Source organism: Petrotoga sp. Shatin.DS.tank11.9.2.9.3, from assembly GCF_003665005.1.
GTDB lineage: Bacteria > Thermotogota > Thermotogae > Petrotogales > Petrotogaceae > Petrotoga > Petrotoga mobilis.
Genome location: NZ_JGVT01000004.1, coordinates 84935 through 142605 on the forward strand (window position 1 = coordinate 84935; position 57671 = coordinate 142605).

A 57671-nucleotide genomic window follows, 5' to 3' on the forward strand; every position below is an offset into this window, starting at 1 on the left:
GATTTCTGGACTTATTTCTCTTACAGTATTATTACTAATTCAATTATTATATTAAGAAGAGGGGAGTTACCAAGCTCCCCTCTATTTTTTTATTTTGAAAATTTTTTCTCCATAATGTATTGGTCTATTCCTTGAGCAGCTTTGTGTCCGTCTGCAACTCCGTGAATTACATCTGGACCATGTACTATATCTCCACCTGCAAACAGCCATGGTACACCTTCCACTTGACCGTACTCGTTTGTTTTTATCTTTCCTCTTTCTATCTTCATGCTCTTTTGGATCTCTTCCGGCAGATAGCTGTAATCTGGAGCCTGCCCAACAGTCATTACGACCATATCTGCATTTACCGTAATAGTGTTACTTTCATCGTATTTTGGATTGAATCTTCCGTCCTCGTCGAATACTTCCACACATTTCCTAAATAACACACCTTTCACTTCTCCATTTTCAACTATCACCTTCACGGGACCCCATCCTGGATGAAAAATTACCCCTTCTTCTCCGCCTTCAACAATCTCGTCTTCATCAGCAGGCATCTCATCAAAGTTTCTCTCTAAACTGAGGACATGTACTTCAGATTTATTATATTCCATGTTTTGGAGTCTGAGCATGGACCTTGCAACATCCATGGCAACATTTCCTCCCCCAATTACCACAAGGGATTTCGGTATATATGGTTTTGGACCTTCTCCTCTGACATAATTTTTCATTTCTTCTAAAATTGTCAAAGAATCAAAGACTTTTTCATGATCAGATCCTTCGATGGGAAGCTTTCTACCTTTGTTGAATCCAGTTGAAACAAATATTACATCGTTTTTTGCTTTTAATTCTTCTAATGTGATATCCTTACCAACTTTTGTATTTGTTACTATCTTTACTCCCAACGACTTTATGTAATTTACATCTTGCTCAAAAGCCGAGTCTGGAAGCCTATAAGCAGGACCTCCATAATTAAGAACACCACCCGGCCTGTTCTTTTCCTCATAAACAGTTATTTCATACCCCATTAAAGACAAGAAATAAGCTGCAGAAAGTCCGGCAGGTCCAGCTCCAACGATGGCAACCTTAGCGTTAGCCTTTTTTATAATCTCCTGATCTAAAATCTCTGGATATTTATCCTGTGGAACGTTATCCACGATATATCTTTTTAACCATCTTATCGCTATAGGTTCTCCTCTGTGACCTATGGTACAAGCTGTTTCACATCGATGAGTACAAATTCTACCGCATACTGCGGACAAAGGATTCGTTTTATAAAGATCTTTCAACCCGGTTTGAAGATCATCATCATATATATCTTTTATGTAATCTGCTATGTTCATGTGTGCTGGACATGTCTTTTCACAAATACTACACCCCACACATCTTGAAGCCTCTTTTACAGCTTGTTCTTTTGAAAATCCTTTAACCATCTCTATGAATGAGGTTTTTCTGATTTCCGGTGGATCAATTTCCATCTCTTCTCTTTCTAAGTCAAGTAGGTCTGAATCTTCATCTCTAACATAACCTAAAGGCTTTTTAATTCCATGGATCCCTTCGTCCGTGGGAATAAAAAAGAAGGTGTTTGGATCTTTAGATATATGTACATATTCTTTGGTCATCTGCAATGAGCCAGTGGTGCATATATCTACACATAAACCACAAAAGCTGCATCTTCCATAATCTATAGCAGGCCTTTGTGGTTTAGAACCTTCTACATCTGGGAGTTCTTCGAACTCTATCATTGTTATAGCATCTGTTGGACATATTTTTGAACAAGTACCGCAACCGATACATTTTTCCCAATCGTTTATATGAAAACCTCTATATCTATCCGAAGCCTCTCGAGGTGTCATTAAGATATCTTCCATTGGAACACTAACAGGCTTTTTAGTAAGGTATTTCCAGGCCCTGGCTGGTGCAAAAAAACTTTTTTCAGGTGTATTCATCATATTCACCTCTTCCTTTATTTTTTATCTATCTATTTCAGGAGGGCATACCCCCATTGTATCCATCCAAAGCGCTGCATCTTCTATCCTCGTACCGGGCAAATATTTTTCTACTCCCAATAAGCCTTGTGGATAGGATGCTCCTCTAACAGCTACTCTATAGGGTTTATCTTCTCCTTCTGAAACCATATAATATCCGTACTCTCCCCTTGCGCATTCGACATGTGTGTAAACTTGCCCCTTTGGAACACGCCATCGTAAGGCACTTCCGTTAGATATTTTGTTCCATACCTTCCCTTTTTGGGGCATTTTTTCAAGTACCTGCCTTATTATTTTTATACTCTGATAGGTTTCGAGGTATTTGAAATAAACCCTTGTATATCCGTCTGAGTAGTTTGCGGTTGGGACAGAGAATTCTACTTGGTCATACCTTGCGTATGGGTCTACTTTTCTAATATCGTATGCTTCTCCCACAGCTGATCTCATACCTATTCCAGTAACTCCCAACTCCCAAACAACCTCGGCAGGTAACAGCAACTTATCTTTGGTTCTTCTTTGAAAGAGGGAGTTCTTGAGAATCAAATCTTCGTATTCTGGAAGTCTATTTTCTAAGTAATCGAGAAAACTCTTTATCTTTTCAATAGTTTCCTCTCTCAAATCCTTTCTTACGCCACCTGGTACGATATACATATGGTAAACTCTTGCCCCTGTTATCTCTTCAAAGATATCCAATATAAGATCTCTATCTGCGAGTCCCCAATTGGGTCCAGTATAGAGTCCAACAGGTCCTCCTATTCCTCCAAGCGACATTAGATGGTTTGCGATTCTTGCTAGTTCTAAGATTATCATCCTTATCCAATGAGCTTTTTCAGGGACTTCAATTCCTGCTAACTCCTCTATCGCCATGGCGTAAACCATCTCATTAATATCAGGTTCTGGTACGCAAATCCTTGGTATGAGTGCAAGATTATTCATCCAAAGTCTTCTTTCCATAAGTTTTTCAAATCCTCTATGCAACATACCAGGCATAGGCCTTGCCCTGACGATGGTATCTCCATCAACATACATATGTACACTGAAATTTCCGTGCATTCCCGGATGATTTGGCCCCAAGTATAATTTAAGTTCTTTCATTTATTCCACCTTCTTTTATGACTTCTTTTACTGCGTTCTTGGAAAGTTCCACATCATACTTTCTATCAGGGAATTTACGCTTAGAATACTCTAACGGATCAAAATCTTTTCTCATAGGTGGTTTATCATCCCATAATTCTAAGAACAACGGTTTTTCAGAATCTGAATTACCTTCAAATTTTACTCCGAAGAACTCATGGATATCCCTTTCGTAGTATCTGGCTCCAGGGAAAATATCTATGATACTGATATATTCCGGATTTTTTCTATCTATCTTTGTTTTTACTAAAAAAGTAATTCCATTTGTCCAGTTGAACAAAACATAAGCTAGTTCAAATTTGTTTTCTTCAATCCAATCAATACAGGTTATCAAACTTAACTGTTTCCAACCTTTGTCCTTTAAATAAGTCAATATCATTGGTACATTATTTTGATCAACAACTAAACTTATTTCATTTTTCTTTGGCGTGGTGAAATCTTTTATATCGAAATTTTTCTCAAGAATGCTTATCATCTCTTTGGCATCATTCGTGGAATTCATCCTTTACATACACCTCCCCTAAAGAACGGATTTGATTATTTCGATACCAATCGTAATTCTCAACATATTTTTTCCATCCGTTGGCTTCGCCTTTTGTTATCATGTTTTCAAGCGTTTTGAAAGTATTCATTATAGCTTCAGGCCTTGGCATACATCCGGCAAGGTAGAGATCAACTGGAAGATAATAATCCAGCCTGTTGATCACCGCATAGGAATCATAGTAGATTCCCCCGTTTAAAGTACAAGACCCAAACCCTACAAGATATTTTGGAGTCATCATTTGTTCATAAGTGTATATAACTCTTCTTAAAGTTTTAACGCTTAAATAACCTGTTATCAGCAGAACATCTGCTTGACGAGGTGTTGCCATAGGTCCCATACCCAATCTTTCCATGTCGAATCTTGCTGTCATTGTTGGCGGAAGTTCTACCGCGCCACAACCTGTGCAATAATGAAGCATCCATAAAGATTTGCCTCTGAAGATATTTTTTATCTTTTCCCAAAAAGTTATGGTATCGTTTAAATCTTCTTCGAAGATATTCATCTGCTCTATTTTCTCTTCATTTGTCATACGTTCACCCCCAGTCCTGTAAAAATTACTATCGCAGCTTGAACAAGTGACAGTACTATTGGAACTCCATAGAAGAATGTTACAACATTCTCTATTCTAAAACGAGCCGAAACAGCGTATATCAGTGTGACTAAGGTATAAACAAAAAAGTACTTTATTAAGTATTCAATTAAATTTCCTCCTCCTAAAAACAGGTTCACGAACAAACCAACTTCAACTAAAGTTGCAAACTCGTGCTGCAACATCAACATACCGAAATGTTTTCCACCATACTCAACCATAGGTCCAGAGGCTATTTCTGCTGGTGCGATGGGCGTATCAAATGGTACCTTATTAAGCATACCGAGTAAAGATATAAAAGCTACTATGGCTCCTAAGGGCATAGTAAAAATATGCCATCCAAAAATCCCATTCATTTGTTGTACATGTGCCAATTCACTAAGTGAAGAAGTACCATAAACGTGTATCATACCGAATACAACTATCATAAATGGGACTTCATAAGCAACCATCTGAGTCAACGCCCTCATAATACCTATTCCTGCCCAGGCGTTTCCTGAACCAGAAGCACTCATAGCCATCCCAAGAGAACCTATTGCTAATAAATAGACAACTACAAAGAAATTATCAAGACCATTAAAAGCCACGATATTGCCAAAAGGTAAGAACATAAAAGTGGCTATCGTTCCTCCCAAAGCCATCATCACACCAAAATCATAAATAAAACCATGTGTTATAGATGATTTTGATAAAGCTTTAAAAATATCCATAAAAGTTTGATACCAGGGTGGTCCTACTCTTCTGTGAACTTTAGCGGTAACTTTTCTTTGAATACCATCAAGAGATACCTGCCATAAAAATCCCATGAAAACTATCATCAAGGCTATCAAATAACTCATATTTTATCACCCCAGAAAAAGGCTATTGTTATTATCACAGAAATCCAAAAGACACCTACAGAAGCGTTTGAAGAAAAGAACCAACTTCTGACAAGACGGCCAAATTCGTTTACTCTTAAAGCTATGGCATCATAAAATTTTTCCACTGATGGATGATTCTTATACAATCTTTCAAAAGGAGCGTAATAGTTTTTGGCATAATGATACGATTCAGGATCGTATATAAATTCGCCAGCAGTGTAAGTGTTCATTTGATCAACGGGCTGAGCCTTTTTATGTGTATAAAAAATCAATGCGGCTATAATGAAACCTATTACGAAGACGGCCGTAATCACTAAAGAATCCCACATGCCACTGAAGGAGTATATCTTAGAACCTTCTACACTGATTGGAACAAGATTCAGAGAAGCCTGAATCTTAGAAATAAATCCTAACATGTGAGAAGGAAACACGCCAAAATATATTGTAAGTAAAGACATCACAAGCATTGGAATCTGCATCATAAAGGGAACTTCTTTCACATCGTTGTGCTTAGGTGACAATTGACCTAAAAATACGGTAGCAAGAGGCCTAAATACGTACATGAAAGACCCTATGCTTCCAAAAAAGGTGGCAAAAGCTATAAACATAAGTCCTTTGCTCGCTAAACCTTGGAAGATCAACCACTTTGATGCGAATCCACTCGTGGGTGGTATCCCCGCAATGGAAATTATGGCAACTAAATAAGCGGCAAAGGTTACAGGCATTTTCTTTATCAACCCACCCAGTTCACTCATATTTGTTGTACCAGTCCTATAAGCAACCGCTCCAATAGTTAAAAACATAGCGGCTGATGCCATTGCGTGATTGAAAATATGCATCATTCCACCCGCGAATCCTACTTGATCTAAAAGCGAGATACCGATCAATATGTATCCACCATTTGCAACGGTGGAATAAGCTATCAATCTTTTAGCGTCTTCTTGTTTTATTGCCATAAGGGTTCCAACTATAATGCTTATTGCTCCTAAAACCATGATTATATAATTTTCATAAGGAACACCGATTATATGAATATGGGTAGAAAAGATCTGCGAAGTGGGTATAATTGCGCTAACCAACAACGCTATAAATGCCCCCATTTTAACTAATCCTCCCGAAAGAACTGGAGAAAAAGTGTGAGGAGCGTTCCCATGGGCAATGGGGAGCCACGTGTGAAATGGGAAAATTCCAAGTTTTGCTAGTCCTGCGATAATAATTACAAAATAAGCCATCACGGCTGTATTGGGACTGCTAATTAAATTCTGTGAGATACTTTCTATATCAAAAGTTTGATACAATGAGTATAAATACATCACAGCAAAAAACATTGAGAAAGAACCGATCGTACTGATTGCGTAATAAACCACAGAGGCTTTTCTTGATTTACCAAGGGGAATTATGAACAAGGAAGACCAAACTACCATCTCCCAAAATATGAATAACGTAAGAAAATCCTTGGCAAAGAAAACCCCCAACGTAGAAACTACAGAAAACACGTAGAGCATGTTGTATGAAGCAGGATTAACCATTTTTTCTATCCAATATGGATTAAAAAAAGACACAAGAAAATAAGTTAAAACCATTATTATGGAAAAGAACCAACCATAATTAGAACTCACCAATTGCAATGAAAATCCTCCAAAAGACCAAAGGTTAAATACTGTTCCAACATCGTTCATATATCCAAACAAAAAAACTAAAACAAACAATGTTGAAAAAATGGTAAAGTAGCTACCCAACTTTTTGTTTATCTTTGTTAAGAAAAAAGTCAAAATCGATAACAACAAACCTGTAATTAACAGAGAGTTTAACGCCATCTACATCACTCCCACTGACAAATAAGATAAGGATTCCTTCAAAGGTGCGGATACATTCTGTACAAAATCTCCGAGTAATTCTGGGTAGATTCCTCCAATAATGAATAAGAATCCAACAACTACCGCTACGACACTTATGACAAATAACTTGTTCATGGAAAATTTGGTGGTCAATTTTTCAGTTGCCTCCTCGTGTTCTTCACCTGGTACCCATAGTTTAACTAGCATCCTTATATAATAAACACCTTCCAACAAACTTCCCAACAATATTACTAATGGAATAATCCAGTTGGTATTGAAAGCAGTGTTTATAATATTGAATTTCGCATAAAAACCGAAGAACAAAGGAAGACCTATCAAAGACAAAGCAGAAACAGTAAATCCAAAACCTATTAGAGGATACTTTCTAAATATCCCCGCAGCCTGATCAATAGAATCACTTGAATTATTCTCATAAACGTTCGCGGCAGTAGAAAACATAACTATCTTAGCAAAAGCATTGTTTATAATTTGTAAAATTGCTGCGTACCCCCCACCTATTAAAAATAGTCCAGTGATCAATCCTGCCTGTCCAATACTTGAGAAAGTAAGTATCTCTCTCATATTCTTTGTGGCGGTCGCAGAAGCTTCGGCAAATATAAAGGTGATGAAAGTAATCGCGATAAAAATATTAAACAAAGGCCCACTAATGGTAATTAAATTGGAAAAGAACCTTCCAAATACCAAAAAAACTGTTGACGCATAAACAGCAGAAAATAATGGGGCAGTCAAGGTGTTCACATTAGAATAAATACCTCTAACCCAACTATTAAAAGGTATAAGTTTTGCCTCAACCGCTAAACCTGAAAAAATTAAAATGGAAACTATCAGTTGAATATTTGCTGAAAGTTCCGAAAAATGCATGGACAAATCAGACATGTTAAGACTTCCAACAACGGCGTATACAATAATTATTCCAAGTAAATACAAACTAGATCCCACGGAACCTAAAACCAAATAATTAAACGTATGATGGTACTTTCCATGTAACGTTGATATTATATAAGCTGAAATAGTGGCTATTTCAAAGAAAACGTAGAAGTTGAATAAATCATTAGTTAACACCATTCCATTTAGACCGGCTAAAGATATTAACAGAGGCAATGAATATTTTTCAATCTTCTTTATTCCAATCAGAGAGGAAACGAGAAACAAAACATTAATTAATACTATCCCGAATAAAGAATAATTATCCACCAACAAGTTAATACCAAATGGCGGTTGCCAGCCTCCAAGTTCGTAACTTCCTTTTTGTACAAAAAAAGCAAAGATGGTGTTTAAAATCAACCCAAAAAACAAAAGAGATTTTGAAAGGTTTTTAAACATTACCCCAACGAACGCTAGAAGTAGAGGGATAACTATTAAAAGTACTGGATTAATCATCTGAACCACCTCTAATTTCATCTATTTCGATAGAACCTTTTTCAAAGTATACCTTTCTAATAAAAGCCAAGCCTAAAGCGGTAGTCCCAAAACCGATAACAATGGCTGTTAATACCAACGCTTGAGGGAGTGGATCAACATAATTTGAAACAGATTCAGGAGTTATAATCGGTGCGTTACCACCTTTAATGTATCCAACAGATATAATGAAAAGATTCAAACCTAATTCTAAAAGGTTCAGTGAAATAAGCATCTTAATCAAATTTTTCGATGAGAGTAAGCCGTAGATTCCAACAAAAAACAGTGCTAAAAATAAATACTGAATCATTCTTCTCCCCCCCGTGTTAAAAAGTTGCCGATGATATTTGACAGTTCAGAACCAACTTTTAAACCTATCAAAACGTATAGTATAGGTGTCAATCCTGCGCTGAAAAGTTGACCAATCTCGCCCGAAGGCAAAAAATTGTATAAAAATGAATTAAAAGCAAAAAGTCCTATTAACCCTAAGACTATAACCAAAACTCCCGAGGTGCCTTCAAGTACATTGAAGGCTTTCATCTTCTCTTTAAATTTATCATCGCTTATGTACATCAATAAAACCGATGAGGCTATCATTGCACCACCCGGGAATCCTCCACCTGGGGTTAGATGACCGTGAACGAAGATATAAATCCCAACGATCAATATAATGCCTGTTATAATTCGAACACCAGCTTTGAGAATGAAATTTGGTTTTACTCGAAAGATAATCCTTTCTTTCCCTACATTTAAAAGCAAGGCTACCCCCATTGCCGAAATAAAAAGGACTGTTAATTCTCCTAAGGTATCAAATCCTCTGTAATTAACGACTACAGAAGTAACAATATTAGCCGATCCTGTTTCCGGATAAGGTCTGGTTTCATCGACGTTTTTCTCTATGTATCCTTGTGAAACGGTGTTATTTAAATCTCTCTCACCGTACTTTGGAAAGAAACTTTCCGAATCGTACAATAATGAAAAAATAAAAAAGGCAAGGGCAAGCGTCATTAAAGCTGAAATAAACTTCTTCATTATTTTTCACCACTCTTTTTCATAGTCATCAAAGTAAAAACGAAGAGCGAGGTCATCAAACCCGAACCTATAACAGCTTGAGTTATAGCAACATCCGGAGCTTTCATGATTATGAATTCCACAACTGAGAGCAAAGACGTTATAGATAAAAAAACGATGGAATTCAACAACTTTTTCGATTCAATTGCCATCAAAGCGAAGAGAATCATTGTAAAACCAATGATTACAGCTATTATTTCAATCATCTTGGCTCATCTCCTCTTTCTCATACAAACTTTTTAAATCATCTTTTTGCAATTTTGCTATTTTTGCACCATGTAAGTAGGAGGCGCGAGCTAAAACGGAACTTCCAACGGGATTGGTGATAGTCATAAAAACGACTAAGATTAGTGACTTCAAAAACCACGTTGGGTTTAAAAATCCAACTCCTAAAATTAAAGAAAACGCACCTAAAGTCGTGGCTTTCGTACCTGCCTGTATTCTATTGAAAACATCCGGCATTCTGAATATACCTAAACCTCCCAATAGATAGAAAATCCCTCCAATTATTATTAAAACGTCTCCGATCACCTTCATTTTTTCGCCTCCAAATATCTGGAAAGAACAACCGTTTCCAAAAAGGACAGAACTCCGTAAACTATTGCAATATCCAAATAAATTTCATTTTTAAAAATATGCGACAGCAAAACAATAATTCCTGTGATCATTACGTTCATAGTATCCAAAGAGACGATTCTATCTGTTACTTCAGGACCAATTATCATTCTCAAGATCGAAAAAAACACACCTATTCCAATGAGGCTAAATACGACAATCTCTATCATTTGTATATCCTCCCCAAAATTTTTTCGAAAGTCCCTGTAACATGCTTTTTGTAATCTTTTTCGTTTTCACCTTTTATATCTATCCAATGGATGTATAGGTTTTCATCATCAGCATCAATTGCTAGTGTCCCAGGGGTTAAAGTAACGGAATTGGCTAAAGTTAACTTACCAACATCTCCCTTCAAATCAATAGGAATTTTCACAAAACCTGGGTTTAAAGGTATTTTTGGTGTTAAAACCCTCCTTGCAACATCGATATTTGATAAAAACATTTTGTAGACGAAAACAGGTACGTATACAACCACAAACAAAGGTAGTTTGTAAACAATGGAAAGATCAAACTCATAATCCACAAGACCTGCAATGACTCCTGCTAAAACAATTGAAACTAAGAACCCTACGATCAATTCAGAAAGGTTAAAAGAAGTCAAAAACAGCCAAATTACTAGAAGAACAACAAAAGTTGAAACAAACTTCTTCACAACAATCCCTCCACTTTATATAGTTTGTGAAAAAAAACTCATACTTGACACAATATAAATAATATACCCATACATTATACCAGTAATTGGTATAATTTCAAAATCAAAAAACAACTTTCTAATCGTTTTTAATCGTCCTTAATTACCTCTAATTATTCCTAATCGCTAATTTTCTATAGTATTTATTTTTTATGGTATAATTGAATATGCAATTTTTCATATCTTTTTTAAGTGTTGATCACCTTCCAGGGGGTACCATTGAAAGGAGGAACAAGAAGTCAACTACCCCCATCTAAAGACGGAGGCTTGAAGCCTCGGAGTTGACCAGCCTAAGTCCGAAAACAGCCTCACGGCAAAGTTGGAAGACTACGTTATTCTGGTCATGACACCTTGGAATGCTGGAGCCAGTTCCATGCCCTGTCGTTCAACACTAAACAGGTATACGGGGTTGAAACCAGTGTGTTGAACGTAAAAAGCCAGAATAACATTGGCGAGGCTCACTTTAACCTGAAAGGGAGAGGAAGGTAACTTCCATGGAAAAGAGATCTGTACAACGAGTTTTTGTGCTTGATAAAAACAAACAACCGCTTATGCCATGTCATTCTGCTAGGGCAAGAGAGTTATTGAAAAAAGGAAAAGCAGCAGTATTTCGATACCATCCATTCACGATTATTCTGAAAGAACGTGAAGGTGGCGACACGCAACCTATACAGGTTAAGATCGATCCTGGAAGTAAAACTACAGGAGTTGCTTTAGTAGCAGATTTTAAACGTGGTAAGAAAATTATTTGGGCATCTGTGATTTATCACAGAGGACATATAATTAAAAAGGATTTAGATGTTCGTAGAGCTGTAAGACGTTTTCGTAGAAACAGAAAGACAAGATACAGAAAACCACGATTTTTGAATAGGAAGAGAAAGGAAGGTTGGTTGCCACCTAGTCTCATAAGTCGTGCAGAAAACATTCTTACATGGGTTAAACGTATTCGACGTTTTTCTCCAGTTACGAGTATTTCAATGGAGTTAGTCCGTTTTGATACTCAAAAACTACAAAATCCAGAGATTAAGGGGGTAGAGTATCAAAGAGGAACATTGTATGGATATGAAGTAAAAGAGTATCTACTTGAGAAATGGGGTAGAAAATGTGCATATTGCGGTAACGAGAATGTGCCGTTAGAAATAGAACATATCGTACCCAAATCTAAAGGAGGTTCAAACAGAGTATCAAATCTTACATTAGCTTGTCATGAATGCAATCAGAAGAAAAATAATCAATCTATCGATGAGTTCCTAGCTAACAATCCTAAAAAATTGAACCAAATAAAGGCAAGAGCAAAGGGGCCCCTCAAAGATGTAGCAGCAGTTAATATTACACGTTGGTATTTGTTTAACCAACTAAAGAAAGAAAAATTACCTATCGAAGTTGGAACTGGTGGACAGACAAAATACAACCGTGAGACACAAGGGTATCCAAAGGAACATTGGATAGATGCAACTTGTGTTGGAGAAAGCGGTTATAACGTTCAACTCGAACCAGATATGCAAGTCTTAGAAATTACAGCAAACGGTCATGGAATGCGTAGAATGTGTTTTGTAGATAAGTATGGGTTTCCAAAGAGTTATCGCCCAAAAGAACGAACATATATGGGATACAAAACAGGCGACATAGTCTTAGCAAACGTACCAAAAGGGAAAAATAAAGGTATCCATATTGGACGAATTGCAATACGACATAGACCAAGCTTTTTATTAAATGGTGTTGGTGATGTACATCCAAAATATCTTACATTACTACAAAAGAATGACGGTTATGGATATCAAATGTCTTAAAAGGAGGAGAGATTCTGTATTCCTCTCACCATTAAAATGGTGAGTCCCCTGCAGATTTTTTTCATGGAGAGAAGGATTTTGGGTAAGACGCAAGAAGAACTCTCTATCATAGGTTTGGATTTGGAAAAGCTGCTGGTAAGCGAATATAATTATGAAATTAAAAGGTTTTTAGAAAAGTTTATTCTAGGTGGTGTAAATTTCTTTGAAATTTCGCCTACATTGGAACCTAAAGACGAAGCGACTATTTTTCCAATAAATTTGCATAGGGATAAACTTTTTATTGCGGGTAAGTCTTTCTCCAAAAGCAGTGGTGAGATACAACTGGACATAAAAGAACTCTTAGCCAAATTCAATCTTCAATATCTAGACTTGATCCAAATTGTTGCAAATACCCAAGAGGATATTCATAGAATTCTAGGTCCTGAAGGCGCGTTAGAGGGATTCTTTGCCGCTAAAAATTTGGGCTTAGTAAAGTACATAGGTTTTTCAACAAACAAAGAAAGCATAGCTTTACAACTTTTAGAAAGTTATGATTTTGATTCGATTACCTTTCCCATAGATTGGATGAATTGGTACACTGGTTATGGAAGAAAAGTAATTTCTAAAGCCAAGGAAAAAGGAACTGGCGTAATAAGTAAACAAAATCTTATAAAAAAGATAACGAAGATAAATGCAGAAAAAGGGATATCGGACCTTCTTTATATTCCTTCTGAAAGTTATGAAGAAGTGAAGACAACGATAAGATTTTCTCTTACTAAGCCAATAACCTCTATATTATGCTCTAGCCACATAAACCTTTTAGAATGGTTAATAAAAGCAGCAGACGAATTCACACCACTTGATATTCAAGAAGAAGAAAATTTGCGAAAAAGTTGTGAAGATCTAGGAAAAGTTTTTAACCCTAAAAACATTTGAGGAGAAATTTTATGTATGTATCAGTAATAGGAGGAATAAATACAGATTTCAAAGGATCTTCTTACGAAAAATTATCTCTCAAGACTTCAAACCCTGGACGTATCTTTTATTCTTCAGGGGGTGTAGCTCGGAATGTTGCCCACAATTTATGCAAATTAGAAGTCCCTGTTAATTTATTTGGAGCAGTTGGGAACGATGTATTTGGTGAAATAATTTTAGCCGAATTAAATAATCTAAAGATAAATACTAATTTTATCAAGATTTGTGATAACCGTCGTACGGGTGTTTACCTGGCTATTTTAGACGAAAAAAAAGATATGTTTGTCTCTATATCAGACATGGATATTATTAATGAGATAAATATAAATTATATAAAAAAACACAAAGATACGTTACTCCAATCAAAAATTGTCTTTCTTGAAGCAAATTTAGAACCTCAGACGATAGAATATATACTTAAAATCCTTGAAAACACGAATGTTTACACAGTTTTTAACGCCGTATCAAATCTAAAAGTAAAAAAATTAAAAAATATAACTGGAAAAATAGATTATCTGACCCTAAACTTCTCAGAATTGAAATCCTTAAGAGAACAAGAAAACTTGAATTTTTTTGATTATAAAAGTATACAAAAGACTTTTTCAGAAAAATTCCCCAATATTTTTAATTTAATTGTAACAAACGGGGAAGAGGGGGTTCTCCTTTTAAACAATCGCATTAAAAAAGCAGATTTCTTTTCTGTAGATGAAGTCGAAGACTCCGAAATAGTCGATTCCAATGGTGCCGGAGATGCTTTCACCGCTGGATTTATCTACGGCATTTACAAAGATGCTGATATAGAAAAAAGCATTGAATACGGAATAAAAGCCTCTCAAATTACCCTAAAAAGTCCAAAAACAGTGGCAGATGAGTTATCTTCTAAAATTTTTGATTAATTAAAAGGGCTGCCGGGCAAAGTGGCGCTATAGAAAGTTTGTAAAACAATAAAAATACAGCTTTTGGAGGAAAACTAATATGAATACAACCCTATATTTAGAAATAAAAGAAGAAGTGTACCAAGCTTTGAAAGAAAATAGACCTATCGTTGCCTTGGAATCAACTATAATTTCTCATGGAATGCCTTATCCACAAAATGTAGAAGTGGCAAAAAATGTAGAAGAAACAATAAGAGAAAGGGGAGCAGTTCCAGCAACTATCGCAATAATAGATGGCAAAATGAAAGTAGGATTATCAAAAGAAGAATTAGAATTCATGGCCACCTCCAAAAACATATTGAAAGCAAGCAGGATGGATCTCCCCGTTATCCTTGCAAAAGGTTTTAACGCCGCTACCACGGTTGCAGCAACTATGATTATAGCTGAACTTGCTGGAATAAAGGTCTTCGTAACGGGAGGAATAGGAGGTGTACATAGAAACGCTCAAGAAACTTTTGATATCTCCGCAGACCTGCAAGAGCTTGCGAAAACCAACGTGGCGGTGATATCTGCTGGACCTAAAGCTATATTAGATCTTCAATTAACCAAAGAATATTTGGAAACTTTCGGTGTCCCAGTGATTGGCTATCAAACAGACGAACTTCCATGCTTTTTTTCGAGGGAAAGTGGGATAAATGTACCTTATAGAGTTGAAACTCCTAAAGAAATCGCATCAATAATGAAGACAAAGTGGGACTTGGGCCTACAAGGGGGCATTTTTATTGCAAATCCTATTCCTAAAGAGTATTCACTGGATTTTGAGGAAATAGATAAAACAATAGAAAACGCAATAGAAGAGGCTAAAAGGCGAAAAATAAAAGGTAAGGAATTAACCCCCTTTCTACTTTCAAAAATAAACGAATTAACAAAAGGGGAAAGTTTAAAAGCAAATATTGAATTAGTCTACAACAATGCCCAACTTGGTACAGAAATAGCAAAAGAGTTTAACATCCTATCTTAGGGGAAAGGAATGATGTATTTGAAAGAGAAACCCATCAAAAGAGTTGCGGCAATTCACGATCTTTCAGGTTTTGGAAAAGCTTCTTTAACCGTTGTAATTCCTATATTATCTTCTATGGAGATTCAAGTCTGCCCACTTCCCACTGCCATACTATCAACCCATACAGGGGGGTTTGAGGATTACTCTTTTTTGGATCTAACAGACAATATGAAAGATATAATATCGCATTGGAAAAAATTAGACCTGAGTTTTGATGCCATTTATAGTGGTTTTTTAGGTTCAGAAAAACAGATCGATATTGTAATGGAATTTATACAATATTTTTCACAGAAAAATGAAACTCTAGTAGTCGTTGATCCAGTAATGGGGGATGACGGGAGACTTTACGCTACCATTACTGAAGGCATGGTCAAAGATATGAAAAAACTAGTTTCCAAGTCTCATGTAATAACACCAAATTTAACGGAAGCTTGTTTTCTTTTGGATGAAAAGTACGACCAAGATATTAGTGAAGAGATGTTGAAAAGCTGGTTAAAACGTTTGTCAGACATGGGCCCAGAAATCGTTATTATAACAAGTGTTCCTGATGAATCTAAATCAAAAATAGGGGTATTAGCTTATGAAAGGACAAATAATAGGTTTTGGAAAATCACCAATAACTATATAAAAGCCTTATACCCTGGTACAGGGGACTCCTTTGCAAGCGTTATCGTTGGTAGTCTTTTAAACGGAGACAGTGTACCAATGGCAATAGACAGGGCTACTCAATTCGTTTCTACGTGTTTAAAAGCTAGTTATGGTTATAAATATCCCCAAAGGGAAGGCATACTTTTAGAAAAAGTGCTTGATACTTTGAACGCCCCAACACTTTTACAAAGCTATGAGATTTTTTAGAAGAGTTTTTGTTGTATAATATTAGAAAGGAAAAGGTTGGTGCTTAAAAGTCATGAATTTATCTGTGTATTCAGAAATCGGAAAATTAGAAAAAATCCTTCTACATAGACCGGGAAAAGAGTTAGAAAATTTATCTCCTCATTATCTTTCTGATCTGTTATTTGACGATATTCCTTTTTTGTATAAAGCGCAAGAAGAACATGATTACTTTGCAAATGTTTTAAGAGAGAATGGTGTAGAAGTTTTGTATCTTACTGAATTGTTGACGGAAACGCTTAATGATTTGGATTTAAAAGAAAAATTTGTCAAAGAGTTTTTACAATTCTCAGAAATATACAATAGCTTCATTTATGCTCTTTTAAAAGATTATTTGTTTTCCCTAGATACCAAAGAAATGGTGGATACTATAATATCGGGTATACGTTCTGATGAACTAGAAATTAACAGAAACATCTTCTCCTTGAGGGTTAGAAGAGCGGATATAGAGTTACCTTTTTTCCTTCCACCTATGCCGAATCTATATTTTCAAAGGGATCCTGTGGCGATTTTGGGAAAAGGTGCCTGCGTGAACAGAATGAAAACCTCAGCAAGAAGAAGAGAAGTTATGCTTATGGAATATGTCATAAAATACAACACAAAATTTGAAGGCACCCCATTGTATTACGAGAAAGATTACCCTTATCCAATAGAGGGTGGGGATATCTTAGTGTTAAGCGAAAAAGTTTTAGCGGTAGGGATTTCTCAAAGAACTTCACCAGAAGCTGTTGAAATCCTAGCTAAGAAGTTTCTAAAAGAAAATAAAGATACCTTTGAGAAGATAATTGCTTTTATAATACCTGATAATAGGGCTTATATGCATTTAGACACCATATTCACAATGGTTGATTACGATAAATTTCTAGTACATGCAAATTTAAAAGAAGATATAGATACTTTCATTATTACTAAGTCTAAAGAGGGATTTGATTTTTATGAGGAAGAAGAAAGTTTGGAAAACATATTAAAAAAACATCTTAATTTAGATCATGTCGAAATTATTAAATGTGGAAACGCTGATATAATAGCATCACACAGGGAGCAGTGGAATGACGGCTCCAACAGTTTGGCAATAGAACCTGGAAAGGTTATTACCTACGACCGAAATTACATCACCAACAGAGAATTAGAAAAATCGGGGATAGAAGTTTTAACCATACCGTCCAGTGAATTATCTAGAGGAAGGGGAGGCCCTAGGTGCGCTAGTATGCCACTTATAAGGAGGAGATACTCTTGAGAAAAAAAGTTTTGATAATGGGAGCTGCAGGTAGAGATTTTCATAATTTCAACGTTTATTATCGAGATAATCCTGACTACGAAGTTGTTTGCTTCACAGCCACACAGATTCCTGACATCGAAGGAAGGCTTTACCCCAAAGAACTCGCTGGAGAGTTGTATCCCAATGGGATACCCATAGAATCAGAAGCAAATCTAGCCAATCTTATCAAAGAAAACAACATCGACGAAGTTGTGTTATCCTACAGCGATTTGCCCTTTTCGTATGTAATGGAAAAAGCTTCTTTGGTGCTTGCTAGTGGAGCAGATTTTAAACTTCTGGGCCCGAACAATTCTATGGTGAAATCCAAAAAACCTATTATCTCTATTTGTGCTGTTAGAACCGGATCAGGGAAAAGTCAGACAACGAGGAGAGTTTTGGATATTCTAAAAAATAAAGGTTTGAAAGTAGTTTCAATCAGACATCCAATGCCATATGGGAACCTAGTAAAGCAAAAGGTACAAAGGTTTGCCACTTACGAAGATCTAGATAGACACGAATGTACAATTGAAGAAAGAGAGGAGTATGAACCTCATATAGATAGGAACTCTGTCATCTATGCAGGTGTTGATTACGAAGAGATATTGAGACAGGCAGAAGAAGAAAATCCCGATGTTATATTATGGGATGGGGGAAACAACGATTTTTCGTTCTATAAACCTGATTTATCTATTGTTGTAGTCGATCCACACAGAGCTGGTCACGAAGTATCCTACTTCCCTGGGATGACCAATCTAATTATGGCAGATGTTCTTGTTATCAATAAAGAAGAAACAGCAACATTGGAAGGTATTGAAAAAGTAAGAGCAAATATAGAAAAATGGAATCCAAACGCAACAGTGATCGATGCTGCATCTCCTTTATTCGTTAAAAATCCTTCTATTATAAGAGGGAAGAGATGCCTTGTTATTGAAGATGGTCCAACCTTAACTCACGGCGAAATGACTTATGGAGCCGGTTTTATAGCTGCCAGAAAATTTGGAGCTTCTGAAATAATCGATCCAAGGCCTTATGCAGTTGGTTCAATAGTAAATACTTATAAGAAATACACTCATCTTGATAAAATACTTCCCGCAATGGGTTATGGAAAAAAACAGATAAAAGAACTGGAAGAAAGCATCAATAAATCCGATGCTGAAGTTGTGGTTATAGGTACACCAATTGATCTAACAAGGATTATGGACATAAAAAAACCTACAGTTAGGGTAACTTACGAGTTGCAAGAAATAGGTAAACCAGATTTGGAAGAAGTTTTAAGTAATTTTTTACAAAACAAATAAAATGTTTGAGAGATGCTCATTGAGAGCATCTCTCGTTGCTGTTTTTTAATTTCTAAATTATTTAAGGAATCCGCTGGTTGGAGGTGTGTTTTGTGGCAAATGTGTATGTTGGAGGAAAAAGAAAAAGAGGCAGAAGAATATGGCTTATTTTGATAATAATTATCGCTATATTAGCGGCTTTTTTAGGCTTCATGTTATATAGATACAACCAATTCATCAACAATCCTGTAGCAGCTTCGAGCAGTGTAACTTATACAGCATCTTATGACAATGGGCTATATTTTATAAGGGTTCTGAACGATAACAGAAAGATAATGATAGTCAAAGTAGAAGATGGAACTACATTTCCAGAGTCTTACATTACTCTATCTTCTGAAAATTTAGATAAAGTGACAAACGATTTTTTGGAGTTGTTTGATCTTAACTCAAATTTTAATTACTATTTCTACCTAAATGATGAAGTTGCCAACGAGTTTATAAGTAAATTAGGAGGCAGCAACTTAAAAGGTATCGATGGATTTTTTGACGTTTTGAAGAATAGTGAGATAAGATTTTGGCAAGTTTTCAGTTTGGGAGGATACGTAGATATAGTCAAAAATTACGATAGGTCGACCAATTTAGACGAAGAAGGTATTTATGCCCTCATTGATGGCTTTTCAAAGTACTCTATTACCAATTACGATAAATTAACCGTTCCACTCCTTTTAAATGAACCTATTCAAATCAATATAGCAAATCAAACAATCGAAAGAAAATACGCGGATGTAGAGGCTTTTGAAAGGGTCAAAGAGATCGTGGAGTGATTATTATTTGAAAATACATATCTTAAGAATATTATCTTTCATTTTTCTGATTTTTTTGACACTCAGTTTTATAATACCTTTACGTAAGAATATTCAATTAGATTTATCCCCCATAGAATTTCCTTACTATTTCTTAGTCCTGGGAATGGACGAGAACATCGAAAGTTCAACAAGAACTGATGTCATAATCTTAGGGGGAATCGATAAAGGAAAAATCGTTTTTCTACCCATACCAAGGGATCTTTTGATCAGTATCGATCAAAGTGAAAGAAGAATTAACTCTGTTTATGAAATTTACGGCATAGACAGGCTAAAAGAAGAGGTCGAAAAATTAAGCGGTGTTCAGATTTCAGATTACATAATTTTTGATTATTCTATATTTAAAAGTATTGGTGATTTATTTGCTCCAATAGATATATACATAGAATCAGATATGAGTTACTCAGATTACCATCAAAATTTACACATAGATTTTAAAAAAGGGTATAATAAGTTAAACGGTGAAGAATTGTTATATTATGTAAGGTATAGAGATACATCGGGAGATTTAGGAAGGATGGAACGTCAAAAAAATGCTGTATTGGCTTTATTGGATGAAGTTCAATCTGCTGGAATAAATAAACTCCTTGAAGCTATTAATATAGGTTTATCTGACACGATTAATTCTTTTGAAATCCAAGATCTACTTTTTTTGTATAACCAAGCGAAGGATGCCCAGATGGAATTTATCTCATTCCCCTATCTAATCAAAGATAGCTATGTAGTTGCTGATGAAAGTAAAATACCCCAAATTCAATACAAGTTGAAAACCTTTGAAACATATTCTGACCAAAGCAATGATAAACCAAAAATTCTCATAACCAAAAATTTTTCTAGTAAATTATATAATTTTTATACATATGTTTTTGACGTATGGAAAAAACCGGGGTATCAGATTAAGGTTTTGGATGAAACTTTTGATGGTTTAAGTGACCAATATTCATATGTTTTTTTTAGGAACGTCGAAGAAGAAACTAAGGAAAAGATAAAGGCAGATTTGAAAGAGACGTTCGGAACAAATTTCATCGAAATAGAAGATAAGTACAAATATTTCCAGTTGATAGATTTTATTTCAGAAAATTTGAACGATCCAACGGATTACGATGCTCTGGTGGTTCTCAATGAAAGGTGGTAAAAGAAATAATCCGGTTTTACTTTTGGCTATTTCTTTTTTCACAAGGTCGAAAAAAAACTTTAAATTCTCACTCATCGCTATGATAATAGGGGTATGGGGTATTATAGTAGTTACTTCAATAATAAATGGTTTCGATAGCTTGTTAATAGATTCAATAACTAATTTTTATCCTCATCTAGTTGTTAGAGGAAATTACACTCAAACCTCATCAGAAATAGACGAAATTGTAAATTTCAACATCTCCTCTGTAGCAGTTATAAACCAATCTAAAATTGCCTTCTCTCAACTTATGGAATTGGATGATCTATCAATCTATGAAGGATTTATAAATGAGGAAAAGGGTACCGAAGGCCTTATATTAGGAAATAAATTAGCGAATAATCTCAATGTTGAAATTGGTGATACCATAATAACTGTTAAAACAAGCGGTCTATTGCCGATTTTCCAAGAAAGTACCGTTACAGGAATATTCGATTCTGGGGTATATTCGTATGATTCAACCTTCATATTGTCTCAAAATTCGAATTCAAAAGAGTATACTGGTATTTTTTTAAAAAATCCAAACAAGGCTCAACAATTTAAAGAAAAATATCTTTCTAGTTACTCCGCCCTCACTTGGGAAGAGTCCAACGAAACTTTGGCTAAGGCAGTCCAATTTGATAGCTTGATAGCTTTTATGATAACTTTTTTCATTCTTTTGATTTCTGGATTCAGTATATCAAACTCTGTTTCTTTCTCTATCTTTACCAGAAAAAAAGAGATAGCTATTTTAAGGGCTCTTGGTTTTCAAAGAAGACAAGTAACTACTATTTTTATCTTAGAAACTTTTTTAATATCTCTAGTAGGATTTGTACTTGGAGTTATTGCCGGTGTTTTAACCTGCTGGTTTCTAATTATTTTAAAGATCCCATTACCCGAAGGCCTCTTTTATGTGGAATATTTACCCATTAAGATAACAGCCAGCTCTTTTTTGATAGCCTTTTTAATAAACAGTTTTGTATCCATTTTTTTTAGTTATGTCGCATCAAGGCGAGCAGCGAGCTTCAATATTGTAGAATCTTTAAAAGATGAATAGAAGGGGGAGCTTAATTTGGTGGAAAAAGCATTTGTGATGATAAAACCTAACGCTGTTAAAAGAGGACTAATTGGTGAAATAATCAAAAGATATGAACAAAAAGGCCTAAAAGTAGTTGCTATGAAGATGATAAAGATGAAAAAAGCACAAGCTGAAGAGCTCTACAAAGTACACCAAGGTAAGGATTTTTATCAACCATTGATAGAATTCATACTATCTGGACCTGTGGTTGTTATGATTATAGAAGGCCCAAGGGTTATTGAAGCTGTTAGAAGTATAAACGGTGAAACGGATCCCCTAAAAGCTCAGGCAGGAAGCATTCGTGGAGAATTTGGGATAAGTGTCAGAAAGAACATTGTACATGCCTCAGATTCGATTCAAAGTGCTGAACAAGAGTGGAAAATTTTCTTTGAAGAAAATGAGATTTTTGAATATCTATGCGGGTTTGAAAACGAGTTGTAAACATCAAAGAGGTGAGGTTTATGAGGGTTGTAGGTCTTATTCTTTCTGGATCCACCAAAGATAATTTAGATAAATTAACTTTAAAAAGAACTAGCGCAGCCGTTCCTGTTTTTGGTAAGTACAGAGCAATAGATTTTACGTTAAGCAATATGGTAAATTCTGGCATCACAAACGTAGGAGTATTTACTCAATACAATCCTAGGTCTCTCATGGATCATTTGGGAAGCGGTAAAGAATGGAACTTGGATAGAAAAAGAGGGGGATTATTCATACTTCAGCCATTTATAAGCCCTCAAAGTCATAAAATGTACTATGAAGGAACAGCGGATGCAATATTTCAAAATTTGACCTTTTTGAGAAGATCATACGAAGATTTTGTTTTAATTGGTTCTGGAGATCATATATATAATATTGATTTTAGACCGCTTTTCAAATACCATGTAAAAAACGGCGCAGATATTACGTTGCTAACAAAAACTGTAGAAGAGGGAGTAAATTTTAGCCAATATGGACAAGTCATTACAGACGAAAATAACAGAATCACACAAATCTATGAAAAGGACTCCCAATATCGCTCTGATAAGATTTTTTTGGGTGTTTATTTTATAAACAAAGCGTTTTTGATGGAAATTCTATATGCCAACGTATCAAACGGTAAATTCGATCTATTAAAAGATATAATCATTCCCAATTTATCCAGGATGAGAGTTTTTTCTTACGATTTTGATGGTTATTGGAAAAATATAAAAAAATCTGTGGAAGATTATTATAATATTAATATGGATATTCTAAAAGAAGAGGTCAGAAATGAATTGTTCTATTCACCAGAAAGAAAAATATATACTAAGCTCAAAGATTCGGCCCCACCGAAGATTAACGTTAACGCCGAAGTCTCCAATTCATTTATATCTGATGGTTGTATAATAAATGGAGTTGTTAGAAATTCTGTCCTTTCTAGGGATGTGTACGTTGGAGCGGGTTCAGTAATAGAAAATTGTATAGTACTTCAAGGAAGTTATTTAGAGGAAGGAAGTGTAATTAGAAAGACAATAATTGATAAAAACGTAAGGATAAGATCAGGGAGAAAGTTAGAAGGCATAGGTAACGAGATCAACGTTATAGAAAAAGGGGCTGTTCTATAAAGGAGGCATTGAAATGCGTGTTTTAGCTATCATTTTAGCTGGAGGTCAAGGAACAAGACTTGGGGTAATTACAAACAATTTAGCAAAGCCCGCCGTACCCTTCGGTGGAAAATATCGTATGATCGATTTCACTTTAAGTAATTGCGTTAATTCAAATATAAATACAGTAGGTGTTGTCACTCAATATATGCCACATAGGTTGGTAGAACATTTGGGGATAGGAAAACCCTGGGACTTGGACATAAAAGGCGGAGGTTTACATATTTTGCCCCCTTATCTAAGCAGATCAGGAACTTCTTGGTACCAAGGAACAGCCGATGCGGTTTATCAAAACATAGAATTCATAGAAAGGTATAAACCTGATTTTGTGTTACTGTTGTCAGGGGATCATGTATATAAAATGGATTACAACGATATAATAGATTATCATATAGAAAAAGATGCCGATGGTACTATAGCCTGTATGGAAGTACCAGTGAGCGAAGCACATAGATTTGGTATAATGGTCACTGACCCTTTCGATAGAATAATCGAATTTCAAGAAAAGCCCAAAGAACCAAGAGGAACCTTGGCTTCTTTGGGTATATATGTATTCAAATGGAATTTTCTAAAAGATGCTCTAATAAGAGATGCCAAAGATAATACTTCTGAACATGATTTTGGAAAAAATATTATTCCCAAATCGCTAGTAGAAAATTCTCAACTGTATGCTTTCAACTTTGAAGGGTATTGGAGAGACGTTGGAACTTTAGAATCTTATCTTGACTGTAATCTTGAGATAATTTCTCCCTTGCCTCCGTTAGACCTTCATGATGAAAATTGGAAAATATACACTCAATCGGAAGAGTTACCACCTGCTTTCATTGCAAAGGGATCTAGTGTAATAAAAAGCTTTGTTAGTGAAGGATCAGAAATATATGGTACAGTTGAAAATTCAGTAATTTTCCAGGGGGTAACCGTTTCAGAGGGAACTTATGTAAAAGATTCCATAATAATGAATAACGTATTTATCGGCAAAAATTCGTATATAGAAAAAACAATTGTTGCTGAGAACACTATTATCGGTGATTCGGTTGAGATAGGAAAAGGCAAATTCTCAGAATCAAAAGTCGATAAAAAGATCTATAATTCAGATATAACTGTAATAGGCTTCAACTCGAAGATAAAAGACAAAATGATAATAGGGAAAAATTGTGTAATAGACAACGAGATGGATTTAAATGATTATGATGTGGAAGAAATAAAAAGTGGGGAAGGAATATTAAAGTGAACAAAAAATTTTTAGAAAGAACGTATATTCAAGAAAAGGGGAAAAAAATATGGACTTTTATGCATTAAAATTTTTAGCAACTTCAAATTTAACTGGTGAAACGTATGTGGGATATATGTTTGGTAAAAAGGCTCAAACCCCCTATTTTAATGTTCTTTTGTTGAGTAGGACTCAAATTAGAGAAATAGATCTTCCTGATATTACAAAAGACTACCTTGATTTTAAATCAGACATTGATATGCTGTATTATCAATTGTCTAAGGAAAAAAATAATAACCTGTTAACCCAGTTCAAAGCCTACTTCTACAGCACGCTAAAAAAAATGAAATTCGAGGTCACAGGGACAAAAATCTTTATGGCTATAGAAGATGAAGATGTTTATGTTTTAAAATCAATTTTGAGCGATATTTTAAGTGAATGGTCTGGAGATACAAAGATCAGATTGGTAGCCCAGAAATTTGATTATAAGGATCTAACCTGGATAACAGCCGTTAAAGAAAAAGGTGAAGAAGGTTTAAAAGAATACTTAACTAGAGAGGACGTTAAAAGTGCAACCGAAATCTATCCAATAATAGACCCCATAGAAGGTTATTCCGTTTCTAAATTGGATATAGGTGAACCTATAATAGTTTTACCAATTGAAAATAAAAATGAAGGCGAAAAAAAAATGGGAGAAGTAGTAGAGGGAAAAATTATATCTAAAGAGTTGATTCCTTCAAGCGACTATATATTTTTAAAAGTAGATCTAGGGAATGGGGTTTTGGGTAAAGCGGTAGTTCATAGAGAGTTAAAGGTTTCAGTAGACCAAAATCGACTTCAAATTTTAAGAAAGTCTCAAGAAAAAACTGAACACGAAAACGAAACAAAAACTATCGGAGATTTATACGTCCAAATGAAAAATGATAAAAGTATACCTATTGATAAAAAAATAGGTTCATTAGATGTACTGATAATAGCTGGTTTCTCAATAATAGGTATACTTTTGATAATCTTAATTATTATACTACTGGGGTCGTTCTAATTTGAAAGTAGTGTTGACTTTTGTTATTATGATCCCAACGTTGATCTTTTCTGTGCTTTCATATGAATATACCTATCGGATCCTTGAATACAGAAATTTGAAAGAAAAGGAAATCACAGAAGCCTTTGAATTAATAAATGAAGTGGAAGAAATCTTTGCGTTAACGCCTCAAGAGTTTTTGAATAGTTATGAAATTAAACAAACAATATCGACAACAACGAAAGAAGCGACTATTCATGTTTTTGAATATAAGGGATATGACTTCGTATACATCGAAAATACACGCTAAGTAACAAATATATCGAAACAATAGGTGAATGGAGGAATATTTAAATTGCGTTTATCCTATGCTACAGCTGTAGAACTCGGTTTAAAAAAAGGAAAAATTGACTTCCCAAACTACACAGCTTATCTCATGATCGGGGAAAAGTGCCTTTTCAACTGTGCTTATTGTGCACAAGCTAGGAAGGCTGAAAGTAACGCAGATCTATTATCAAGAATCAAATGGCCTGAAATATCTCTAGAAACTTTTAAAAGTATCTTCATCCCAACAAAATTCAAACGTATTTGTGTACAAGTTGTTTCTTCTTTAGATTACTGGAACGAATTAAACGAATTATTATCTTTATTGAAAGAAACAGAAATACCTATCTCTGTTTCTATAAGGCCAAGAAATATTGAAGAAGTTAGAACCTTGTTTAAAAAGTACAACGTTGATAGGGTTGGAATGGCTATAGATGTAGCAAACAAAGAACTTTTCTCAAAAATCAGGGGCGGTAGATACGAAGTCTATGAAAATATGCTCATAAACGCTTCAAATGATTTCCCCAACAGAATTACAACACATATAATCGTTGGATTGGGAGAAACAGACGAAAATATTATAGAGTTTTTATTAAAAATGAAAAAGTTTAAGATATTGGTAAGTTTATTTTCTTTTACCCCCATAAAGGGGACAAGGTTTGAAAACCTTTTACCACCTTCTTTATCTAGGTACAGAAAAATCCAGATCGCTAGAGAAATCATCTTACAACACGATGTAGAAAAAACCGATTTTCTCTTTGATTCAAATGGTAACCTTGAAAAATTGCCAGAAGCGGAGATAGATATGGAAGAAGCTAAAAAAACCTCGGGATGTCCATGGTGCACCCGTCCTTTTTACAATGAAAAACCAACAAAAGAACCATATAACATCCCCATACCTCGACACATCAATCTCTAAAGTTTCTCTTTTGCGATTTGTCTCCTTACTTCTACTATTTTTTCAACCTCATCGGTAATTATACCGTCGTACAAACCCTTGAATGTGTGCAAATATTTAGGATCGTTGACCGTCCATAAAAATATCTTCAAACCCTTTTCTTTCCATTTATGCAAGAGTTCTTTAGAAAGTTCTATATCATCTTTTAAAGCGTCTATCCAAAGATTCAAAGAATAAAAATCGATCTCCTTATTCAATTCCTCTACGTATTTTAAAGTATCATATTCAATCAGTAATCCAACTTTTGCACTTTTATCTAAACTTCTGACCTTTCTTAAAGCGTCAATTTTGAAAGAAGAAAATAGGGTTCTATCAACTGCATTCATTCTTTTAGTTATTTCGTAGGAAGGAACAGCCGCCTCAACTTCTTTGATTTCTAAATTAAGAATAGCTCGCTCATCTAAATTAAAGATAACTTCTTCGACTGTTGGAACGGTCTCTCCATTTTTAAAATGTATTTGTTTTAACTCATCGTAAGTCAATTCCTTCAACTTTCTGTTTTCAATACTATCGTCGTGAAGAACAACTAACGTCCCATCTTTAGTTAATCTCGAGTCATACTCAATACCATCGGCACCATATTCTCTGGCTTTTTTAAAGGCTTCGATCGTATTTTCGACAAATTTTGCCCTGTAACCCCTATGCCCTAAAATTACAAATTCATTCATAATTTTTTAATCATCCTCCTAACCGACAGATGTGATAAAATAATTATATCATTAGAGCTCCTCTTGTTTCAAGAAAGGAGAAAAATTATGAAGGCATGGGAAAACGAATTTAATAGAAGAAGAAACGCCAAACCAAAAAAAGATCACATCGAAAAATGGGAAGATGTAGAAAAAATGAATGTTTTCCCAAAAGAGATATTGGTAACCCTTTGGGATAGTAAAGTTCCAGGTTCTAACGCCCCGGAATCTCTCATCGTTGGTGCAGTCCAATCTGTAGAAAATATGGGTAAAAACGTAAACCAAGCGGAGTTACTGCTGGATAAAGGATTCGAAGCATTAAAAAATAAAGATTACTCTAAATTAAAGGCTATAACTTCAGAAATTTTCTTTTCTCTTTCTAAAGCCGATTCATTGGACAATAACGCATACGAAAAGTATGATAGACCTTTGGACTGGGAAGATATCTCTAACTCTTTTCCTAAGCAAAAATTTAACAATATTGATAATCTAAAAGACAAGATTCATGGTGGTTGGTTAGGCCAACTTGCAGGTGGATCTATGGGAACCAAACTTGAAGGGTATACCCACGATGCGTTGGAAGAAACATATTCTGACCAATTGGGTACTTACATAGGTGAGGTTTCAACGATCAACGACGATGTGACCTATGAATTAATTTTTCTCAAAACTTACGAAGAGAAGTGGGGAAGGATCACTTCAAAGGATTTAGCAAAAAATTGGATATCGTACATACCATTTGGATGGAGTGCTGAGTTGATAGCCCTTGAAAATATTAAAAGAGGAATATTCCCACCCGAATCAGGATTTTTTAATAACCCATTTCAAGAATGGATAGGAGCACAGATGAGATGCATGGTTCATGGTTTATTGCAACCTGGCGATCCATATAATGCCGCAAAGTTATCGTTTATAGATTCACAAGTATCCCATAGTGGTAACGGTATATACGGTGGCATACATAGTGCGGTTATGACATCTTTGGCTTTTTCTGAAAAAGATCCAAGAAAAATAATAGAAAAGTCATTGGATTATATCCCCAAAAATACCGAATTTAAAAAAGTCGTAGATAATGTAGTAAAATATTGTCAAGCAAATAATGATTGGATCAACGTCCTCAGAAAAACAGAGGACAATTTCCAAAGGTATAATTGGGTACATCTGTATCCCAATACCGCCTCTGTTTTGACTTCTCTGTGGTTTGGAGAAGGGGATTTTGATAAAACAATGAAGATCGTATCTTCTTTCGGTTACGACGTTGATTGTAATGCTGGTGAGGTAGGTACGATATTGGGGATCATGTATGGTGCAAACGATTTCCCTTCTTATTGGTCAGACCCTTTGAAAGACACGTTGGAAACCTATTTACCAGATTTTTCAAAGATAAAAATCTCTACATTAGCACAATGGACATTTAAATTAAGTACCCAAAAGGGAATTAATAGATCGTAAAGATTATGGGTGGACAGCGGGGCGAAGGGGGCGCTAAAGCAGATAGCAAAGTTCATAAAAATAGTATAATAAATCGTATGGGGAGGTGTAAAATATGAAAAGATTCACATTTTTTGTGTTCATTGTTATTCTCTTTTCTTTCACAGCTTTTGCCGTACCACAAAGGGTAGCATACGTAATAAACGGTTCCCTTGGGGACCAATCCTTTTATGACTCTGGTTACGCTGGCATAAAACAACTTGAAACTGATTATGGGGTTCAAACAAGGGTAATTGAATGCAACTTTGATCCTTCGCTCTATTATCAAAGTTTACTCACAGCCGCAAATTGGGCAGATGTTATATTCGTAATCTCTTATGGTTTTGAAGAAGAATTAAAAACCATAGCAGCACAATTTCCCAATAAGATATTCGTTAATATTGACACCGTAGTTGAAGATAAACAGGGTATAATATCAAACGTTGATTACGTTGAAGAAGAAGGGGCTTTCATGGCTGGAGTTGTAGCAGGTATCGTTACAACAATGACTGAATTGGAAGGGATAAATCCCCAAAAACTAATAGGGGCTGTAGGCGGAGATGACGATATAGTCATCAGATCCTTTGTATATGGTTATGAACAAGGGGCACATTACATAGATCCGGAAATTGAAGTAAGAACGATATACGTGGGAAGTTGGGATGACCCTGCCAAAGGAAAACAAGCCGCTTTACAACTTTATTCTCAGGGTGTGGATATAATATTTCAAATCGCAAGTTTAACCGGTACTGGTGTATTACAAGCCGCCCAGGAAGAAGGGAAATATGCTATTGGCGTAGATTCAAATCAAAATGGCCTTGCCCCAGGCCACGTGATCACCAGCGATCTTAAAGAAGTTGGAAAATCCATTGAACTAGTATTTAAAGACATAGTAGAGGGGAGATATGAACCCGGTACGTTGTACAAGCTCGGATTAAAAGCCGGAGCGGTAGGATTGGCTATCGATGAATATACATATCAGATTCTTCCTCAAGAAACTGTAGAAAAAATATTACAGATCCAGCAAGATGTAGCGGATGGAAAGATTGTGGTCAAAGAGTATAGATAATAATAATCCATAGGTGGTTCTAAATGTCATATATACAAATAAAAGATATTTATAAAGTATACCCACCTGATGTTTTAGCCTTGGAAGGAGTGAATTTCTCCTTAGAAAAAGGAGAAATTCACTCTATTATTGGCGAAAACGGAGCCGGAAAAAGCACGTTGATGAAGATCTTATACGGTATGGTACCTCCATCCAGTGGGGAGATCTTTATCAATAGTCAAGAACAAAAAATAACTAACCCAAACGTAGCTATTAAACTTGGGATAGGTATGGTTCACCAAGAATTTATGCTCGTTCCTTCTTTTAAGGTATACGAGAACGTTGTTCTGGGTATGGAAAAGACAAAAAATTTCGGCTTCTTAGATAAAGAAAAAATATTAAATGAGTTAGAAGAGATTACCAAAAAGTTTAGTTTGGCTGTTGATTTACAAGCAACTACTTCTAACCTCTCTGTCGCAGCCCAACAAAAAGTGGAGATTCTAAAATTGTTGTACAGAAAGGTTGACACATTGATTTTTGATGAACCAACAGCGGTATTAACACCTCAAGAAACTCAGCAACTATTCAAAGAGATAAGAAATATTAGAGATACCGGTAAAACCATTGTTTTTATCAGTCATAAATTGGAAGAAGTATTGGAAATCTCAGACATCATAACAGTTATGAGAAGAGGAAAAATTATCTCAACTTTAAAGAACGATAACCTTTCAAAAGGTGAATTGGCAAAAATGATGGTGGGTAAAGAGGTCATGCTAACAGTGAAGAAGGTCCCAAAAGAACCAGGTAAAGAGGTTTTTAAATGTGAAAATTTGACCGTTGCTTCGAATAAAACAAAGATAAACCTATTGTCAAACATCAATATTGTTATTAGATCAGGTGAGATAGTTGGTTTAGCAGGTGTCGAAGGCAACGGTCAATACGAGATTGTACAAACAATAATCGGTGAAATTTATCCGGATCACGGAAAAATTTTTATAGAAGATCAAAATATCACAGAGTTCCCTATTAGAAAAAGAAGAAGACTAATAAGTTATATTCCTGCCGATAGAAAAAGATTTGGATTAGCTTTGAACGCTGTTTTAGTAGAAAATCTTTCAATGACTCACCACTTAGGTGAAAGATTATCAAAATTCAAATACATCATGGATTGGAAAAAGGCTAAAAAATTTGCGAAAGATTTGATCAATCAATACAACATCCTTTCAAGAAGTATAAACGATGTTCCTAAAAGTCTTTCCGGAGGAAATCAGCAGAAATTAATAGTTGCACGTGAATTCAGCCTCGATGCGCCTTTTTTGCTTTTGGACCAACCAACCAGAGGATTAGATGTTGGTTCAATCGAATATGTTCATAACGTTATCCTTGAAATGAGAGAAAAAGGGAAAGGGATTCTGATGATCTCTGCAGATCTGGATGAACTTTTATCTATGTGCGATAGGTTGTACGTGGTACGAAAAGGAGAAATAGTGGCTGAATTAGACCCCAAAATTCACTCAAAAGAAGAAGTGGGCGAATACATGTTGGGGGCTAAACTATGAAAAGTTTAAATAAAATATTAACAGGAATCATTGGTATAGCCTTGTCTTTTCTTGCAGCTGCGGTTTTGATAAAACTCCAGGGAAATTCCCCTATCGAAGCTTATCGAGCATTATTTAATTACGGATTAGCTTCATGGTTTTCTCTTTCTTCAACTTTAAACAACGCTACCCCATTGATATTAACGGGTATGGCTGCAGCAATAGCATTCAGTTCAAACGTGGTGAACCTTGGAGAACCAGGACAACTAATTGTTGGAGCTTTGACCGCTGCGCTTTTAGGATACTATCTACCCATACCAGGAATCTTGGGGATATTTGTTATTTTGGTAATTTCTGGTATCGTTGGGGGCTTATATGGCGGCTTGGCTGGTGTACTAAAAAAGTATTATAAAATGGATGAATTTATAACCACTTTGATGTTGAATTTCATAGCAGATTACTTGACTTTGTACTTGGCGACCTACCCATTTTTGGATGAAAACTCGTATGTTCCCGCCACTCATATGATAAAAAGAGAATTTTTTCTTCCCACTATAAACGGAATAAATATCAGTTTCTTCATAGCGATTTTTATGGTCTTTGTTTCATTTTTTGTTGTGACTTATCTAAAAAAAGGTTACGAATGGCGTATGATGGGACATAATTATGATTTTTCAAAGATAGGTGGCTGTAAAAATGAAGAAAATTTAATCTGGGTTATGTTTTACACAGGGTTCCTTTCCGGCTTAGCAGGTGCTTTGTTGATATTGGGTGGAACTCAACATAGGTTTATTAAAGGGATAGGAGCAAACTATGGCTGGGATGGAGTAATGCTTGCCATAGTGGGAGGTAACGGAGTAGTTGAAACATCAGTTTTTGCCATATTCTTCGGGTTTCTTAAAGCAGGTGGAATAGGTATGGAATTCGAGGTATCAATACCTTCTGAATTCACAATGGTTCTTCAAGCTATAATCGTTTTATTGGTTGTTGCAACAAGGAGTACGATATCTTACTACAGTGATAAAATCAAAGCTTCTCTGAAAGCAAAAAGAGTGGTGAAATCCTCTGACTGATATAATTTCTTTATTAATTAGAGACAGTTTTAGTAGCGCAACTCCTATACTCCTTGCAGCGTTGGGGGGGACTTTTACCTATTACGCTAACGTATTCAACATTGCTATGGAAGGTATGATGCTCATCGGGGCTTTTTTCGGAGTTTTGGGAAGCTATCTTTTTCAAAGTTGGGCAATGGGTATGTTGTTTGCAGTGATTTCCGGAGCTGTTGTTGCTCTGATTTTTTCAGCATTTGCGTTGTCTCTTAAAACAGACGAATTCTTAACTGGTATTGGTATAAATATGCTCGCTTTGGGCGGAACTACGTATCTTTTAAGGAACATCTTCGATGTAAAAGGTGCTTTCATATCTCCAAGGATAGAATCTCTTCCAACATGGGATATACCTATTTTAAATCAAATTCCTATACTCTCACAAATATTGAACAATCATCCCTTTATTGTTTACGTATCAATACTTTTAGCCTTGTTGTTAGAAGTTATAATATTTCACACGAAATTCGGTCTCAGACTTAGAGCAACAGGGGAAGATCCAGAAACCACAAGATCTTTAGGCATTAACCCTAATAAAATGAAATTTACCTCTATACTACTTTCAGGTATACTTTCTTCCATGGGTGGAACATACTTATCCTTAGGCTATGTTACCCTTTTCAGTGAAAATATGTCAAACGGTAGAGGATGGATCTCTTTGGCTATAATAATCTTGGTAAAAGGTCGTCCTTTAGGAATACTTTTAATGTCTTTACTGTTCGGATTTTTTGAGAGTGTAACTTTCACCCTTCAAAACTTCAATATTCCACCACAAATCACTTCCATGTTACCTTATGTAATTACTCTGGTGGTCTTATTCTTATACAGTTCCAACAAAAGTAAAGAAGAAAAATGAATAAAATTAAGAAAACAAAAGAAAAATCAAGTTAATCGACTATAATTCCGTCTAATTTCTTCTAATCCCCCATAATCAAGTTTGCAATTTAAATTATTTAGAGATATACTATAACTAAGCAGTTTCGAAAACGTTTGCATAATAATTGTAACAAGGTGGTTTTTATGAATAAACAAATAACTATAAAAGATATAGCAAAAGAAGCGGGGGTTTCCATATCAACTGTTTCAAGGGTGGTAAACAGTTCCTTACCGGTAAAAAAAGAAACGAAAGAAAAAGTTTTAAAGGCAATTGAAAAGTTTAATTATTATCCTGATTCTCTTGCCAGGAGTTTAAGAGTTGGATACACAAAGACAATAGGTATAATCATCCCAAATATTGCCAACCCCTTTTTTGCAACTATAGTAAGAGGAGCAGAAGATTTTCTAAGATCAAAAGGCTTTTCTTTGATGATATGCAATTCGGATAACAACATTGTTGAAGAAAAAAAATTATTTAAAACATTAATCGAAAAGAAAGTCGATGGGATTTTGTACTCAGGCATAGGTGACCATGTTGAAAATCTCATAAATAGGAATGTTAAAACCGTTTTCATAGACAGGGTCATTAAAAACAATAAATTCTCTTACGTTTGTTCAAACAACTACAACGCAATGTATAAATTACTGGAATACCTATACAATTCAAATCACAGAAAATTCATATTTATAAGCGGCCAAAAAGAAATATTCAGCGCAGCTGAAAGATTAAGAGCCTTCCAAGATTTTGCAAATGAATATAAGATAGATTACAAAATATACGAGGGAGAGTACACCCATGAATCGGGGCTTTCGGTGGCTAAAAAGATTAAAAATCTTCCCGACGTTGTAGTATGTGCAAATGATTTGTTGGCTTATGGAGTTATAGAACATTTTAAATCAAAGGGCTTGAAAGTGCCAAATGATGTAAGCGTTACTGGATACGATGACATTGCTTTTAGTAAAATGTTCTCTCCACCCTTAACTACTGTGAAACAACCTATTTATGAAATGGGAAAAACGGCCGGAGAAATGATCTTTACAATACTTTCAAGGAAATCAGATCACACTCCTGTAAAACAGTTTGAGAACGAAATAATAATTCGAGAAAGTACGAGGAGGAGAAATTAAGTTGAAAAAGCAAGGCATATTCAATTCTCAGATATCATACTTTGTTGCTTCAATGGGACATAAAGATATGTTAAGTATAGTTGATATGGGTTATCCAATACCTAAAGATGCCACATTTGTTGACTTAGTTTTTGATAAAGGTATACCAAATTTTACTGATACTATCAAAATGGTTTTATGCGAATTAGAAGTTGAGAAAGTAATTATTGCTGATGAGATGGAAGCAAATAATCTTAAAAATTATCAAAAAGTGATCGATATATTTTCAAATATTGAGATAGAGAAAAAATCACATGAAGAATTTAAAGATATGGCAAAAAATTCCAAATTTTTTATAAGGACTGGAGAATGTACCCCCTTTTCAAACATTATATTGATTTCAGGTGTGATTTTTTAATGTTATTAGAGATGGTAGATATTACTAAAACCTTCCCAGGGGTTGTGGCACTTGACAAAGTCAGTTTCAACTTAAAAGAAAAAGAGATACATGCCCTGCTTGGAGAAAACGGGGCTGGCAAAAGTACGTTAATCAAAATACTTGGTGGAATTTATCAGCCAGATAGCGGCGAGATAATTTTAAATGGGGAAAAAGTAATCTTTCGATCACCGATAGAAGCAAAAAAAAGAGGCATAGCCATAATACATCAAGAATTAATGCTTGCTGAAAATTTATCGATTGCTGAAAATATATTTTTAGGAAAAGAGAAAGGTAATTTCTTGAATATCGATTTTAAATCTATGGCTATCGAAGCAAAAAAATATCTGAATATGCTTGATTTTGATATCGACCCGAAAACAAAGGTTTCTAATCTAAACGTATCAGAAAAACAGTTGGTGGAAATTGCGAAGGCTATAGCATCACAAGCCGAAATTATCGTTATGGACGAGCCTACCGCTACAATTACCGAACACGAAACAAGTACTTTATTTAAGGTTATGAGGGATCTTAGAGAAAAGGGTATTTCTATTATTTTTATAACCCACAAACTTGAAGAAGTATATCAAATAGCTGATAGAGTAACCGTCCTTAGAGATGGTAAATTGGTAGGTTTTGGAAATTTAGAAGAACTAAACCAAGATGACCTGATAAAGATGATGGTAGGAAGGGAAATAAAAGATATGTTCCCTAAATTTAATAAGGTAAGAGATAAAATTGCCCTAAAAGTTGAGGAATTTGAAATTCCTGGTAAGGTTTACCCACTTTCTTTTGAAGTTAGAGAAGGGGAAATATTTGGAATAACAGGATTGGTTGGTTGTGGAAAATCAGAACTAGCATTAGGACTTTTCGGAGCATACAAATCAACTTTCAAAAACTTTATTGTTGGTGAACAAAAGATAGAAGAGCTTAAGACTCCCTCTCAAGCTTTAAAAAAAGGTATAGTTTTGGTTCCTGAGGACAGAAAATCTCAAGGGCTTGTCCAGCTACTGACTGTTGTTGATAACATAACTATTCCAAATGCTGAAGAATTCGCTCCTATTTTCAATATTGATTGGAAAAAAGCTATAGAAGAAACTAAAAATCAGATCAAAAAATATAACATAAAAGTATCGTCTGACAAACAGAAGGTGAAAAATTTATCTGGCGGAAACCAACAGAAGGTTGTATTAGCAAAATTTTTGTTGAAACAACCAAAAATTGCGATCCTTGTAGAACCTACTCGAGGAATAGACGTTGGAGCTAAAATAGAAGTTTATAAGCTTATAAACGATTTAGCTAATAGAGGAATAGGAGTGATTTTAGTGACTTCAGAGATTCCGGAAATTTTGGGATTATGTGACAGAGTTCTGATAATGCACAGAGGAAGAAAAACAGCTTTATTGGAAAAGGAAGAAATGACACCAGAAAATATACTAAAAGCTGGAATGGGGTTGGTTGAAATTGTTTAAAACTCTCTTAGTTTTTATGAGAAAAAATCCTGCCCTCATTGGTTTTATCATTTTGTTTGTAGTACTTTCAATTTTTACAGACAGTTTTTTTAATCTCTATAATATCGTTAATGTTATTAGACAAGTTTCAATAATGGCTATACTAGGTTTCGGAATGACACTTGTAATCATTTCGGGAGGAATAGATCTCTCTGTTGGTTCAACCTTTGCTTTTAGTGCTGTTGTTATGGCTTCCATAGTCAAAGATGGACGAGTCCTATTAGGAATAATTGTAGGTTTATTAATTGGCGCAGCGATAGGGGCATTTAACGGAATTGTTATCTCGAAAGGCAAGATCCAACCTTTCATTGTAACTTTGGCTACAATGGCTATAGGAAGGAGCTTAACCCTAGCATATACTGAAGGCATCCCTATCTCACTTTTTCCTGATAGTTTTAGGTTTTTAGGTAGAGGGGATATATTCGGTATACCTGTGCCCATTTTGATCATGTTAGGTATATTTTTTCTTTCCCTTTACATACTGAAAAAGACAAAGTTGGGATTGTACATATACGCAATTGGAGGAAATGAGGAAGCCACAAAACTCAGCGGAGTAAACGTTGATAGATATAAAACCATTGTTTACATGTTGAGTGGACTTTTTAGTGCGATTAGCGCCATAATCTTGACAGCAAGATTGAACAGTGCTCAAGCCACTTTTGGGCAAGGGTATGAACTTGATGCAATAGCAACAGTCGTTTTGGGGGGAGCAAGTTTAGCTGGAGGAAAAGGTGGAGTATTAGGAACGTTGTTTGGTGCCCTTCTTCTGGGAACAATTAACAACGGAATGAACTTGATGAATATTTCCCCATTTTATCAAGATCTAGTTAAAGGAGTCATAATACTGTTAGCTGTTCTTTCAGAAAAAGAGGAATAAAAACATTTTTCGACAGGCGAAGGGATAATGCTTCCCCTTGCCTTTTGGGTGGGGAGCGGGGGAAGGGCGCTGACAAAAACATATCAAAGGAGGTAGAGAAAGATGAGAAAGGTATTAGTATTTGTATTGTTAGTGTTGTTTGTTTCAACGTTTAGTTTTGGAGTAAAGATAGGTTTATCGGTTTCAACATTAAACAACCCATTTTTTGTAGACTTAGCAAACGGTGCAGAAGATAAAGCAAATGAATTAGGGGTAGAACTGTTGGTAGTTGATGCCCGAGACGATCCAGCAAAGCAACTAAACGATATTGAAGATCTAATATTACAGAGAGTCGACATGATTTTAGTAAATCCTACTGACAGTGACGCTATTGTATCAGCTATTGAAGAAGCAAACGATGCTAAAATTCCAGTAATAACTGTGGATAGAAGTGCAAATGGTGGAAAAGTTCTTCTCCATATAGCTTCAGACAACGTTGCCGGAGGAAGGATGGCAGGTAGCTTCATTGCTGAACAATTAGGAGGAAAAGGGAAAGTCATAGAATTGGTCGGAGTTCCTGGAACTTCTTCCGCAAGAGAAAGAGGCCAAGGTTTCAACGAAGAAATATCAAAATATCCTGGTATTGAAGTCGTAGCCCGACAAACTGCAAACTACAACAGAGCTGAAGGGCTAACTGTTATGGAAAACTTACTTCAAGCTTATCCAGATGTAGACGCCGTTTTTGCACATAACGATGAAATGGCTTTAGGTGCCTTGGAAGCAATAAAGGCTGCTGGAAAGTTACAAGATATAATCGTTGTGGGGTTTGATGCCACTCCCGATGCATTAGCTTCTGTTGAAAAAGGTGAACTTAGTGCAACCATAGCTCAACAACCTTACACAATGGGAGAAATGGCAGTTGAAAAAGCTTATGAATATTTGAGTACAGAGACAATTTACTTCCCCGTTCCACTTCAATTGGTAACAAAATAACTCAAAAAGGGGCTTTATGCCCCTTTTAATGAAACTATTCAAAGGAGAGATAACCTCATGATCGCTGTAATTGGTAGTAGTAACATGGATATAGTATTCAACGTTGAACATTTTACACTTCCAGGAGAAACCCAAAAAGCCCTTTCGTTAGACTTTTATTTTGGCGGAAAAGGAGCGAATCAAGCTGTTGCAACCGCTAAGTTATCTGAAAAACCTGTTTACTTTTGTAGCTGCTTAGGTGATGATGAATATGGGAATCAAATTTCTCAAAACTTTAAAAAGTATAAAATAGAAGGTTATTACGTGCAAAAGAATGAAAAAACAGGTAGGGCTTATATAGAGGTTGATAAAAGTGGAGAGAATAGAATAATTATTTTTTCAGGAGCCAACGATAAGGTGGATAAGGAGAAAATAGATAAGTTTTTTGATAAATATGGTGATGAAATAGATATTTGCTTATTACAGAATGAAATTCCCATGCAAAGCGTTGAGTATGCTATTTCTAAGTTAAAAGAAAAAGGAATAACTATTATTTACGATCCTGCCCCTGTTGGAAGTACAAATATAGAAAGTTTAAGCGATATAGATTTTTTAACTCCCAACAGTAAAGAGTTTATGTTCCTTTGTGAAAAAGAAAGAGAAACAGCCTCACGGCAGATAAGGATAGATTTCAACGAAAGCAACCTCGATAAATCAATGCTTGAATTTAAAAGGATTAGTAAGGTAAAAAATTTGATTGTGAAGATGGGAGATAAAGGTGTTATATACATTGATGAAGATGAAAACTTAGGCAAAATCGAGCCCCTAAAAGTAAACGCAGTTGATAGTACCGGTGCAGGAGACATCTTTAATGGAGCCTTTGCCGTGGCATTTTCAGAAACAAAGGATTTGCAGAAAAGCCTTAACTTTGCCAATACCGCTGCCGCAATTTCTGTTGAAAGAAAAGGAGCCCAGTCTTCAATCCCTAAAAGAGAAGTAGTATTAAAGCGTTTGTCATGAATTATTACTGTACAACTGATGTAAAATGCCGTTTTTCCTCAAAGGAACGAATAATTTATACATAAAAATCAGTGCAGCCGTATAGAACACTGAGCTAATTAAGAACAAATAAGTATAACCATTGGGTAATACACTTACGATTCCGAATATGAAAGCAGCCAAAGATCTTGTCAAAAAATTGGCAGCATTCCTCAGGCTATATATCGATGTGACTCTGTTCTTTGGTAGTGCACTCAAAACAGAGGATGTTTCCACAGGGTTGGTCATATTCATAAAAGTGAATCTCAAAGCGTAAATACCAATAAAAATAAAAGGATTTCGGATAAAACCCAAACTTATAATCAACGGAATAACTATCCCATTTAAAATGAACGTATATTTAAAAGGGCCAAATCTTTTGCCAAGTACTGGTGAAAGGGCAGAGCCAGCAGCGGCCCCAAATTGTGCAATTGATAGAGATATACCTATCAAAGAAGGGGACATGTTGAATAAATCTTTGTATATAATATTTCCAAAATTAACAAACAATCCCGCTCCAAAGGATATCGCCGCTGTTCTTAAAAGATAGTACTTCAAAATGTATTTTTCTTCTTTGTTGTATTGGGAAAAGTCTAAAACTTTTTTAAGGGTAACTCTTTTATCTCTAACGCTTTCGGGTAATTTTCTTAATAATATGGGTGATATGGCATAACATACGCCTGTTATGTAAAGAGTCAACCTTAAGCCCAAATATTCACCCATAAAGCCGCCTATGAAGTTCCCTAAAACACCACTAGCCATAAAAATAGCAAAATTGTATCCAAAAGCAGCTCCTCGGGTTGAACTATCGGTAACATCCATCAGATAAGAATCCAAGAGTAATCTCCTAGAAGTCATGAACCCACCGTTCAAGAATCCAAGGACTAATAAAATATTTTTATATGGAAAAGTGCTTCTTATCAACAACAAAATGCCAAAACTTATGGAAGATATAATGATCATTTTTTTCTTTCCTGTCCTATCCCCAAGGATCCCTATTAAAATCCCTATGATAGCAGCACCCAGCATCTCAAAAGAAGTCATTCGACCAATGAACTGATTTGTATACCCCAAATCTCTTAAAAATAAATTAAAAACAACCCTATAAATTGCCCAAAAAGAGCTGCTTATGGAGGAAAAAATAAGCAAATTAATAACCTTTTGTGTCAGTTTACTCACCTCAATATAGTTAGCTTGTCTAACTATATTGTACCACCATAATTTAGAATCTTTTTGGAATTTACATTAAATTTCTTTTAAAAGCAAGATATGTTGCTATCTGCTCTTGGTTCGGTGCCTCCTATCAGTACACCATCGTCCGTTCTATATATAAATTGCCCTCTTCCAAAATTAGAAGAATTTAATGAAACCTCTATTTGATGGCCTTTGTCTATTAAAGACTCTAGAATATACATTGGAAACTCCTTTTCTACCATAATTTCCTTGCCTTTTATCCATTGCCATCTTGGAGCATCCAAAGCCGCTTGAGGATTCAAATGAAAATCAATAAAATTATTAAGAAATTGTAGATGACCTTGTGGTTGCATGTACCCTCCCATAACTCCAAAAGGTCCTATTGCTTTGTTCTCTTTGGTTATAAATCCGGGTATAATGGTATGGTATGGCCTTTTTAATGGTTTTAAACAGTTGTGATCCTCTTCATTCAAAGAAAAACTTGTTCCTCGGTTTTGAAGGCTTATACCAGTATTTGGAACTACTATTCCAGAACCAAATCCCATATAGTTACTTTGAATGAAAGAAACCATATTTCCGTCTTTATCCGCGGTTGCAAAGTAAACCGTTCCTCCGGAATATGGATCTCCAGCCTCTGGTAATAGTGCATATTCACCTATAAGATTTCTTCGCTTTTTTGCATATTCTTCTGATAAAAGCGATTCTACTGATACTTTCATCTCTTCTATATCAGTAATATATTTCAATCCTTCGCTAAAAGCTAACTTTAAGGCTTCTATTTGCTTATGGTAACTTTCTGGATCTTCTTTACATCTCATTTCAAAGCCTTTTAGTATGTTCAAAGCCATCAAAACAATTATACCTTGTCCATTTGGTGGTAATTCCCATACGTCAAATCCCCTGTAATTTACACTAAGTGGTTCTACCCATATAGGTTCAAAACTTTCTAAATCTTCTTGGCAAAAGTAGCCCCCCGTCTTTTTTGAAAATGTAACCATCCTTTCTGCCAACTCTCCAGAATAAAAACTTTTTGCTTTTGTCTCAGCAATTAATTTTAGAGTCTCGGCGTGATAAGTTGATTCCCAAATTTCTCCAACATCAGGTGCCTTCCCATTCGGGGCAAATACTTCAAACCATGTTTTAAAAATTTCTCCCTTAAACTCTTTTTTATACCTTTTAAAAGCGCTCTGCCATGATTTTGCTGTCACAGGCGAAACAGGGAAACCTTCACTTGCATATTTTATGGATGGTTCTAATAAATCTTCAAAAGGAAGGACACCAAATCTATCAGACAAAGTTGCCCAAGCAGCCGGAGCGCCTGGAACAGTTACTGATTCCCAACCAAACGGAGGTATTTTTTCAAACCCTTTTTCTTTCATTAGTTCCAAGGTGAGATTTTTTGGAGCGTATCCGCTGGAATTCAATCCATATAGTTTACCGTCTTTGTAAAGTATAGCGAAGGCATCGCTACCTATACCGTTGGAAGTAGGTTCCAAGACGGTCAAGCCTGCTGCCACTGCAACAGCCGCATCGAAGGCATTACCACCTTTTTTTAAAATATCTATACCTATCTCAGAAGCTAATGGGTTTGTTGTTGTTACCATTCCGTTTTTCGCATAAATGGGGATCCTTCTTGATGGATAAGCAAATTTTAATGGATCAAACATCTGAACTACCCCTTTCTTTTAATCTAATTTTAAGGAACGTAGTCTATTATACCATTGAAAGCAAACAAATTAAAGGGGCGTAGATACAGATTTTTTATGACGATATAACGGGTTAATTTCAGGAGGTGAAGTAATTATGATAAAAGCTACGAAATTCACTAGCATTCTATTAATTTTTCTATTGTTTATATTTTCGTCTTTCGCAAGTAATACGTCTTACAGTAGATTTACCGATTTGGATAATTTGTCTTTAGTTTCTTCTACACACGGTAATCTCAATTTAATGGAATTGATTGGCGAGATGGAAGTGGATCAAAATGAAAAACCCAAGGTTACCATAGGGGTCTATCATTTAGCTTCTACTGATGATTACACTATAAAAATTAAAGAATTGAATGATTTAAACTATAATCAAGATTACAGTTCGACTTTTAATTCGATGGCAAGTACATCCCATAACCGATCTAAAAATATTTCTGACAAATTTATCAAATCAGATCCAAACGTCAAAAATAAAAATTATAAAAACGATTACTCTTATAAAAATGATTTAACAAATAAGTTTGCTCAAAAAAACAGTAGATTAGATTACATACTTTCTCTTAATCTTTTAAAACAAAGTACGCCAGATTTCATCGAAATTCAACAAAATGTATTTATTTTTTCATAGAAATAAAAATTAAGTATGATACAATGAAAGTAGGATATTAGTTAGTTTTTATTGTCATAATTTCTACAAAATCTCAGAGAGGAGGGAACAAAGATGAAAAAGGTTTTCGCAACGTTGTTGGTAGGTATGTTGGCTGTATTTAGTTTCGCTGCGTTTGAAGTTACAGGTGGTTATGTAAATGCGTCGTTAGCGTCTACTGACACAGATATAACAGACGATGTAACAATGCATGGGGTTAGTGTTGGCGCAAACTATCTGTATGATGGATTGGGTGTAGAAGGTGGAGCTTTGTTAGTCGGCGGTTCTTTTGATTATTATTTTGAACAAGAGTTCGCCAATAATGATATTATTACCACCTCTGAAGCTACTTCTACGGTAGCTCAAATGAATTTGGGTGTCAACGCTGGTTACAGACAAAGTTTAAATGCTTTCTTCCCAGAGTTACCATTTGGAATGTATGTACAAGGCTTGTTTAACTTTTCCTTTGGATTAGGTGACGACAAGGTCATAGACAATACCCTAGGTTTCGGTGGTGGAGCTGGAGCAAACTTTGTAGTTCAGAACCTCGACATGAACGTAGGCGCAGATGTTTTATTTGAAAAGCCAACATTAGCTGAGGATTACAACGAAATTTATAAGAGTGAGTTCCAGTTGAGACCAAAATTCAAGGTTTACGCAGGCGTACAATTTTAATTTAAAAGTAAAAAAGTAAACAAAATAACTTAAAAACCTCCTGTATGAACTGACCCATGTCAAGTAGACACAAAAATTAATAAAAACTATATACAAATGGATGCTTGGTTTCTGAACTCTAAAGGAGCCAGGCATCCAAGTTTTTTCTGGTATCTTCTTTCGTTATAAAATTTAATGTATTCATGTATCGCATGTTCTAATTCTTCAAGTGATTTAAACTTCTTTCCATAAAACATCTCACTTTTGAGAATACCGAAAAATCCTTCCATAGGTCCATTATCTATACATTTACCAACACGTGACATACTTTGTGTCATTTCGGCTTCTTCGAGTTTAGTTTTAAATACTCTACTAGTATATTGAAATCCCCTGTCACTATGGAATATAGGTTTAGCATCTGGATATTTTTCTATTGCCTTCTCAAACATTTTGAATACAAGTCTGTTGTCATTTCTAAGTGATATTTCATATACCACTATATCGTTACTGTGTAGGTCCATTATCGGACTTAAATAAAGTTTCCTTGTATCTGTTGGTATAGAGAATTCAGTGACATCTGTCAACCACTTTTCATTCGGTTTTTCTGCCTTGAAGTCTCTTGATAGTATGTTTTCTTTTGTGTATTCTGGTGTGGCCCTTTTACGGTTCACTTTCTTTCTTCTTATCCTGGATTTTATTTCCATGAACTTCATAAGTCTGTGTATGTAACCTTCAGAATACTTCGTTTGGTTTAGTCTGTTTATGTACATAGTCATTCTTCTGTATCCAAGTATCCCGTCGTATGTCGCATGGTATTCTTGTATTAGGTTACATATCGTTTCATCTTGCTTTTCTTTTTCTGGTTTTACCCTGTTTTGGTGTTTGTAGTATGAACTTCTTGCTATTTGCAATACATCACATATCATTTTTACTGTATAACCTTTGTTTTTGTAGTAATACACCGTATTGTATTCGTTTCCTTGCTTTACTTTTGAGAGAGACTTTTTTGTTGGAATTCCTCTTTTTTTTTATGTACTTCTAATTCAAATGCAAGTCTCTTGTTTTTTTCCTTTTCTCTTTCTAATTCGAGTCTTAATCTTTCTACTTCTGTTAGCTCATCTTCATTTATCTGAGTTTTAGATTTAGGTCCACGTTTTCCGTATGTGAGTGAGTCAGAACCTTTTTCCAAATACGATCTTGTCCAGCTATATACCGAAGAGTATTTAATTCCATACTTTTCTGCAGCTTGTTTGTAGTTCATATCGTTGTTTATTATCCATTTAACTATTTCTATCCTTTCTTCGCATGTGGTTTTTCTTGACTTTATGGTATAGACATCTCCTTTCGGATAGTAATCTTTTAGTTCTATACCATTATAATACTTATTTATCCAATTTTTAATTATTGAATCACTTATATTGTATTTGGCACTTAAGCCTACCGATGAATATTTTCCATCTAAGTACTCTCTAACCACAGACATTTTGAATTCTTTACTGTATGATTTGTTCCTTTCTGTCGGTTCAAATACTTTCGCCCCATGTTTTTTGTATCTGTAATACCAACCACTAATAGTCTTCCTATCTAATCCTATTGATTTTGCTATGCTTTCAAAACTTCCTTTCCCTGCTATGTAATCTTCACATGCTTGTATTTTTATTTCTTTGCTGACTTTTCCTTTCCTTGACATAATTAAATACCTCCAAAGTAGTTTTGTAATTTTTATTAATTACCTGTCTACTTTGGAGGTATCATATCAGTACGGAGGTTTTTTATTTTAATTTTTTTCTCATCTCGATAGCAATTATTCTATACCCTGATTTTAAAAAGAGAGTTTCTAAAAACCTCAAAAATTTTGGTAAAGTAACAACTCTCTGTTTTTGAAAACCTTTCATCAAATTAATGTTTGTCTCGTCGAATCCAAGGTTTTTATACATATTATACGCAACTTTGTTATTCCCAAAAACATTCAATTCAAGAAATTTTACCTTTTCTTTTTTTAATATTTCTTCTAATTCTTTTATAGCGCTCTTTGCAAATCCCTTATTTTGATACTTAGGAAAAATCCTAATATCGTAGATAAACGCTTTTTTAAAACTGTAATTGACAAAAACCCAAATTCTTCCAACGTGTTCGTTGTTATCAGTTATAACATTATAGCCGTAGTTTTTTCCTTTTTTTATATCTTCGTTCCAGATGGTATCAATTTGATCCTCAGCTCTCACCAAGGCTTCTTGGTATGGAATCAACAAATTCTCAGCCAAAACTTTTGAATATTCTTCGTACATTTTCTTTTTGTATATTTCAAACTCTTCTTTGCTCATTAATTCGAGCTTCGTTACCGACACCTCCAAAAGATGTTATCTTTTCCCGCCCACCACCCTATAAGGAATTTACTAAAATTAACTACTTCAGGAATTATCTAAAAAGTATCTTTAGGAATTATCTAAAAAGTAACTTTAGGAATATAAAAAGTAGCTTAAGGAATTATTAAAAAAGTTTTTTAAGAGATTATGCAAAAAAGCTAAATAAGGGATTATGTAAAAAATTATTATCTTTTCCCGCCCGCCGCCCTATAAGGAATTACTTAAAATTAGTTGCTTCAGGAATCATGTAAAGAAGTGCTATCTTTTCCCACCCACCGCCCTATAAGGATTCATTTTAAAAATTCTAGTTAGGAATTTATTCCTAAAATGTCGAAGGCATTTTTAGTTATTTCGGAATATTTTTTGAATAAACTTAAATCCACTTCCTCTCTATTAGAACTTCCGTGATTATCGGTCGCTAAAAAATCCACCAAGTAATTATCAAAATAATATTTACCTTCTTGCGTCTTTAAACCTTCAAAATTGACTTGGAAGAGTACACCCATTTCTTTCATTCTTTGAATGATGTCTTTGCTTTCATATAACCATTTGTATCTTTCCACATGTACGAGAATAACTTCATAACCATCCAATTGTAAATTAAATATCGAATCGAGGGCATAAATAGGCATAGGTTGTGTTGGAAATTCTATCAAGATAAAGGAATTAAACGGAATAAAATCTTTGTAATCTGGAGTTAGATATAATTCAGAGGCAAGATAAGTCCTTAAACCAATTTCATTTTTTATTCTTTCTTTTACCTTTTGATAAACTTCTTTGATGATGGTTATATCTGTTTTAACAGAAGGATGGTTAACGTGTGGCGTAAAGATAACATCGGTAATGTCGTTCTCTCTATACCTTCTCAGTTCATTTAATGTTTCTTCAATAGTTTTTACGCCGTCATCAACTCCAGGTAATAAATGGCAATGAATGTCAATATACATTTGATTTTACCCCCTTTATGGCCCCTATGTTCTGGTTTTTCTTCTTCTCCTCTTTGTCTTACTTTTATCCCCATCGTCTGAGTAATAATAATAGTAGTAATAGTAATAATTAGAAGATTTTTCGTTTACATCATTTATAACAGTTCCAATGAGTTTTACCCCTGATGTTGTTATGTTTTCAATCGCGGCTTTTAAAGTTGGTTTCAAAGTTTGTCCATATCGAGTTACTAATACCAGTCCATCTGAATATCTGGATGCGATCATAGCATCAGGTGCAACCATTATTGGTGGAAGATCAATAATTACCTTATCGTAATACTCCTTGAGTTTATCGAGTAGATCTTTGAATTCATTTGAAGTTAATATAGTAGTGGGATTTGGAGGTAAAGTTCCAACAGGCAAAACATAAAAGTTATCGAGAGACGCAAATGGCTTCTTTATAGATTGTTCTATAGAAACTCCTCTCAATAAATGATTTATTAACCCAACATTCTTACTTTTTAAATTCAAAATCTTTTCAACTCTTGGTCTTCTCATATCAGCATCTATCAATAACGTTTTGTTACCGCTTTGGGCATAAGAAATAGCAACATTGGTAGCAGTCATTGTTTTACCCTCAGATGGTCCACTACTGGAAAAGGTAATAACATTAGGTTCTTTGGCGTTAGAAAAGTTTATATTTGTAGCCAACATCTTGTAAGCTTCAGAGACTGGGGAGACTGGATCTCTCAAAACTATTAATTCATCATTCGTTTCATTGTCTACATGTAAATGCGGTATTCTACCAAGAACAGGATACCCCTTAACGATCATCTTCAGTTCGTTTTCATCTTTAACCTTTTTATCCAGATACTCTATGAGAAAAACTACAAGTATACCTAAAAAGATACCTAAAACCCCTCCTATTGCAGCAGTCAGAGTTTTATTTGGTTTAACAGGATTTGAAGAAACAAAGGCGGGGTCTATTACATTTGCTGTTCCAATTACACCAGCTTCTGCAATCTTAGCCTCTTCTAACTTTTCCAAGAGAAGAACATAAAGATTTTCTTTTACTCTTACCTCTCTTTCATAATTCATAAGTCTTTGCTCCAATGCAGGTAATTGGTTCAATTGGGATTGATAGGTGTTTCTTAACGTTGTTAAAGATTGTATTGTGCCCTGAAGAACTTGTTGCCTGGCTTGTTCTTCTATCAATTGTGAATACAAGCTAGTATACATCGGATTAGCGGTCTTTACTTGGGAAGTTACAATAGTACTTATCTCATTTTTTAGCATCTCTTGGGCTTGGTTCAGTTCCTCCCTTAGTCTCAAAACTTCAGGATCAGATGGGGATTTAGTACCTTCCAAGCCTGCGAGCTGAACCTGTATATTTACTATTTGATTTCTTAAATTACTTACGACTGGGTTTATCGAGATTGTTTCAGATGAAATGATTTCCTGATCCATACTTTTTAAGGTGTCATTCAACGTTTGCAATCTTATCTTTGTTTCTTCCATTTGGATCTGATAAGTGTTTATCTGTTGATCGTAGGAGACCAGAAATTGTAATATTGATTTTGCCTCTTCATCTAACAAAAAAATATTGTTTTCCTCTTTAAAATTTCTAAGATCGTCTTGAGCAGCGTTCAAATCACTTTCAGCTAATGGAATTTGCTCTTCTATAAACCTTCTTCTTGCTGTGTACTCGTTTTGAGACAAACTTTTTAATAAATCGTTATATACAACTGCTAAATTATTAGCGATGCTTCTTGCAAGTTCCTTGTCTTCACTTTGAACCGATATCCGTACGATATTTGTATCGCTAACAGGTGAGACAGTGATCATTTCTTCCAGGGCACGAACGACACTGTTTCTTGTGACATCTTCCGGATTTTCAGATATCGCTTGAAAATATTCCATTAAGTTTAAATTGTCGATTACTTTTTCAAGGTTTCTTCTACTTTTTATCAATTCAATTTCTGTCGATATCTTTGATGAAGTTGACCCCATCTGTGTGCCAAAAATATCTGCAACCGAACTTTGTTTAGAGGAATCGATTTTCAAGGTTGTATTTGCTTCATAAATTGGAGTAGCGTTGAAAAGGTAGATTAAGGTAATTGCTACCGTTACAACTACGGTTAACAAAAACCACCAGGATCTTTTTTTGAATATCTTTAAAATATCCTCGAATGTTAATTCGTTTTCCATATTTAACCCCCTAGGGGAGCTTTAACGTTCTTCATGCAGGAATACTAAATTCTCCCATAAAATCATTATACCAAAATAAATGAAATTTCTTTAATCTTTAGTTGAACTTTTATTTTTTCACATAAACAACGGTGGGATCCTTTTCTTTTTTGAAAATCTCCTTTATATCTTCCAAGTTTGTTGTTTTTTCTTCTATAAATATAATAATCTTTTCTAAATCATCTCTGTATAGTATATAATCACCGTTGTTGAAATTGTCAAACATGATAAAAGCCTCGTTTGTATTTTTAAACTTCTCAAATTTTTCAAACTTTTCTTTGTAATCTTCGTTTTCCTTTGAAGTAAAATACTCTGTTTTATTAGGTTTTACGGTATTTAAGATGTTGTAAATTCTTTGAGATAGGTTCTGGGCAACTGAGAAATTTCCCAAAAATAGCAACCCGAACTTTTTAAAATCTTTTTTATAAACATAATTAACTATTTTCTCAGCATCGTTTGAATCATCTAAAATGATGTCAGGAACCCCAAATAAACTTTCAAATTCGTATAGATCTTTCACTGTTTTGTCGTTTGCTTCCTTCACAAAAACACCCAAAATTCCCAAGAATATTGCCAATACCCCTCCAATAGCTAAAGTGAGGGTAGTATTTGGTGATACAGGATTTTCTGGTATGTAGGCTGAGGTTATTACTTTGAATTTGTTATCGTATAGTGATGCCTTCATCCTTTCTTGCTCTAAGGCAGTTAGTAAAGTGTTATACCTTGTTTGAAGAATAGCCTGATCTTTTCTCAAAAGGAAATATTCGTACATAATAGGAGATCTTTTTGCAATTTCATCATCTATAACTTGAAGCATATTTTCATACACCTGCTTGGTCACATCGAATAGTTGTAGTTGTGTAATTATCCCTGTGTATTCGTTAAAAGTTTCCATATCGATCGATGCAAGAAAGTTTAAATCGTTGGAAAAAATCGCTTCAAGATTCTTTTTCAATTCATCTTCTAAAACCGTTATTTCCGCTTCCAAAGCTCCAATTCTCGGAGAACTAGGAGAATTTAACTTTAAAGTTTCTAATTCTATTCTGTCACTCACTAATTTAGATTTTATATCCTTAACAGGCGTATCTTTTTCTGTGTTTGTTAGTATAAACTCTTTAGTTTCTGGACTCAGTTTGAAAATATTATCTTCTATAGCTTGCTTTCTGATTTCTAATTGGTTTTTATCTGCTTCTAATTTTAGTATATTCATATAGGTTTCCGAATAATAACTAATTAAAGGGTCGCTTTCTTGCGATGTTCCCCCTGAAATATCGGAAATCTTATTTTTAGTTTGGAAATCTAAAACCTCTTTATTTATCTGATCATATTGCTGAGAAACATCTTCAAATAACGTTTCAACTTGATTCAAATAAGACTGTGAATCCTCAAAATAAAGGTTTTCTGCATAATCGGTGTAGTAAGAATACACAAGTGAGACAACCGAAGCAGCCATAGTTGGATCGGAACTTTGGTAACTTATTTCTATCATATTAGTATCTTGAACATTTTGTATATTTATACCTTCTTTTAGTGAATCAATGAGGTCTCTTTCTGTTACTTCTGTACCTCTCAATGTAGCAATTAGCCCTTTGTTTTCGTTTGCTTTTTCTACAAGGTTGAGCTCTTTTACAACGTTTGCTAACACCCAATCGGCTTTCATCCTTTCAATTTCGGTAGTTAAACCTGAATCAGAGGGTTGGCTGATTCCTAACAAGTTTGCTGCAGAAGACATAGACCCTAAAGAGACACTTGGTTGTGAAGAACTTGATTTGTACTCTATAACCTGCTTTGCTTCATACGTGGGAGTTGCAACGAAAAACAGATAAAACGCTGTTAAAAAGATAGTTAAGAGGAAAATAATTAGAAAAGTCCATTTTCTTCTTTTAAAAATTCTGAGTATGTCTGAAAAGGTTAGTTCTCTTTCTTCTTCCATTTCCATCCTCCAATTTTTAGTTATTTTTTTACTGTGTTTAGAAATTCTAAAAGCCTTTTTAGCGCCCCTTTATTTTGTTCTATGCAAAATATTCTACCATATGGTAGACTTATTTCAAAAGTATTTTTTTATGTTTATTTTAAAATCTTTTTTGTACTGCATCAATTCGCATAAACTTCTGAATTGGCAAGAAGAACAATCGTAATATTTTTCTCCTGTTTTTGCGTTATTGTATTTATCATACATTTCTTCTAAGAACCTTCTTATTTCTCTTTCTTTTACTGCTATAGGGGTGAAATCAGATTTGTTGATGTTTTGAAAAACTTTCTCTAACCATGTGCAGAATTCTTTAATATCAAAAGATACATACTTAGTTCTAGACTTGTGTTCTTTATATATAATCCGGCCTTTCTGTATTTTTATAAAATTATTATTTTTATGCTCTTTTTTCTTTGATACTACTTGAAATTTTAGATATACATCAGAATTTGCTAATTTGTTTTTCCATTCTTCATTATTTAATAAGGTTAGGTAATAAATTAGCAATTGTTCACTTTGGAAATTTTTTGACCTTTTGTAATCCATAATTGAGTATGCTCCTGGTAAGAGCTGTTCGTCAAACTCATCAAGAAGGTACGCGTAGTTACCGTTCAAAAGATCTACCCTGTCTATTCTAGAGGTTAAGTCTACATCATGAAAATTCCCGATATTTATCTTTGAATTTACCTCTAACTCTGTAGCTATAACTTGAGAATAAGTGAGATCTATACCTTTTTTGAAATGGATATACTTTTGATGTATGTCTTCTATACTTTCTAAAATATCTTCTGTTATTATTTCACTTTCCACGTCTTCTATGGCTTCATAGGTGTGTAAAAAATCGTCAGTATAATCCTCCCAAATATCTTCAATGATATTTTTTATCTCTTCTTTCAATTCTTCTTCGTTGAGAATTTTTTGGGACATAACTTCATAATTTTTGTATTTGGAAAATATCTCTTTCATCACCCTGTGCTTTATAAGTCCATCAAAAAACTTCTCAAAATCTTTATCTCCATTTAATCTGCCTTCAATTCCGAGGTAATACTTAAAAGGGCAATCCACATAGGTAGTAATTTTTGTATGACTTAACCCTCCAAGATCGGTATTTTTATATAATTGCCAGCCTGGATTAGTTATCTCTTTTTTTAATCTCTCAATATCAGTGTGGTGTTTATCAGGTAAATATTCTTTCTTTCCGTTCAATATATAATAAATAGTAGCTTCTGTTTCAGAGAAAATATTTTCGGGATCTTTTGGTAGGATTTCTTTTTTAGAGAGAAACTCTTGGGAATATTTAACGTTTTTAAAGTTATTTCTAAACTCTTTTTCGTATGGAGAGGGTAGTATTGGTTCACCACTTAGTTTAGCTTTGGGATATGTAAATACGATATTTTCTGCGAAGATCATCGAGATAAACAAGTTTCTTCTACTGATCTTTTCTGAATGCTTGGCGATTGAGGTCCCTTCGTTACTCATAGATGTAATGAAAGGATTGATCTTTATTGAAGGGTAGTTTTCTTCGGTGAAACCGACAATATATTTGTACTTTTTCTTTACAAATCTTGAGTCTTCAAGGCTCATTATTTCTACTGTATTATCGTACCTTTCGGATTCTCTATACGTTTCAATCTGAATAAGAGAAGAAAGTATTTTGTAGAACTTTTCAATTCCTAAATTTTTATTTGACTTTAGAATTTTCTCCAAATTTTCTTCGACGTTAAATACTAGTGCTTCAAAAGCTTTTAATGCATTTAATTGACTCTCAATAGGGAGTACATCCTCGTATGTTTTCAGTATGTTGAAATGAGATAGGTAGGTATCTATCCATTCTTTCACTAACTCCCTGTAATCAGAAACACTGAAGTACTTTTTTCGATCTTTGCTTTTCTGGATATTTTCTAAAAGAGAAAATATGTTGCCAAGGCATTTTTTTAATTCATTTAAGTCTTTGAGTTCTTCGCTTATTCTTTCTATTTCTTCTGTACCTTTAAGTTGAGAATTTCTTTTATCTATTTCTTTCTCAACGGTATTCATCCATTTTTCTTTTCGGTTTTTGAGAGAGGATTTTTGTATGTCATAGAATAAGTTTAATCGCTTTAGATAATGTTCTATCTGCTCCATCGTCAGTTCAGTTACTCCCCCGTAACCACTTTCAATCATCGCCAAGATATCTTCAACTTCACAACCCCTCACCAACGTTTTAATTGGTTGAAGAAGTATCAAAACTATTTGACTTTCGTTTAACGGAACATCGTTTTTGAACCTGTAAGGTACCTTGGCATCTTCCAAATAATCCGCCAATAATTTTGCAGTTGAACTATTGGGAACAACGATCCCCAATTCATCAGGAGAAAGATTCTCACTTATCAATTTTCTTTTTATTTCTTTTGTAAGAGTTTCTATTTCAGAAACATCGTTGTTCATGGGAAAGATATCAATATGGGTATTTTCAAAAATCCGTTTTAACCCTTTATTTTTCGGTTGGAATTCAAATCCTTCTTTTTTTAAAAAATTGTGTATGTTAGTTATTGAATCAAAACTTCTGTCTTCTATATTGACCCAAGTAATAAAATGAACCTCTTCAAAGAGATCAAAGAAAGCTTTAAGAGTTTTGTTAACAGCTGGAGAGATATCAAAAAATCCGGAAATAACGACCCTTTTTCCTATATATTTTTTCCCCTCTTCTTTCAATCTAGCAGGTAAAATCTCATAAAACCATTTATACACACTAACAGGATCATAATTTCTTTGATATTTAATAGACATATCGAACTTTGTTTCTAAAATATCTTCGAGTTTTTTTTCTAATTTAGTGTAAAGTGTGTACAAATTAGAATTGTTATCTATAGAATCATCGAGCAACTTGTATTCTTCAGCGGATTCAACGATTTTTTCATCTTCAACCCTTGAAATTTCCCATTTTTTTTCGAAAATATCTAAGATGTACTCCACTGATTTTTGAGATTTGGATATAACGTTTAGATATTCAGAAAATTCTTCGTCTTTTTTCTCTTCTTCTATTAAGTCCATTATCTCGTTTTCGATGTATACCTTCAAAAAATCTCTATCCAGTATTACAGATTGTGGCTGGTATGTTTTTAGCGTCTCAGTTACATATTGGTTTATAACCCTGAAGGCATCACGATTGATAGTTTTTTTTGTTTGTGAGGCAACGTATTCTGCCACTTGCTTCACATAAAAACCAGAAGGCCCTAGAAACAAAAAGTTCAGAGGGTCTTCGTTGTAAAAAGGAAGTATAAGATCTCCAACGTTTTTAAAATGTTCTGGATTTAAGTCAAATAAATAGACCTTTCTCATTTTTTCTACCAGCTTTCTATTTCATTTCTCACTTCATCGAAGTTATATTCAAATCTGTAAGTTCTATTTTCTCTTTCGTTACCAAAGAAATCCTTCTCTATATAATCATAGTTGCCAAGGTTATATTTGTATTCTATTTCAGTATTTGGAGGCATTCTTAAAGTTAATTGGTACGTTCCATCATCCATTTTTTCAAACCTATAATTTTCATCTCCCACCAACCAATTATTGAAGTTTCCCATCATATAAATTGAAGCATCTTCTGGTGTATCTGCTGGAACGGAAGTGATTATAAAAGTGACTTCGAATAAATTTTCGTCTTCTTCTGAAAATGAGGGTATTTCTGGGGCTGGTGTAGGAGATGGCTGAGCTGTTGCCGAGGCTTTTTGTGAAGAAAAACCAAAAAGCAAAAGAATTATTGCAAAAGGAAGTAAGATTTCTAAAAATCCTTTCAACTCTTTTTTCACCTCTTTAATGGTGTAACTCTGTTTTCAGTTAATTATATCATATTTATTATCTCGATACACAAAAGATTTTTAAGGTAATTGTTATTTAAATTATTAAACAAATACCATTTGTTTACGAAACTTATGGTATAATGTAAAAGGTTATTTTGGCCCAAAAATTAGAAAAAGGAGTAAAAACATGACAAAATTTCAACACATGGGCCTTTCTGATAACATACTCAACATGATTGATAGAAAAGGGTACGAAGAACCAACTCCTATCCAAGAAAAGGTTATACCCCTTCTTTTATCTGGTAAGAATAATGTAATCGGTCAGGCTCAAACTGGTACAGGAAAAACTGCAGCATTTGGTATACCTCTAATTGAAAGATTAGAAGAGAAAGCAAACGACGTTCAAGCTTTAGTATTAACTCCCACGAGAGAGTTAGCTTTACAAGTTTGTAACGAAATCGACTCATTGAAGGGAAACAAAAGATTGAACCTTCTCCCCGTGTATGGAGGAGTTTCAATCGGAAATCAAATCAGAACCCTTAAGAGAAAAGTAGATTTAGTAGTAGGTACCCCAGGAAGAATAATAGACCATTTGAACAGAGGTACTTTAGATATTAGCAAAATTAAGTATTTGGTCATTGATGAAGCCGATGAAATGCTAGATATGGGTTTTATAGAAGATGTGGAGACGATACTCTCAAAAACTAATAAAGAAAAGCAAATTTTGATGTTTTCAGCTACGATGCCTCAAAGGATTATTACCCTTGCTAGAAAGCATATGGGGAATTTTAAAACCGTAACTACAGTTCAAGAAAACAAAGAGGACATAACGGTAAAGAAGGCAAAACAAATTTATTACATGATTTCTGAGTCTGATAAAATAGAACTTTTGAGTAGGCTTATAGATATAGACACTAATTTTTACGGTCTTGTATTTACTAAAACAAAAGTCCAATCAGAAGAAATCGCAAACCAATTAATCAAAAAAGGGTACGAAGCAGAAGCACTAAATGGAGATGTCTCTCAAAATCAAAGGGAAAGAATAATGGACAGATTTAAGAGCAAACGGATAAAAATTTTAATAGCCACAGATGTTGCAGCCAGAGGTATAGATATAGACAATCTTAAATACGTGATCAATTATTCTCTTCCACAAAATCCAGAAAATTACATACACCGTATAGGAAGAACTGCGAGGGCTGGAAATGAGGGTACAGCTATTACTTTTGTTACACCGAGCGAGTATAGAAAATTTATGTTCATCAAGCATTCCTCAAAAGCCTTAATAGAAGAAGCTAAAATACCACAAGCCAAAGATATTGTTAACGCAAAAGTTGAAAAAATAAAAGATGAGATCATATCTAATCTTTCCAAAGATATAGATCCTATTTACGAAATCTTGGCAGAAACAATCTTAGAGGAAACTGACCAAGAGCCGAGTCAAATAATTTCTTCTATTTTAAAGTATTTTTACGGTGGAATCTTGAAAGAAGAAAATTATAACAAAATAAAGGAAGTTAAAAGCTCTTCAAAAGGCAAAGACCAAAGGTTATTTGTTGCATTAGGTAGTTCAAGTAAAATGACACCGAAAAAGCTTGCTGAATTCATTCAAAGGGAAACTGGTGTAACTATTAAAAAAATAAAAGATATACAAATAATGGATAAATTTTCTTTTGTAACGATTCCTTCGGAACAGGCTGAAGCAATAATAGAGATATTTAAGCAAAAATCAAATAGAAAAAGACCACTCGTAGTACAAGCTAAGTCCAAAAGAAATTAGAAAGTGAAGTCACAAATGGATTATGGAAACAATTAGTTCGAACTAGAAGCATTTTTAACCGCTTCGTATACGTTCAAATGTAATCTTTTATCATAAGCTTCGGGTAAAATCCTGTTAGGTGTAGGAATACATGAATTTGAAATTGCAAGTATTGCAGAATGGAGCATTTTTTTGCTTATTTTTGATTTTTCCTCTATCGCTCCTTTCATTATTCCTGGAAAGGCTATGAGATTGTTGATTTGGTTAGGATAATCTGATCTGCCAGTAGCTACTATACTTGCCCCGAAGCTTTTTGCTAATATTGGATCTATTTCCGGTAAAGGGTTGGCAAGTGCAAATATTATAGGATTTTTATTCATTTTTTTTACCATCTCTTCATTCAAAATATTACCCTTGGATACGCCTACAAACACATCCGCACCAAAAAGAGCATCTGAGAGATTCCCGGTTATATTTTCTGGATTCGTTATCTTTGCTAATTCTTGGTGATATTCATGCAAACAGCTTTCTGGAGCATTTTTATTCAACACCCCATTCTTGTCAACTAAAACAAGATTTATGACCCCAAAATCCATCAAAAACTTGGCTATATTGTATCCCGCTGCCCCTATACCGTTAATAACAACTTTAATATTTTTTGCTTCTTTGCCTGTTAATTTCAATGCATTCAACAATCCTGCCGTGACTACTAC

At 34.6% G+C, this 57671-nt stretch carries 56 protein-coding genes (2 of these 56 running past the window's edge); 31 read left to right on the forward strand and 25 right to left on the reverse strand.

The window, feature by feature from the left end; genetic code table 11:
* A protein-coding gene (locus tag BZ25_RS04495; protein WP_121514939.1) for an inorganic phosphate transporter crosses the window boundary here: on the forward strand, positions 1–55 show its final stretch. The gene continues 878 nt to the left of window position 1, outside the view; the window shows 55 of its 933 coding nt (coding positions 879–933); its start codon lies beyond the left edge, outside the window; its stop codon occupies positions 53–55.
* 34 nt (positions 56–89) lie between these two features.
* Here the strand turns inward: BZ25_RS04495 and BZ25_RS04500 are convergent, their stop codons facing one another.
* The 13 genes from BZ25_RS04500 to BZ25_RS04560 are packed head-to-tail and all read right to left on the reverse strand — an operon-like array spanning position 90 to position 10689.
* The gene (locus tag BZ25_RS04500; RefSeq protein WP_121514940.1) at positions 90–1928 is read right to left on the reverse strand and encodes an FAD-dependent oxidoreductase; all 1839 of its coding nucleotides are present in this window, start codon (positions 1926–1928) and stop codon (positions 90–92) included.
* Between the two features lie 24 nt (positions 1929–1952).
* Complete coding sequence (locus BZ25_RS04505; protein ID WP_121514941.1) at positions 1953–3062, reverse strand: NADH-quinone oxidoreductase subunit D; 1110 nt, start codon at positions 3060–3062, stop codon at positions 1953–1955.
* The gene (locus BZ25_RS04510) at positions 3049–3603 is read right to left on the reverse strand and encodes an NADH-quinone oxidoreductase subunit C (protein WP_103064906.1); all 555 of its coding nucleotides are present in this window, start codon (positions 3601–3603) and stop codon (positions 3049–3051) included. The genes BZ25_RS04505 and BZ25_RS04510 overlap by 14 nt, the downstream gene beginning before the upstream one ends.
* Entirely contained in the window at positions 3587–4147 is a 561-nt protein-coding gene (locus BZ25_RS04515; protein ID WP_103064976.1) for an NADH-quinone oxidoreductase subunit B family protein, read from the reverse strand. Before BZ25_RS04515 ends, BZ25_RS04510 begins: the two co-directional genes overlap by 17 nt.
* A gap of 23 nt (positions 4148–4170) precedes the next feature.
* A complete protein-coding gene (locus BZ25_RS04520; protein WP_103064907.1) occupies positions 4171–5073 on the reverse strand; it encodes a respiratory chain complex I subunit 1 family protein in 903 nt (300 codons plus the stop codon).
* The gene (locus BZ25_RS04525; RefSeq protein ID WP_121514942.1) at positions 5070–6911 is read right to left on the reverse strand and encodes a proton-conducting transporter membrane subunit; all 1842 of its coding nucleotides are present in this window, start codon (positions 6909–6911) and stop codon (positions 5070–5072) included. The genes BZ25_RS04520 and BZ25_RS04525 overlap by 4 nt, the downstream gene beginning before the upstream one ends.
* Entirely contained in the window at positions 6912–8333 is a 1422-nt protein-coding gene (locus tag BZ25_RS04530; protein ID WP_121514943.1) for a complex I subunit 5 family protein, read from the reverse strand.
* Positions 8326–8661: a sodium:proton antiporter gene (locus BZ25_RS04535; RefSeq protein ID WP_012208718.1), complete on the reverse strand. Its 336-nt coding sequence runs from the start codon at positions 8659–8661 to the stop codon at positions 8326–8328. Before BZ25_RS04535 ends, BZ25_RS04530 begins: the two co-directional genes overlap by 8 nt.
* Positions 8658–9383, reverse strand: a complete 726-nt coding sequence (locus tag BZ25_RS04540; RefSeq protein WP_012208719.1) for a Na(+)/H(+) antiporter subunit B — start codon at positions 9381–9383, stop codon at positions 8658–8660. The genes BZ25_RS04535 and BZ25_RS04540 overlap by 4 nt, the downstream gene beginning before the upstream one ends.
* On the reverse strand, positions 9383–9628 hold the full coding sequence (locus BZ25_RS04545) for a hydrogenase subunit MbhD domain-containing protein (protein WP_012208720.1): 246 nt from the start codon (positions 9626–9628) through the stop codon (positions 9383–9385). The genes BZ25_RS04540 and BZ25_RS04545 overlap by 1 nt, the downstream gene beginning before the upstream one ends.
* A complete protein-coding gene (gene mnhG / locus BZ25_RS04550; RefSeq protein WP_012208721.1) occupies positions 9621–9959 on the reverse strand; it encodes a monovalent cation/H(+) antiporter subunit G in 339 nt (112 codons plus the stop codon). The genes BZ25_RS04545 and mnhG overlap by 8 nt, the downstream gene beginning before the upstream one ends.
* Positions 9956–10207 (reverse strand): monovalent cation/H+ antiporter complex subunit F, encoded by a 252-nt coding sequence (locus BZ25_RS04555; RefSeq protein ID WP_041534061.1) that lies wholly within the window; start codon positions 10205–10207, stop codon positions 9956–9958. The genes mnhG and BZ25_RS04555 overlap by 4 nt, the downstream gene beginning before the upstream one ends.
* The gene (locus tag BZ25_RS04560) at positions 10204–10689 is read right to left on the reverse strand and encodes a Na+/H+ antiporter subunit E (RefSeq protein WP_012208723.1); all 486 of its coding nucleotides are present in this window, start codon (positions 10687–10689) and stop codon (positions 10204–10206) included. The genes BZ25_RS04555 and BZ25_RS04560 overlap by 4 nt, the downstream gene beginning before the upstream one ends.
* Before the next feature lie 533 nt (positions 10690–11222).
* On the opposite strand from BZ25_RS04560, the gene iscB reads away from it, so the two are divergent.
* From iscB to BZ25_RS04640, 16 genes are all read left to right on the forward strand, one after another.
* Complete coding sequence (iscB, locus tag BZ25_RS04565) at positions 11223–12518, forward strand: RNA-guided endonuclease IscB (protein ID WP_121567447.1); 1296 nt, start codon at positions 11223–11225, stop codon at positions 12516–12518.
* 78 nt (positions 12519–12596) lie between these two features.
* Positions 12597–13433 (forward strand): hypothetical protein, encoded by an 837-nt coding sequence (locus BZ25_RS04570; RefSeq protein ID WP_147429937.1) that lies wholly within the window; start codon positions 12597–12599, stop codon positions 13431–13433.
* A gap of 11 nt (positions 13434–13444) precedes the next feature.
* A complete protein-coding gene (locus BZ25_RS04575) occupies positions 13445–14368 on the forward strand; it encodes a carbohydrate kinase family protein (protein ID WP_121514948.1) in 924 nt (307 codons plus the stop codon).
* Positions 14369–14447: 79 nt separating this feature from the next.
* Complete coding sequence (locus BZ25_RS04580) at positions 14448–15368, forward strand: pseudouridine-5'-phosphate glycosidase (RefSeq protein WP_121514949.1); 921 nt, start codon at positions 14448–14450, stop codon at positions 15366–15368.
* Positions 15369–15380: 12 nt separating this feature from the next.
* Positions 15381–16262, forward strand: coding sequence for a pyridoxamine kinase (locus tag BZ25_RS04585; RefSeq protein ID WP_103898552.1), 882 nt, complete (start codon positions 15381–15383; stop codon positions 16260–16262).
* Between the two features lie 52 nt (positions 16263–16314).
* Positions 16315–17535 carry an arginine deiminase gene (locus BZ25_RS04590; RefSeq protein WP_012208728.1) on the forward strand — a complete coding sequence of 407 codons (1221 nt, stop codon included), beginning with the start codon at positions 16315–16317 and terminating at the stop codon, positions 17533–17535.
* A gap of 17 nt (positions 17536–17552) precedes the next feature.
* Positions 17553–18854: a cyclic 2,3-diphosphoglycerate synthase gene (locus BZ25_RS04595; protein ID WP_121515011.1), complete on the forward strand. Its 1302-nt coding sequence runs from the start codon at positions 17553–17555 to the stop codon at positions 18852–18854.
* 92 nt (positions 18855–18946) lie between these two features.
* Positions 18947–19657, forward strand: a complete 711-nt coding sequence (locus tag BZ25_RS04600; protein WP_121514950.1) for a hypothetical protein — start codon at positions 18947–18949, stop codon at positions 19655–19657.
* Between the two features lie 7 nt (positions 19658–19664).
* The gene (locus BZ25_RS04605; RefSeq protein WP_121514951.1) at positions 19665–20831 is read left to right on the forward strand and encodes an LCP family protein; all 1167 of its coding nucleotides are present in this window, start codon (positions 19665–19667) and stop codon (positions 20829–20831) included.
* On the forward strand, positions 20818–21906 hold the full coding sequence (locus BZ25_RS04610; protein WP_158245431.1) for an ABC transporter permease: 1089 nt from the start codon (positions 20818–20820) through the stop codon (positions 21904–21906). The genes BZ25_RS04605 and BZ25_RS04610 overlap by 14 nt, the downstream gene beginning before the upstream one ends.
* A gap of 18 nt (positions 21907–21924) precedes the next feature.
* On the forward strand, positions 21925–22368 hold the full coding sequence (gene ndk, locus BZ25_RS04615; protein WP_121515012.1) for a nucleoside-diphosphate kinase: 444 nt from the start codon (positions 21925–21927) through the stop codon (positions 22366–22368).
* Positions 22369–22388: 20 nt separating this feature from the next.
* Complete coding sequence (gene glgD / locus BZ25_RS04620; RefSeq protein WP_103064918.1) at positions 22389–23510, forward strand: glucose-1-phosphate adenylyltransferase subunit GlgD; 1122 nt, start codon at positions 22389–22391, stop codon at positions 23508–23510.
* 13 nt (positions 23511–23523) lie between these two features.
* Positions 23524–24780, forward strand: coding sequence for a glucose-1-phosphate adenylyltransferase (locus BZ25_RS04625; protein WP_121514953.1), 1257 nt, complete (start codon positions 23524–23526; stop codon positions 24778–24780).
* Between the two features lie 49 nt (positions 24781–24829).
* Positions 24830–25801, forward strand: a complete 972-nt coding sequence (locus BZ25_RS04630) for a DUF4899 domain-containing protein (protein WP_121514954.1) — start codon at positions 24830–24832, stop codon at positions 25799–25801.
* 1 nt (position 25802) lies between these two features.
* A complete protein-coding gene (locus tag BZ25_RS04635; protein WP_103064921.1) occupies positions 25803–26090 on the forward strand; it encodes a hypothetical protein in 288 nt (95 codons plus the stop codon).
* Between the two features lie 45 nt (positions 26091–26135).
* Positions 26136–27023, forward strand: a complete 888-nt coding sequence (locus BZ25_RS04640; protein WP_121514955.1) for a radical SAM protein — start codon at positions 26136–26138, stop codon at positions 27021–27023.
* Here BZ25_RS04640 and BZ25_RS04645 read toward each other — a convergent pair.
* Entirely contained in the window at positions 27020–27730 is a 711-nt protein-coding gene (locus BZ25_RS04645) for a glycerophosphodiester phosphodiesterase family protein (protein ID WP_121514956.1), read from the reverse strand. The genes BZ25_RS04640 and BZ25_RS04645 overlap by 4 nt on opposite strands.
* Before the next feature lie 87 nt (positions 27731–27817).
* On the opposite strand from BZ25_RS04645, the gene BZ25_RS04650 reads away from it, so the two are divergent.
* From BZ25_RS04650 to BZ25_RS04700, 11 genes are all read left to right on the forward strand, one after another.
* On the forward strand, positions 27818–29200 hold the full coding sequence (locus BZ25_RS04650) for an ADP-ribosylglycohydrolase family protein (RefSeq protein ID WP_121514957.1): 1383 nt from the start codon (positions 27818–27820) through the stop codon (positions 29198–29200).
* A gap of 94 nt (positions 29201–29294) precedes the next feature.
* The gene (locus tag BZ25_RS04655) at positions 29295–30287 is read left to right on the forward strand and encodes a BMP family ABC transporter substrate-binding protein (protein ID WP_121514958.1); all 993 of its coding nucleotides are present in this window, start codon (positions 29295–29297) and stop codon (positions 30285–30287) included.
* Positions 30288–30310: 23 nt separating this feature from the next.
* The gene (locus BZ25_RS04660) at positions 30311–31825 is read left to right on the forward strand and encodes an ABC transporter ATP-binding protein (RefSeq protein ID WP_121514959.1); all 1515 of its coding nucleotides are present in this window, start codon (positions 30311–30313) and stop codon (positions 31823–31825) included.
* On the forward strand, positions 31822–32877 hold the full coding sequence (locus BZ25_RS04665) for an ABC transporter permease (protein ID WP_103064926.1): 1056 nt from the start codon (positions 31822–31824) through the stop codon (positions 32875–32877). Before BZ25_RS04660 ends, BZ25_RS04665 begins: the two co-directional genes overlap by 4 nt.
* Before the next feature lie 16 nt (positions 32878–32893).
* Positions 32894–33766 (forward strand): ABC transporter permease, encoded by an 873-nt coding sequence (locus BZ25_RS04670; RefSeq protein ID WP_121514960.1) that lies wholly within the window; start codon positions 32894–32896, stop codon positions 33764–33766.
* 164 nt (positions 33767–33930) lie between these two features.
* A complete protein-coding gene (locus tag BZ25_RS04675; RefSeq protein ID WP_103078002.1) occupies positions 33931–34914 on the forward strand; it encodes a LacI family DNA-binding transcriptional regulator in 984 nt (327 codons plus the stop codon).
* A 1-nt stretch (position 34915) separates the two neighbouring features.
* Positions 34916–35311, forward strand: coding sequence for a D-ribose pyranase (gene rbsD / locus BZ25_RS04680; protein ID WP_121514961.1), 396 nt, complete (start codon positions 34916–34918; stop codon positions 35309–35311).
* Positions 35311–36801: a sugar ABC transporter ATP-binding protein gene (locus BZ25_RS04685; RefSeq protein WP_121514962.1), complete on the forward strand. Its 1491-nt coding sequence runs from the start codon at positions 35311–35313 to the stop codon at positions 36799–36801. Before rbsD ends, BZ25_RS04685 begins: the two co-directional genes overlap by 1 nt.
* A 16-nt stretch (positions 36802–36817) precedes the next feature.
* Positions 36818–37717 carry an ABC transporter permease gene (locus tag BZ25_RS04690; RefSeq protein WP_121515013.1) on the forward strand — a complete coding sequence of 300 codons (900 nt, stop codon included), beginning with the start codon at positions 36818–36820 and terminating at the stop codon, positions 37715–37717.
* 102 nt (positions 37718–37819) lie between these two features.
* Positions 37820–38689, forward strand: a complete 870-nt coding sequence (gene rbsB / locus BZ25_RS04695) for a ribose ABC transporter substrate-binding protein RbsB (protein ID WP_121514963.1) — start codon at positions 37820–37822, stop codon at positions 38687–38689.
* 57 nt (positions 38690–38746) lie between these two features.
* A complete protein-coding gene (locus BZ25_RS04700) occupies positions 38747–39688 on the forward strand; it encodes a ribokinase (RefSeq protein WP_121514964.1) in 942 nt (313 codons plus the stop codon).
* Here BZ25_RS04700 and BZ25_RS04705 read toward each other — a convergent pair.
* On the reverse strand, positions 39683–40885 hold the full coding sequence (locus tag BZ25_RS04705; RefSeq protein WP_158584856.1) for an MFS transporter: 1203 nt from the start codon (positions 40883–40885) through the stop codon (positions 39683–39685). The two genes, BZ25_RS04700 and BZ25_RS04705, sit on opposite strands and share 6 nt — an antisense overlap.
* 77 nt (positions 40886–40962) lie before the next feature.
* Entirely contained in the window at positions 40963–42567 is a 1605-nt protein-coding gene (locus BZ25_RS04710) for a gamma-glutamyltransferase family protein (protein ID WP_121514966.1), read from the reverse strand.
* Between the two features lie 136 nt (positions 42568–42703).
* On the opposite strand from BZ25_RS04710, the gene BZ25_RS04715 reads away from it, so the two are divergent.
* Both BZ25_RS04715 and BZ25_RS04720 read left to right on the forward strand, forming a co-directional pair.
* Positions 42704–43237 carry a hypothetical protein gene (locus BZ25_RS04715; protein ID WP_121514967.1) on the forward strand — a complete coding sequence of 178 codons (534 nt, stop codon included), beginning with the start codon at positions 42704–42706 and terminating at the stop codon, positions 43235–43237.
* A 93-nt stretch (positions 43238–43330) separates the two neighbouring features.
* Complete coding sequence (locus BZ25_RS04720; RefSeq protein ID WP_121514968.1) at positions 43331–43930, forward strand: outer membrane beta-barrel protein; 600 nt, start codon at positions 43331–43333, stop codon at positions 43928–43930.
* 86 nt (positions 43931–44016) lie between these two features.
* Here the strand turns inward: BZ25_RS04720 and BZ25_RS04725 are convergent, their stop codons facing one another.
* The 8 genes from BZ25_RS04725 to BZ25_RS04760 form a co-directional block, all read right to left on the reverse strand.
* On the reverse strand, positions 44017–44871 hold the full coding sequence (locus BZ25_RS04725) for an IS3 family transposase (protein WP_121514969.1): 855 nt from the start codon (positions 44869–44871) through the stop codon (positions 44017–44019).
* Positions 44872–44894: 23 nt separating this feature from the next.
* Complete coding sequence (locus BZ25_RS04730) at positions 44895–45599, reverse strand: helix-turn-helix domain-containing protein (RefSeq protein ID WP_121514970.1); 705 nt, start codon at positions 45597–45599, stop codon at positions 44895–44897.
* 82 nt (positions 45600–45681) lie between these two features.
* Positions 45682–46233 carry a GNAT family N-acetyltransferase gene (locus BZ25_RS04735; RefSeq protein ID WP_121514971.1) on the reverse strand — a complete coding sequence of 184 codons (552 nt, stop codon included), beginning with the start codon at positions 46231–46233 and terminating at the stop codon, positions 45682–45684.
* 350 nt (positions 46234–46583) lie between these two features.
* Positions 46584–47222 (reverse strand): tyrosine-protein phosphatase, encoded by a 639-nt coding sequence (locus BZ25_RS04740; RefSeq protein WP_121514972.1) that lies wholly within the window; start codon positions 47220–47222, stop codon positions 46584–46586.
* A 24-nt stretch (positions 47223–47246) separates the two neighbouring features.
* Positions 47247–49409 (reverse strand): polysaccharide biosynthesis tyrosine autokinase, encoded by a 2163-nt coding sequence (locus BZ25_RS04745; protein WP_121514973.1) that lies wholly within the window; start codon positions 49407–49409, stop codon positions 47247–47249.
* 109 nt (positions 49410–49518) lie between these two features.
* Positions 49519–51381 carry a GumC family protein gene (locus BZ25_RS04750; protein WP_158584858.1) on the reverse strand — a complete coding sequence of 621 codons (1863 nt, stop codon included), beginning with the start codon at positions 51379–51381 and terminating at the stop codon, positions 49519–49521.
* A 114-nt stretch (positions 51382–51495) separates the two neighbouring features.
* Positions 51496–54741 carry a PD-(D/E)XK nuclease family protein gene (locus BZ25_RS04755; RefSeq protein ID WP_121514975.1) on the reverse strand — a complete coding sequence of 1082 codons (3246 nt, stop codon included), beginning with the start codon at positions 54739–54741 and terminating at the stop codon, positions 51496–51498.
* 5 nt (positions 54742–54746) lie between these two features.
* Positions 54747–55196 (reverse strand): hypothetical protein, encoded by a 450-nt coding sequence (locus BZ25_RS04760; protein WP_121514976.1) that lies wholly within the window; start codon positions 55194–55196, stop codon positions 54747–54749.
* Positions 55197–55386: 190 nt separating this feature from the next.
* Between BZ25_RS04760 and BZ25_RS04765 the strand changes: the two genes are divergently transcribed.
* A complete protein-coding gene (locus tag BZ25_RS04765; protein WP_121514977.1) occupies positions 55387–56979 on the forward strand; it encodes a DEAD/DEAH box helicase in 1593 nt (530 codons plus the stop codon).
* 32 nt (positions 56980–57011) lie between these two features.
* Here the strand turns inward: BZ25_RS04765 and BZ25_RS04770 are convergent, their stop codons facing one another.
* Positions 57012–57671, reverse strand: the 3' portion of a protein-coding gene (locus BZ25_RS04770) for an NADP-dependent malic enzyme (RefSeq protein ID WP_121514978.1). It continues 480 nt past the right edge of the window; 660 of the gene's 1140 nt are visible here — the last part of the coding sequence; its start codon lies beyond the right edge, outside the window — the gene reads right to left on this strand; the stop codon is at positions 57012–57014.

Coding starts and splice junctions, on each gene's coding strand:
- BZ25_RS04585 (WP_103898552.1), top strand. CDS start 15,381: ATGTATTTGAAAGAGAAACCCATCAAAAGAGTTGCGGCAATTCACGAT.
- BZ25_RS04735 (WP_121514971.1), bottom strand. CDS start 46,233: ATGAGCAAAGAAGAGTTTGAAATATACAAAAAGAAAATGTACGAAGAA.
- BZ25_RS04500 (WP_121514940.1), bottom strand. CDS start 1,928: ATGAATACACCTGAAAAAAGTTTTTTTGCACCAGCCAGGGCCTGGAAA.
- BZ25_RS04765 (WP_121514977.1), top strand. CDS start 55,387: ATGACAAAATTTCAACACATGGGCCTTTCTGATAACATACTCAACATG.
- BZ25_RS04515 (WP_103064976.1), bottom strand. CDS start 4,147: ATGAATATCTTCGAAGAAGATTTAAACGATACCATAACTTTTTGGGAA.
- BZ25_RS04535 (WP_012208718.1), bottom strand. CDS start 8,661: ATGATTCAGTATTTATTTTTAGCACTGTTTTTTGTTGGAATCTACGGC.
- BZ25_RS04720 (WP_121514968.1), top strand. CDS start 43,331: ATGAAAAAGGTTTTCGCAACGTTGTTGGTAGGTATGTTGGCTGTATTT.
- BZ25_RS04555 (WP_041534061.1), bottom strand. CDS start 10,207: ATGATAGAGATTGTCGTATTTAGCCTCATTGGAATAGGTGTGTTTTTT.
- BZ25_RS04595 (WP_121515011.1), top strand. CDS start 17,553: ATGGGAGCTGCAGGTAGAGATTTTCATAATTTCAACGTTTATTATCGA.
- BZ25_RS04700 (WP_121514964.1), top strand. CDS start 38,747: ATGATCGCTGTAATTGGTAGTAGTAACATGGATATAGTATTCAACGTT.
- mnhG (WP_012208721.1), bottom strand. CDS start 9,959: ATGAAGGTGATCGGAGACGTTTTAATAATAATTGGAGGGATTTTCTAT.
- iscB (WP_121567447.1), top strand. CDS start 11,223: ATGGAAAAGAGATCTGTACAACGAGTTTTTGTGCTTGATAAAAACAAA.
- BZ25_RS04715 (WP_121514967.1), top strand. CDS start 42,704: ATGATAAAAGCTACGAAATTCACTAGCATTCTATTAATTTTTCTATTG.
- BZ25_RS04740 (WP_121514972.1), bottom strand. CDS start 47,222: ATGTATATTGACATTCATTGCCATTTATTACCTGGAGTTGATGACGGC.
- BZ25_RS04590 (WP_012208728.1), top strand. CDS start 16,315: ATGAATTTATCTGTGTATTCAGAAATCGGAAAATTAGAAAAAATCCTT.
- BZ25_RS04505 (WP_121514941.1), bottom strand. CDS start 3,062: ATGAAAGAACTTAAATTATACTTGGGGCCAAATCATCCGGGAATGCAC.
- BZ25_RS04655 (WP_121514958.1), top strand. CDS start 29,295: ATGAAAAGATTCACATTTTTTGTGTTCATTGTTATTCTCTTTTCTTTC.
- BZ25_RS04510 (WP_103064906.1), bottom strand. CDS start 3,603: ATGAATTCCACGAATGATGCCAAAGAGATGATAAGCATTCTTGAGAAA.
- BZ25_RS04645 (WP_121514956.1), bottom strand. CDS start 27,730: ATGAATGAATTTGTAATTTTAGGGCATAGGGGTTACAGGGCAAAATTT.
- BZ25_RS04525 (WP_121514942.1), bottom strand. CDS start 6,911: ATGGCGTTAAACTCTCTGTTAATTACAGGTTTGTTGTTATCGATTTTG.
- BZ25_RS04685 (WP_121514962.1), top strand. CDS start 35,311: ATGTTATTAGAGATGGTAGATATTACTAAAACCTTCCCAGGGGTTGTG.
- rbsB (WP_121514963.1), top strand. CDS start 37,820: ATGAGAAAGGTATTAGTATTTGTATTGTTAGTGTTGTTTGTTTCAACG.
- BZ25_RS04745 (WP_121514973.1), bottom strand. CDS start 49,409: ATGGAAAACGAATTAACATTCGAGGATATTTTAAAGATATTCAAAAAA.
- BZ25_RS04675 (WP_103078002.1), top strand. CDS start 33,931: ATGAATAAACAAATAACTATAAAAGATATAGCAAAAGAAGCGGGGGTT.
- BZ25_RS04755 (WP_121514975.1), bottom strand. CDS start 54,741: ATGAGAAAGGTCTATTTATTTGACTTAAATCCAGAACATTTTAAAAAC.
- glgD (WP_103064918.1), top strand. CDS start 22,389: ATGAGGGTTGTAGGTCTTATTCTTTCTGGATCCACCAAAGATAATTTA.
- BZ25_RS04580 (WP_121514949.1), top strand. CDS start 14,448: ATGAATACAACCCTATATTTAGAAATAAAAGAAGAAGTGTACCAAGCT.
- BZ25_RS04540 (WP_012208719.1), bottom strand. CDS start 9,383: ATGAAGAAGTTTATTTCAGCTTTAATGACGCTTGCCCTTGCCTTTTTT.
- BZ25_RS04650 (WP_121514957.1), top strand. CDS start 27,818: ATGAAGGCATGGGAAAACGAATTTAATAGAAGAAGAAACGCCAAACCA.
- BZ25_RS04520 (WP_103064907.1), bottom strand. CDS start 5,073: ATGAGTTATTTGATAGCCTTGATGATAGTTTTCATGGGATTTTTATGG.
- BZ25_RS04575 (WP_121514948.1), top strand. CDS start 13,445: ATGTATGTATCAGTAATAGGAGGAATAAATACAGATTTCAAAGGATCT.
- BZ25_RS04690 (WP_121515013.1), top strand. CDS start 36,818: ATGAGAAAAAATCCTGCCCTCATTGGTTTTATCATTTTGTTTGTAGTA.
- BZ25_RS04665 (WP_103064926.1), top strand. CDS start 31,822: ATGAAAAGTTTAAATAAAATATTAACAGGAATCATTGGTATAGCCTTG.
- BZ25_RS04545 (WP_012208720.1), bottom strand. CDS start 9,628: ATGATTGAAATAATAGCTGTAATCATTGGTTTTACAATGATTCTCTTC.
- BZ25_RS04630 (WP_121514954.1), top strand. CDS start 24,830: ATGGACTTTTATGCATTAAAATTTTTAGCAACTTCAAATTTAACTGGT.
- BZ25_RS04530 (WP_121514943.1), bottom strand. CDS start 8,333: ATGATTAATCCAGTACTTTTAATAGTTATCCCTCTACTTCTAGCGTTC.
- BZ25_RS04750 (WP_158584858.1), bottom strand. CDS start 51,381: ATGGAAGAAGAAAGAGAACTAACCTTTTCAGACATACTCAGAATTTTT.
- BZ25_RS04730 (WP_121514970.1), bottom strand. CDS start 45,599: ATGTCAAGGAAAGGAAAAGTCAGCAAAGAAATAAAAATACAAGCATGT.
- BZ25_RS04660 (WP_121514959.1), top strand. CDS start 30,311: ATGTCATATATACAAATAAAAGATATTTATAAAGTATACCCACCTGAT.
- BZ25_RS04610 (WP_158245431.1), top strand. CDS start 20,818: ATGAAAGGTGGTAAAAGAAATAATCCGGTTTTACTTTTGGCTATTTCT.
- BZ25_RS04625 (WP_121514953.1), top strand. CDS start 23,524: ATGCGTGTTTTAGCTATCATTTTAGCTGGAGGTCAAGGAACAAGACTT.
- BZ25_RS04710 (WP_121514966.1), bottom strand. CDS start 42,567: ATGTTTGATCCATTAAAATTTGCTTATCCATCAAGAAGGATCCCCATT.